Source organism: Nocardia cyriacigeorgica (assembly GCF_029868385.1).
Lineage (GTDB): Bacteria > Actinomycetota > Actinomycetes > Mycobacteriales > Mycobacteriaceae > Nocardia > Nocardia cyriacigeorgica_F.
In genome coordinates, this window is sequence record NZ_JARWNX010000046.1 from 1 (window position 1) to 57,671 (window position 57,671).

42 protein-coding genes and 1 pseudogene (1 of these 43 running past the window's edge) are annotated in these 57,671 nt (G+C 67.3%); 23 read left to right on the forward strand and 20 right to left on the reverse strand.

Translation table 11 applies throughout. The features are described 5' to 3' along the window. Positions 1 to 345: 345 nt before the first annotated feature. Together QH168_RS13630 and QH168_RS13635 are read left to right on the forward strand one after the other, a co-directional pair. On the forward strand, positions 346 to 1,059 hold the full coding sequence (locus QH168_RS13630) for a hypothetical protein (RefSeq protein WP_280234987.1): 714 nt from the start codon (positions 346 to 348) through the stop codon (positions 1,057 to 1,059). A gap of 561 nt (positions 1,060 to 1,620) precedes the next feature. Beyond that, positions 1,621 to 2,901 carry an ROK family transcriptional regulator gene (locus QH168_RS13635; protein ID WP_280234988.1) on the forward strand — a complete coding sequence of 427 codons (1,281 nt, stop codon included), beginning with the start codon at positions 1,621 to 1,623 and terminating at the stop codon, positions 2,899 to 2,901. An 80-nt stretch (positions 2,902 to 2,981) separates the two neighbouring features. On the opposite strand, the gene QH168_RS13640 is transcribed toward QH168_RS13635, so the two are convergent. Next, a complete protein-coding gene (locus QH168_RS13640; RefSeq protein ID WP_280235071.1) occupies positions 2,982 to 4,847 on the reverse strand; it encodes an alkyl/aryl-sulfatase in 1,866 nt (621 codons plus the stop codon). Positions 4,848 to 5,308: 461 nt separating this feature from the next. Here QH168_RS13640 and QH168_RS13645 point away from each other — a divergent pair, with 461 nt between their 5' ends. Then, positions 5,309 to 5,914, forward strand: coding sequence for a TetR/AcrR family transcriptional regulator (locus QH168_RS13645; protein ID WP_280234989.1), 606 nt, complete (start codon positions 5,309 to 5,311; stop codon positions 5,912 to 5,914). 78 nt (positions 5,915 to 5,992) lie between these two features. On the opposite strand, the gene QH168_RS13650 is transcribed toward QH168_RS13645, so the two are convergent. After that, complete coding sequence (locus QH168_RS13650; RefSeq protein WP_280234991.1) at positions 5,993 to 7,621, reverse strand: DUF2207 family protein; 1,629 nt, start codon at positions 7,619 to 7,621, stop codon at positions 5,993 to 5,995. A 328-nt stretch (positions 7,622 to 7,949) separates the two neighbouring features. Here QH168_RS13650 and QH168_RS13655 point away from each other — a divergent pair, with 328 nt between their 5' ends. After that, a complete protein-coding gene (locus tag QH168_RS13655) occupies positions 7,950 to 8,867 on the forward strand; it encodes a neutral zinc metallopeptidase (protein WP_280234992.1) in 918 nt (305 codons plus the stop codon). 404 nt (positions 8,868 to 9,271) lie between these two features. Next, positions 9,272 to 10,288 (forward strand): neutral zinc metallopeptidase, encoded by a 1,017-nt coding sequence (locus QH168_RS13660; protein WP_280234993.1) that lies wholly within the window; start codon positions 9,272 to 9,274, stop codon positions 10,286 to 10,288. A gap of 34 nt (positions 10,289 to 10,322) precedes the next feature. Here QH168_RS13660 and QH168_RS13665 read toward each other — a convergent pair whose 3' ends face one another. Genes QH168_RS13665 through QH168_RS13675 form a run of 3 tightly spaced genes read right to left on the reverse strand, consistent with a single transcriptional unit; the run spans position 10,323 to position 14,161 of the window. Next, positions 10,323 to 11,015, reverse strand: coding sequence for a TetR/AcrR family transcriptional regulator (locus QH168_RS13665; RefSeq protein WP_280234994.1), 693 nt, complete (start codon positions 11,013 to 11,015; stop codon positions 10,323 to 10,325). After that, positions 11,012 to 13,285 (reverse strand): MMPL family transporter, encoded by a 2,274-nt coding sequence (locus QH168_RS13670; protein WP_280234995.1) that lies wholly within the window; start codon positions 13,283 to 13,285, stop codon positions 11,012 to 11,014. Before QH168_RS13670 ends, QH168_RS13665 begins: the two co-directional genes overlap by 4 nt. A gap of 42 nt (positions 13,286 to 13,327) precedes the next feature. Further along, the gene (locus QH168_RS13675; RefSeq protein WP_280234996.1) at positions 13,328 to 14,161 is read right to left on the reverse strand and encodes a hypothetical protein; all 834 of its coding nucleotides are present in this window, start codon (positions 14,159 to 14,161) and stop codon (positions 13,328 to 13,330) included. A gap of 227 nt (positions 14,162 to 14,388) precedes the next feature. On the opposite strand from QH168_RS13675, the gene QH168_RS13680 reads away from it, so the two are divergent. From QH168_RS13680 to QH168_RS13700, 5 genes are all read left to right on the forward strand, one after another. Beyond that, positions 14,389 to 17,463, forward strand: coding sequence for a DNA polymerase III subunit gamma and tau (locus QH168_RS13680; RefSeq protein WP_280234997.1), 3,075 nt, complete (start codon positions 14,389 to 14,391; stop codon positions 17,461 to 17,463). A gap of 423 nt (positions 17,464 to 17,886) precedes the next feature. Further along, positions 17,887 to 19,098, forward strand: coding sequence for an acetyl-CoA C-acetyltransferase (locus tag QH168_RS13685; protein WP_280234998.1), 1,212 nt, complete (start codon positions 17,887 to 17,889; stop codon positions 19,096 to 19,098). A gap of 38 nt (positions 19,099 to 19,136) precedes the next feature. Continuing rightward, on the forward strand, positions 19,137 to 21,287 hold the full coding sequence (locus tag QH168_RS13690; RefSeq protein WP_280235000.1) for a 3-hydroxyacyl-CoA dehydrogenase NAD-binding domain-containing protein: 2,151 nt from the start codon (positions 19,137 to 19,139) through the stop codon (positions 21,285 to 21,287). A gap of 152 nt (positions 21,288 to 21,439) precedes the next feature. Further along, the gene (locus QH168_RS13695) at positions 21,440 to 22,546 is read left to right on the forward strand and encodes an esterase-like activity of phytase family protein (RefSeq protein WP_280235001.1); all 1,107 of its coding nucleotides are present in this window, start codon (positions 21,440 to 21,442) and stop codon (positions 22,544 to 22,546) included. A 255-nt stretch (positions 22,547 to 22,801) separates the two neighbouring features. After that, entirely contained in the window at positions 22,802 to 26,524 is a 3,723-nt protein-coding gene (locus tag QH168_RS13700; protein WP_280235002.1) for a serine/threonine-protein kinase, read from the forward strand. Between the two features lie 6 nt (positions 26,525 to 26,530). Here QH168_RS13700 and QH168_RS13705 read toward each other — a convergent pair whose 3' ends face one another. Beyond that, on the reverse strand, positions 26,531 to 27,847 hold the full coding sequence (locus QH168_RS13705; RefSeq protein ID WP_280235003.1) for a class I SAM-dependent methyltransferase: 1,317 nt from the start codon (positions 27,845 to 27,847) through the stop codon (positions 26,531 to 26,533). Next, on the reverse strand, positions 27,844 to 29,283 hold the full coding sequence (locus tag QH168_RS13710) for an FAD-binding oxidoreductase (RefSeq protein WP_280235005.1): 1,440 nt from the start codon (positions 29,281 to 29,283) through the stop codon (positions 27,844 to 27,846). Before QH168_RS13710 ends, QH168_RS13705 begins: the two co-directional genes overlap by 4 nt. Positions 29,284 to 29,491: 208 nt before the next feature. Here QH168_RS13710 and QH168_RS13715 point away from each other — a divergent pair, with 208 nt between their 5' ends. Further along, entirely contained in the window at positions 29,492 to 29,926 is a 435-nt protein-coding gene (locus QH168_RS13715) for an SRPBCC family protein (RefSeq protein WP_280235072.1), read from the forward strand. Between the two features lie 110 nt (positions 29,927 to 30,036). Here the strand turns inward: QH168_RS13715 and QH168_RS13720 are convergent, their stop codons facing one another. Beyond that, positions 30,037 to 30,642, reverse strand: coding sequence for a hypothetical protein (locus QH168_RS13720; protein WP_280235006.1), 606 nt, complete (start codon positions 30,640 to 30,642; stop codon positions 30,037 to 30,039). A 336-nt stretch (positions 30,643 to 30,978) separates the two neighbouring features. Here QH168_RS13720 and QH168_RS13725 point away from each other — a divergent pair, with 336 nt between their 5' ends. Both QH168_RS13725 and recR read left to right on the forward strand, forming a co-directional pair. Next, positions 30,979 to 31,311, forward strand: a complete 333-nt coding sequence (locus tag QH168_RS13725; protein WP_280235007.1) for a YbaB/EbfC family nucleoid-associated protein — start codon at positions 30,979 to 30,981, stop codon at positions 31,309 to 31,311. A gap of 19 nt (positions 31,312 to 31,330) precedes the next feature. Continuing rightward, positions 31,331 to 31,939: a recombination mediator RecR gene (gene recR, locus QH168_RS13730; protein ID WP_280235008.1), complete on the forward strand. Its 609-nt coding sequence runs from the start codon at positions 31,331 to 31,333 to the stop codon at positions 31,937 to 31,939. Positions 31,940 to 31,975: 36 nt separating this feature from the next. Here the strand turns inward: recR and QH168_RS13735 are convergent, their stop codons facing one another. Further along, complete coding sequence (locus tag QH168_RS13735; RefSeq protein WP_280235009.1) at positions 31,976 to 32,617, reverse strand: hypothetical protein; 642 nt, start codon at positions 32,615 to 32,617, stop codon at positions 31,976 to 31,978. Further along, on the reverse strand, positions 32,614 to 32,829 hold the full coding sequence (locus QH168_RS13740; RefSeq protein ID WP_280235010.1) for a hypothetical protein: 216 nt from the start codon (positions 32,827 to 32,829) through the stop codon (positions 32,614 to 32,616). Before QH168_RS13740 ends, QH168_RS13735 begins: the two co-directional genes overlap by 4 nt. Positions 32,830 to 33,047: 218 nt before the next feature. Between QH168_RS13740 and QH168_RS13745 the strand changes: the two genes are divergently transcribed. The 4 genes from QH168_RS13745 to QH168_RS13760 all read left to right on the forward strand — a co-directional run bounded on the left by QH168_RS13745 (position 33,048) and on the right by QH168_RS13760 (position 38,938). After that, positions 33,048 to 35,816, forward strand: coding sequence for a circularly permuted type 2 ATP-grasp protein (locus QH168_RS13745; RefSeq protein ID WP_280235011.1), 2,769 nt, complete (start codon positions 33,048 to 33,050; stop codon positions 35,814 to 35,816). Further along, on the forward strand, positions 35,813 to 36,697 hold the full coding sequence (locus tag QH168_RS13750) for a transglutaminase family protein (RefSeq protein ID WP_280235012.1): 885 nt from the start codon (positions 35,813 to 35,815) through the stop codon (positions 36,695 to 36,697). Before QH168_RS13745 ends, QH168_RS13750 begins: the two co-directional genes overlap by 4 nt. A gap of 5 nt (positions 36,698 to 36,702) precedes the next feature. Beyond that, entirely contained in the window at positions 36,703 to 37,767 is a 1,065-nt protein-coding gene (locus QH168_RS13755; RefSeq protein WP_280235013.1) for a zinc-binding metallopeptidase family protein, read from the forward strand. A 754-nt stretch (positions 37,768 to 38,521) separates the two neighbouring features. Continuing rightward, positions 38,522 to 38,938 (forward strand): hypothetical protein, encoded by a 417-nt coding sequence (locus tag QH168_RS13760; RefSeq protein ID WP_280235015.1) that lies wholly within the window; start codon positions 38,522 to 38,524, stop codon positions 38,936 to 38,938. 383 nt (positions 38,939 to 39,321) lie between these two features. Here the strand turns inward: QH168_RS13760 and QH168_RS13765 are convergent, their stop codons facing one another. From QH168_RS13765 to QH168_RS13785, 5 genes are all read right to left on the reverse strand, one after another. Further along, on the reverse strand, positions 39,322 to 40,032 hold the full coding sequence (locus QH168_RS13765; RefSeq protein WP_280235017.1) for a type 1 glutamine amidotransferase: 711 nt from the start codon (positions 40,030 to 40,032) through the stop codon (positions 39,322 to 39,324). An 11-nt stretch (positions 40,033 to 40,043) separates the two neighbouring features. Continuing rightward, positions 40,044 to 41,276, reverse strand: a complete 1,233-nt coding sequence (locus tag QH168_RS13770) for a Mur ligase family protein (protein ID WP_280235019.1) — start codon at positions 41,274 to 41,276, stop codon at positions 40,044 to 40,046. A gap of 37 nt (positions 41,277 to 41,313) precedes the next feature. Continuing rightward, the gene (locus QH168_RS13775; protein ID WP_280235020.1) at positions 41,314 to 41,958 is read right to left on the reverse strand and encodes a pyridoxamine 5'-phosphate oxidase family protein; all 645 of its coding nucleotides are present in this window, start codon (positions 41,956 to 41,958) and stop codon (positions 41,314 to 41,316) included. Between the two features lie 76 nt (positions 41,959 to 42,034). Further along, entirely contained in the window at positions 42,035 to 43,798 is a 1,764-nt protein-coding gene (locus QH168_RS13780; protein ID WP_280235021.1) for a hydroxysqualene dehydroxylase, read from the reverse strand. 250 nt (positions 43,799 to 44,048) lie between these two features. After that, positions 44,049 to 44,381: a WXG100 family type VII secretion target gene (locus tag QH168_RS13785; RefSeq protein ID WP_280235022.1), complete on the reverse strand. Its 333-nt coding sequence runs from the start codon at positions 44,379 to 44,381 to the stop codon at positions 44,049 to 44,051. An 89-nt stretch (positions 44,382 to 44,470) separates the two neighbouring features. On the opposite strand from QH168_RS13785, the gene QH168_RS13790 reads away from it, so the two are divergent. From QH168_RS13790 to QH168_RS27710, 3 genes and pseudogenes are all read left to right on the forward strand, one after another. Then, positions 44,471 to 46,162 (forward strand): alpha/beta hydrolase, encoded by a 1,692-nt coding sequence (locus QH168_RS13790; RefSeq protein WP_280235023.1) that lies wholly within the window; start codon positions 44,471 to 44,473, stop codon positions 46,160 to 46,162. A gap of 1 nt (position 46,163) precedes the next feature. Further along, a complete protein-coding gene (locus tag QH168_RS13795) occupies positions 46,164 to 46,736 on the forward strand; it encodes an LppA family lipoprotein (RefSeq protein ID WP_280235024.1) in 573 nt (190 codons plus the stop codon). A gap of 57 nt (positions 46,737 to 46,793) precedes the next feature. After that, a pseudogene (locus QH168_RS27710) lies at positions 46,794 to 47,526 on the forward strand (LysR substrate-binding domain-containing protein). 169 nt (positions 47,527 to 47,695) lie between these two features. Here QH168_RS27710 and QH168_RS13810 read toward each other — a convergent pair. Together QH168_RS13810 and leuA are read right to left on the reverse strand one after the other, a co-directional pair. After that, the gene (locus tag QH168_RS13810) at positions 47,696 to 49,987 is read right to left on the reverse strand and encodes a MinD/ParA family ATP-binding protein (RefSeq protein WP_280235027.1); all 2,292 of its coding nucleotides are present in this window, start codon (positions 49,985 to 49,987) and stop codon (positions 47,696 to 47,698) included. Between the two features lie 167 nt (positions 49,988 to 50,154). After that, positions 50,155 to 51,948 (reverse strand): 2-isopropylmalate synthase, encoded by a 1,794-nt coding sequence (gene leuA / locus QH168_RS13815; RefSeq protein ID WP_280235028.1) that lies wholly within the window; start codon positions 51,946 to 51,948, stop codon positions 50,155 to 50,157. Positions 51,949 to 52,189: 241 nt separating this feature from the next. Here leuA and QH168_RS13820 point away from each other — a divergent pair, with 241 nt between their 5' ends. The 3 genes from QH168_RS13820 to QH168_RS13830 all read left to right on the forward strand — a co-directional run bounded on the left by QH168_RS13820 (position 52,190) and on the right by QH168_RS13830 (position 55,626). After that, entirely contained in the window at positions 52,190 to 52,951 is a 762-nt protein-coding gene (locus QH168_RS13820) for a sulfite exporter TauE/SafE family protein (RefSeq protein ID WP_280235029.1), read from the forward strand. A gap of 103 nt (positions 52,952 to 53,054) precedes the next feature. After that, complete coding sequence (locus tag QH168_RS13825; RefSeq protein ID WP_280235073.1) at positions 53,055 to 54,689, forward strand: GMC oxidoreductase; 1,635 nt, start codon at positions 53,055 to 53,057, stop codon at positions 54,687 to 54,689. 100 nt (positions 54,690 to 54,789) lie between these two features. After that, positions 54,790 to 55,626 carry an ion transporter gene (locus QH168_RS13830; protein ID WP_280235030.1) on the forward strand — a complete coding sequence of 279 codons (837 nt, stop codon included), beginning with the start codon at positions 54,790 to 54,792 and terminating at the stop codon, positions 55,624 to 55,626. A gap of 9 nt (positions 55,627 to 55,635) precedes the next feature. Here the strand turns inward: QH168_RS13830 and QH168_RS13835 are convergent, their stop codons facing one another. The 3 genes from QH168_RS13835 to QH168_RS13845 form a co-directional block, all read right to left on the reverse strand. After that, on the reverse strand, positions 55,636 to 56,847 hold the full coding sequence (locus tag QH168_RS13835) for a low temperature requirement protein A (protein ID WP_280235031.1): 1,212 nt from the start codon (positions 56,845 to 56,847) through the stop codon (positions 55,636 to 55,638). Positions 56,848 to 56,905: 58 nt separating this feature from the next. After that, positions 56,906 to 57,364 carry an SRPBCC family protein gene (locus tag QH168_RS13840; RefSeq protein ID WP_280235032.1) on the reverse strand — a complete coding sequence of 153 codons (459 nt, stop codon included), beginning with the start codon at positions 57,362 to 57,364 and terminating at the stop codon, positions 56,906 to 56,908. A 146-nt stretch (positions 57,365 to 57,510) separates the two neighbouring features. Then, positions 57,511 to 57,671 carry the 3' portion of a DUF1918 domain-containing protein gene (locus QH168_RS13845; RefSeq protein WP_432421091.1) on the reverse strand. It continues 40 nt past the right edge of the window, so the window shows 161 of its 201 coding nt (coding positions 41–201); its start codon lies beyond the right edge, outside the window; the stop codon is at positions 57,511 to 57,513.

Sequence of the window (57,671 nt, forward strand, 5' to 3'; positions counted from 1 at the left end):
GATTCGAATGCGGCCACCGCCCAGCAAAGCCGACCTCCCGGCGGCGTCCTTCCACCCCGCGGGGCGGGGGCGGCGGGGCCGGGGGGCCCCGCCGCCCCCCGGGAGCCGCCCGCACACGCCGGGCCCGCGGTTGTGGCCGCCCCCCCCCCGGTCGGGGTGGGGGCGGGGGGGGGGGGGGCGCCGCCGGGGCCCCCCGCCCCCGCGGGGTGGAAGGACGCCGCCGGGAGGTCGGCTTTGCTGGGCGGTGGCCGCATTCGAATCTCGGCGGATTTTAACCTCGGCACCGCGCGGAATTCGGTCGATGCTATTCCTCGAACGTTTCATTGAGATGAGGGATTGCGTTTCATGAAGATGAGGAAGCTAGCCGTTGTCGCGGCTTTGGTGACGGTCGCCACCGGGGTGGCCGCCGGGACAGCCGGTGCCGCGCCGGAAAACGAAACTGGTGCGGTGAATTTCACCGCAGAGTCGACCGATACGCAGTCGATCATCACCACCGATGCCGGATCGCTTGTGGTGGAGGACGACACGTTCAAGGTCAAGGGCCCGGATGGGACGGTGCTCGCCGGAACTCCGCTGCGTTTCCGGGTGGATGAATTCGAATTTCCGATCGCGGCCCATATATCGGGACGCACCGCGACTTTGACGCCGCAATTCGATGTCGCGCACGCGGTTTACAAGCCGGTCGCGCTGCCATTCGAGGACAAGGCTCCGTTCAAATCCGAATACGATCGCGAAAAGGACGCGTGGACCAGGCTGACCAGCACCGTCGCGCTCGGCGCGTCGATCGGCACACTGGCCGGTGGCCTCGGCGGCGCGGCGGTGGGCTGCGTGCTCGGCGGCATCGCGGGCGCCACGGTGGCCTCGGCCACCATCATCGGCCTGTTCGGTCCGTTCATTCCGGCCGCCGCCATCGGCTGCCTCGGCGGTGTGCTCGCCGTCGGCGCGATCGGTACGGTCGCCGGACAATTGCTGGTGACCGCGCCCGTGGCGATCGGTGCGGTGATCCAGTACGTCTCGACGATCACCCAGCCGTTCCCGGCACCTGCACCGGCGAAATAGCAGCGGTGGTCCGGGTGGGCATGGTCCGTGCCCGCCCGGACCGCATCGGCCGCGAGGTCGATCCGGTGTGCCGGTGATCACAGCCCCGTTCAGCATCGCGCTGGGCGGGGCTTCGGTCTGTGCGGGTGCGGCCGCGGGCGTCGAGGCGGTGGTGTGGATCGGTCGCCCATCGGGACTCCCGGCACGCCAACATCTTCGGGCGCCCGAGCGGATACGGCGGTCGCTGCGCTGGCGGCCGCTGATCCAGCCGCCTTCATGAGATGTCAGGCAACGCTATTACCTGCGCAAACACGTGTGTCCGGATACACATCGGCGCGTTGGGGCTTGGTGCGTCGCGCGAATCGGTGTTACCTTCGATCGCATGTTCACCGGCCGCATCACCGCTCAGCGAGTCACCTATGTGACCGCTGGACTCGGGCTGCGGCTCCCGCTCACGCGGGAACTGTGTTGTCCCTGCTGCCGCGGCTGAGCGAGTTCTCCGGGTTCTCCGGCTCGCGCGCTGCCGCCACACCACACGTGTAGGCACGTCCCGTTCGACGGGACTTCAGCAAGGAATAACAGATGTCCCTTCCTACCCTGGAACGTACCGTTTCTCGGTCCACCGCCCGTGTCCGCAATACCCGCCCGGTCGTCGTGGCGCCGGAACTGCGGATCTCCGACAACCCGGCCGCCGCTGTTCTCCGGGCCGCGACCGGCGGTCCGGTATCCCGTGACAATGCCGCTCGCGCAACAGGTTTGAGCATCGCGACGGTCAACCGTCAGGTCTCGGCGCTATTGAACGCCGGACTGCTGCGCGAGCGTCCCGACCTGACCGCCTCCGGTGCGGTCGGCAGGCCGCGGGTGCCGTTCGAAATCGATCACGACGCCTATCTGACGATCAGCGTGCACATCGGCGCGGCCGCAACCAAGATCGTCGCCGCCGATCTGCGCGGCCGCATCCTCGGCGGTCTCGCCATCGCCACCCCGCAGACCGGCCAGGAATTCGCCGTTACCACCGTCGCTCGCAGCGCCCGCGCGTTCCTCCAGCGCTGGCATCGCCGTAAACCGTTGTGGGCTGGGGTCGCGATCGGCGGCCGTGTCGACACCCAGACCGGTGTGGTCGACCATCCCAAGCTCGGCTGGCGCGGCGCCCCGTTGGGTGCGGTGCTCGCCGAAGTGCTGGAGCTGCCGGTGTCGGTGGCGCCGCATGTCGAGGCGATGGCAGCGTCGGAATTGTTGCTGCCCACCGTCGAACGCGAGGCCGCCGATGTCTGGTCGGGGCTCGCCAAGGGCAGCAGCCTCTACTTCTATGTTCGTGAAACCGCCGGTGTGGCAGTGACATTGGACGGCCGAGTGCATACACCGAGCAATGGTCCCGGTTCGATTGCGCATCTGCCGACCGGTTCGGATGTCGAATGCGGCTGCGGCCGTAAGGGTTGCTTCGAGGTGACCGTCGGTGATCGTGCCCTGCACGCCCGCGCCGTCGGTCGCGGAATCATCCCGGCGCACAACGGCACCGGCGGCACCACCATCGCCGACCTGTACCGTGCCGCCGTCGATGGTTCCCAACCCGCCCGCGATCTCCTGGCCGAACGTGCCACCATGCTCGGCCATACCGTCGCCCTGGTCCGCGATCTGCTCAACCCCGACCGAGTGGTCCTCGGCGGCCAGGCCTTCACCGCCTACCGTCCCGCCCTTGCCAACGTGTCCCGAGCCTTCAACCAGGCAACGGTGCTGCCCCCCACCGACATCCGAATCACCGGCTTCGCCCCCAAAGTCCAGGAGTTCGCCGCGGTGGTGACCTCCCTGACGCCCCTCTACACCGATCCTCTGTCGGCCATCCGCCGCGCCACCCTCACCTGACCGCACGAAAGGGGACATGAGACCGGCCGCCTCGGCATGTCACCGGTCTCATGTCTCCCTGTAGAACCGGCCGGCCAGTTCTACGGTGTGACGATGGCGAAGTTCGGGTCCGGTTTGTCGAACAGGCCGGCCATTTTTCCGAGGGCCATGATGTCGCCGTCGACGGTGATATCACCGGATCGGATCGCGGCCTGGACATCGCCACCGGACAGCAGAGTTTTCGCGAGGGTGGCGCGAGTCAGCGTGATCGTGGCATCGGGCGCGGGCAGGCCATCATCGGGGGAGCGGTCGTAGTGGACGAGGACGCCATTGCGCAGGTCGACGCGGTGGAGGCGATTGTTCTCGTCCGTGAAGCGCCAATCGCTGACCAGTCGGACGTCCCAGGCAGCCGGACCGTCGACGCGCAATGACATTGCGTCGAATGCCTGCTCCACGCTGATCGCGGCCAGCACGCCGCTCGAATTCGCTTGGGTGGGCGTACCGAACGGTCCATGGCGCAACTCATGTGCACCGGACAGATAGAAGTTGCGCCAGGTGCCGTTTTCCGCGCCGTAGCCGAGTTGTTCGAATGCGCTCGCCTGGAGGTGCTTTGCGGTCGTGTTCTCCGGCTCAGCGAAGATCACGTAGTCGATCAACTGAACCGCCCAGCGGAAATCGCCCTCGTCGTAGGCCTTCTGCGCCTTCTCCAGCACCGCATCCGCGCCACCCATCGCGGCGACGTGCCTGGTGGCCGAGGCAACCGGGGGATGCTCCCACAGATGTGCGGGATTACCGTCGAACCAGCCCATATACCGCTGATAGATGGCCTTCACGTTATGGCTGACCGAACCGTAATAGCCGTGCGTATGCCAGGCTCCCGTGATCGCGGGCGGCAGTTCGATCATCTCGGCGATCTCGCTGCCCACATACCCCTGGTTGAGCAATCTCAGGGTCTGGTCGTTCAGGTAGCCGTACAGATCCCGTTGCAGCGACAGGAATTCGACGATCCGATCGGTGCCCCACACCGGCCAGTGATGTGAGGAGAACACCAGATCCGAATGCCGGCCGTACTTGTTGATCGATTCCGTCAGGTACTTGGACCACACATGTGGATCCCGGACGAGAGCGCCGCGCAAGGTCAGCAGATTGTGCATGGTGTGGGTGGCGTTCTCGGCCATACACAGGATCCGGCGGTCCGGGAAGTAGAGGTTCAACTCCGCGGGGGCTTCGGTGCCGGGCGTCATCTGGAAGACCATGCGTACCCCGTCGATGGTTTCTTCCTGACCGGTCGCGGTGATGTCGATGGTCGGGTTGATGAGCGTGACGGTTCCGGTCGAGGTCGTCTGCCCGAGGCCGGCGCTGATCTGGCCTTTCGGTCCGCGCGGCAGCGCCGCACCGTACATATAGGCCGATCGGCGGGCCATGGCGGTACCCGCGTAGATGTTTTCGGCGACAGCGTGTTCGAGGAATCCGATCGGGGCGAGCACGGGGCAGCGGCCCGCGGCGACATCTTCGCGAGTCGTGACGCCGAGTGTGCCGCCGAAATGGTCGACATGTGAATGGGTGTAGATCAATCCGGTGACCGGACGGTCGCCGCGGTGTGCGCGGTAGAGCGCCAGGCCGGCGGCGGCGGTTTCCGCCGAGATCAACGGGTCGATGACGATGACCCCGGCCTCACCCTCGACCAGCGTCATGTTCGACAGGTCGAGACCCCGGATCTGATAGAAGCCGGGAGCCATTTCATACAAACCCTGCTTCGCGTTGAGCTGCGCCTGCCGCCACAGGCTCGGGTTGGCCGACTTCGGGCAGGGGTCACGCAGGAAGCCATAGACATCGTTGTCCCAGACGACCTTCCCCTCGGTGTCGGTCACCACGCCGGGTTCCAAGGAGGCGATCCAACCGCGGTCGGCATCGCCGAAGTCGGTGGTATCGGAGAACGGCATGGTATCGAGTACCTTGCGGTTCATCTCGAGGATGTGATCACCGGGATCGGTCGGCGTCTCCGATGGGTGCACCCCGGTGGAGGTATCGCAGCCGGACAGGGCGGCGCCGGTGCCGACCACGGCCAAGGCGGCCGCACCCGCGCCGAAGATGCCGCGTCGCGACATTCTCGGCCCGGAGGATCGCGGGTCGTCGGTGTTTCTGGTGTCGTCGTCCTTCACCACAGTCGGTCACTCCGATTCGAGTCGAGGCGAGCCGCGGGACTACCGGCGGTGGGCCACAGCGTCGCTGTGGGTGCCATCCGCCGATCGCGGCGCGGTCCGGCAGGTTCGTCCGGGAACTTCGCGCTGTTGGGTCCGCGCAACTCGCGATTGGTCCACGTTGTTCGCCGGTTACCGCACAATAGCCATTATTGCAGTATCTATGCAATAAGGTGACGTGGGATGGCGGCATAGAACGGCGTCAGAGGATGTGATGGGATGCCCGAGTGAGTGCGGTCGATCGAAACCCGCGGCGCCGGCGTAATCCGGCGCAGACTCGTCAGGCCATCATCGACGCCCTGCTCGAGCAGTTGAAGGCCGGAGTGGCCGCACCGACCACCAAGGCCATCGCCGCGGGGGCGCGGACCTCGGAGCGCAGCATCTTTGTGCACTTCCCGGAACGCGATGAGATGCTGGCCGCCGCCACCGACCAACAGTCCGCGCATGTGGAGACACTGATCACATCGGTCGATCCGCAGCAGCCGCTGTCCGAGCGCATCGACGCCATGGTCACGCAGAGCGCCGCCATCTTCGATGTGCAGCGGTTCCCACGCCCGCTCGGCCTGGTCGAGTCGCGCAATATTCCCGCCATCGATGAACGGATGCGGTTGACCGACCGCCGCATGCGAGACAGCATCGGTCACGCCTTTGCTCCCGAACTGGCCCGCGCCGCCGATCCGGACGCGCTGCTCGACCTCCTCGATGCGACCCTCGCCTGGCCGGTCCGTCATCATCTGGTCGAACGTGCGGGCCTGACCAGGTCGGCGGCGTCGTCCAGGGTCGGGCGGATGCTGCGCGCGCTGATCACCGCCGAAACGTCCACTGACGATTGAGCATTCCGGGTTGTCGGCCACCCGAACGCAGCGGAGCCCGGCAGCGAATCGACTGCCGGGCTCCGGGCGGACCGTGCCTCACTCGCCAGCGGGGAACAGACCTTCCACCGCCGTGATGAAGAACGGGAAGTGTCCGGCGAAGCGGTGCAGATTGCGGTCGCGTTCGAAGCCGCCGAACCAGTAGAGGCCGGGTTGGCGGTCGGCGCTGGGGTTCAGATCGCGGAAGGTGCGGATCCAGTTGTCGGCGCGGCCGGTGATGACGGTGAAGGGCAGGGCGCGGGAGAAGACCAGTTCCTGATCGGCCGGTGGGATCGAATCGCGGCGCAGGGCGTCGAGTCCGCGCTGCAACGCACGTACCTGGCCGGTCAGCGCGCGGCCGTGTGCGGTGCGGGTCGGCAGGAAACGCGGCAGCAGCAGGGCGGCCACACCAGCAAGGGCGATGGCGACACCGACGAGGGCGTGGCCGGAGCCGAGCGCGAGTCCGATCGTGGCGCCGATACCGATCACCAGCAGGCCGATACCCAGCCAGATCGGCAGTTTGCGGCGGGCCTTGTCGATGAAGGCGCCGCGCTCGATCGCATCGGCCAGCATGGCTTCGCGCACCGGCCCGGCCTGAACCCGGCCGGGTGCACGCAGTTCGCCGACCGTGACGGCCTCGGCTCCGCCGGGCAGCAGCGCCTCGTAGACGGCGCGCTCGTAGGGGCGCAGCTGGTCGTCGGCGGGGTTCACCCTGGTGATGCGCCAATCCGAATCGCTGATCGGGGTGATCCACAGGTAGCGGCGCACCGCGAGATCGACGACGGTGGCGGCGATATCGGTCGGATCGGCGCTTTCGTCGAGCAGCACGCCCGCCTCACCGGGCAGGATGCCGTCGGGTGAGGTGAACTGGGCGCGGCCGTCCTCGCGCAGCACCGGATCGATGGTTCCGGTGCCCGCAGCGGCCTGCTGACGGCGCGCACGCAACACATACGCCGCCAGCGCGGCGAGCGCCAGCAGCAGCACACCGAACGCGGCGAGCACCGGTGCGGTGATATCGAAGGCGGTAGAACCGGTCTCGCGGATCTCGGCGTTCGCGGGCACGGTGCCCGGCGGGATCTGCAAGGTCAGGTCGATGGCATCGCCCTTGCTGATATCGGTCTGCTCCAGGTAGAGCACGCCGTCGGCTTCGATGTGCACGTCCGCGCACGGTTTGCTCGCATTGGGCGGACCCAGTTTGCAGTCGACGATGCCCATTTCGAAGCTCGGGCTGATCAGCGATGCGGTGATGGAGGCGATATCGGCGTTCATCACACCGACCCAGTGGAACAGCTGGGTGCCTTCCTGTTCGCTGACGGTGTTGTTCACCGAATAGCTGAAACTCGATTGGCCGGGATCGGCGCGCACGGTGAACAGATCGCCCTCGACCTTCGCCGTGCCCGCGCCCTCGGCGGTGATATCGGTGACCTCGAAGACGCGTTCGGCGCCCTCGCCCGCCGGAACCCGCAGCGGCACCGTCATCGTGAACTTGTCGCCCTCGGGCACGATGATCTGCTCTTTGACCTCGAGCACGCCTTCGCGGCTCAGTTTCAGATCGGCCACGATGGTGATGCCGTCGGCGACAGGTTCCTGCGCATGGGCTACCGGTGCGGTCGCAAGCGAACCCATCGTGAGTAATCCGACGATGGTGATAAGCAGCGCGCCGACGGCGCCCCCCCGAAGAGTCAGCATGAGTGCCTACTCTAAACAGCTTGCTATTCTGCGTCAGCGGCTGTCGGCGACATGTGAGACGAGGGGGTACGGGGGAGTGACTCAACCACCGTACGGCTATGGGCAGGTCCCGCCCGGTGGACACCCGATCCCGCCCGGGCAACCGAACCCCTACGGACCGCGGCCGGGATACGGTCCGCCCCCCGGCTATCGGCCGCCGCCCGGACCGCCGCCGGGCTATGGTCCGCCGCCCGGATACGGCCAGCCACCTGCCTACGGTCCGCCGCCGGGATACGGCCAGCGTCCCCCGTTTCCGCCACCGCACCCCGGCCCCGGTTACCGCCCGCCGATGCCGCCGCCCGTCCCCTACGGCCGCCCACCCGGCGCGCCGCCGCCTCGTTCCGGTGGCGGCGGCAGCAAGGTGATCGCGGTGGTGATCGTGCTGGTGCTCGTCGTCGTCGGCGGTCTGGTGCGGGCCGCGGTCAAGACCGGTATCCGCCACGACGCCTCGGATCCGCGTCCGGGGATGACCTACGACAACGGCGAAACCGGTCCGGCCCAAACGGCCGACAACCCGCTGGTCATCGATACCAGTGCCACGCTGATCCCGGCGAGCTGCGATTACGCGCCGTGGGGGACCGGGGTCGAGACCGCCCGCGCGTTCTTCGACAGCGCGGAGAGCTGCCTGGAGGCCGCGTGGAAACCGGTGCTGGAGAAGGCCGGACTGCCCTTCCAGGCCCCGACGGTCAACGTCTCCGCCTCCACCGACGGCATCACCACCCCGTGCACCGGCACCACAAGTAACTTCGCCGCCTTCTACTGCCCGGCCAACAAATCGATCTATATGCCGATCAGCCAGTTGCAGACCGATCTGTTCGGCGACAACTGGGTGGTGTACCTATCGGTGTTCGCGCACGAATACGGCCATCACATCCAGAACATGTCCGGCATCCTGCGTGCCGCCAACAGCGAACGCATCGATTCCGGTGTACGCAGCACCCGCGGCCTGGAACTCTCGCGTCGAGTCGAATTGCAGGCCAACTGCTTCGACGGCATGTATCTGTCGTCCTCCTCGCAGGGCGGTTCGCTGACCTCCTCGCAGATGAGCATGGCTCGCGACGACGCCGAACACCGCGGCGACCAGCCGGGCGATATGCGCGATCACGGCAGCACCGCCAACGGCAGCCGCTGGTTCAACATCGGCATCGATGAAAACCGCACCGCCCAATGCAATACGTTCGCCGCACCTGCCGACGCGGTGAGTTGATGAGATCATCGGTGTGTGCCGGGTCCGTGCGGCCGGGTAAGGGGAGGGTGCGGCGAGGTGTACCACTCGCGTAGCAGGACCGGCGGTTTCGGTATGCCGAGTGCCCGCGACCGCCGTACCGTTCGCCGACTGCCGTACGGTCGACGTGATCGGGGAGGGATGAGTAGATGACGCAGCCACCTTATGGCCCGCCGCCCGGATACGGCCCGCCCGGCGGTCGGCCCTACGGCCCGCCGCCACACGGACGACCACCTGGTTACGCGCCACCGCCACCGTATGGCGCCCCACCGCCGTACGGTGCGCCACCGCCGTACGGCGCGCCGTTGCCCCCACCACCGCCCTATGCGGCTCCGCCGCCGATGCCGTACGGACCGCCACCCGGAATGCGTCCGTACGGTCCGCCCATGCCGTACGGCCGGCCGATGCCGCCGCGCCGATCCGGCGGTGGCGGCGGGCTGGCGGCCGCGTTCACCGTCGTCGGGGTCTTCATCATCGTCGGCCTGCTCGTCGCGGCGGGATTCGCGGCGAGTTCATCGGACAGTTCCACCTCGGCCTACACCCCGACGAGCACGCCGAGCTACACCTACAGTTCCTCCCCGTCACCGACCACGACGTATTCCGCCAGCCCCACCACCACGCAGTCCGGTTCCACCACCACCCGCCGCAGCAGCACCACGACCAGCAGCACCTCCGCTGGGCCGAAACCTGTCGCGGCGTTGGCGACCAATCCGCTGTTCAACCATGCCGATACGGGTCTGAACAACATCAACTGCGGATATCCGGCCTGGGCGCCGAACGTGGCGGCGGCCCGCGCGTTCTTCGAGGCGCAGTCGGCCTGCCTCGGCCAGATGTGGAGCGCCCTGCTCGAATACGAGAACCTGCCGTTCTCGCCACCCGGTTTGAGCGTGACCGCGACCGCGGCCGAGGCGACTTCGCCGTGCACCAGCAGCGGCAGCAATTTCGCGGCCTTCTACTGCGGCGCCAACAAGACCATCTACATGCCGCTGGACAGCTTCATGCAGAACGAAGACCCGTACGACACGGTGATCTTCATGGCGGTCTTCGCGCACGAGTACGGCCACCATGTGGAGAACCTGACCGGCATCCTGAAGCAGTCGCACCAGGAGGAATACGACGCGGGCCCCACCACCGCGCTCGGCCTCGAACATTCGCGGCGGCTGGAGCTGGCGGCCCAATGCTTCGGTGGCATGTTCATCGGCTCGTCGACCTTCGTCGGCACGATCTCCACCGATGACGCGCTGGAGACGGTGCGCGACAACTACAACCGCGGTGATTTCTCCGGCGATATGCGCGATCACGGTTCACCGGAGAACTACGGCGGCTGGTACGAGCACGGGTATCGCAACAACCGGGTGCAGATGTGCAATACCTGGGCGGCGTCGTCGGATTCGGTGTCCTGAGCCGATCGCGCGGTAGCGGACCGCCCCGGCGGGTTCAGGATTCCGGCTGCTGGTCGCGCAACCGCGCGAACCACACCGCCGCTTCCTCCGGTGTCGGCTGCTCGCCGATGAGATTCATGACGATATGCCCGAGGCAGGCCGCCCCGAGCACACGTTCGGCGGCCTCCATCGGATCGCCCCATGGCAGATAGGGTTTGGCCAGCAGCAGCGAGGCGATGCCGTGGGCGGCGGCCCATAATTCGAGCACGATGGGCGTCGGATCGCCGGAATCGACCAGGCCGGAATCCATCGCCTCCCGCACGGTATCGGCGAAATACTGGAAGGCGCTGCTGCTGAGGACCTGATCGACCGCGCCACGGGTTTCGGCGGGCGCGGTGGCCAGCCGGTATTGCTCGGGATGGTCCAGTGCGAAGCGGACGTAGGCCATGCCGAGTTCGCGCAGGCGGACGATGGGGTGCGCGTCGGGGTCATCGTCGACGGCGGCGCGCATAGCGGTATCGAGATCCTCGAAGACCTGCGCCACCACCGCATCGATGAGTTCGTCCTTATCGGCGAAATGCCGGTAGATCGACGGTGCGCTCACCCCGACCAGCTTGCCGACCGCGCGGATGGAGACGGCGTCGGCGTTGCCGGTGCGGTTGAGCAGATCGGCGGTGGCGGCGAGGATCTCGCTGCGCAGCCGGGAACCGGTGCCGCGCGGCGAGCGTGGTCTGCGGGCACCGATCATCGATGCCCTGCCGGTTCGGGGACACGGGCCTCGGGTTCGGGTTCCTCACTGAGGCCGATCTTCGCGTGCAGCCGCGCCAGCGGTTTCGGCGCCCACCAGTTGGCCGGACCCATCAGTCGCATCAGCGCGGGCGCGAGCAGGGCGCGGATGATGGTGGCGTCGGCGAGCACGGTCAAGGTCAAACCGAGACCCATGAGCTGGATGAACGACACCTTGGAGGTGACCATCGCGCCGATCACGATGGCCATCAGCAGTGCGGCGGCGGTGAAGATCCGCCCTGTTCTCGCGACCCCGATGGCGACGGCTTCGGTGTTGTCCTCCGCGGCGAGTTCATTGCCGGTGCGCCCCGCCCGTCGGGCCAGCCATTCCTCGCGGATGCGCGACAGCAGGAACACCTCGTAGTCCATGGACAGACCGAACGCCACGCAGAACATCAGGATCGGCATGGTCGGCACCAGATAGCCGACCGGGGTGAAACCGATCAGACCGGACAGATGCCCCTCCTGGAAGATCCAGACCATCGCGCCGAAGGCCGCGGTCAGCGACAGCGTGTTCAGGACGATCGCCTTCACCGGCAGCACCACACTGCCGGTGAACAGGAACAGCACCACGAACGTCGCCAGCGCGATCAACAGCCCGGCCAGCGGCAGTTTCGCGCCGAGCGCGTCGAGTGAATCGGCATTGACCGCCGCCGCACCGGTGAACAGGACGGGTGCGGGAGCGGGCACCGCGCGCAGTTGGTCCAGCTGATCGGAGCCCTCGGGAGAGAACGGGTCCAGATCGGTGGCGACCGTCAGATAGGCGCCGGTGTCGTTGGCCATCTCGGGTTGGCCAGGCGCCATCCGCCTGCCCGAGACGTACACACCCGCGCTGGAGAGCACGGCGGGCACATCGTCGACCTTCGACAGCTGGGCGGCGTATTCGCCGATGGCGTTCTGATCATGGAAGTCGTCGAGCACGATGGTGCCGCTCGCACCGGAATCGGCGCGCGGGAACTCCGCGCGCAACGTATCGCCGACCTGGCGGCTGTTGGCGCTCGCGGGCATCACCCGATCGTCTGGGTAACCGAATTTCACGCCGAGGAACGGTGAGCCGAGCGCGAGCAGCAGGGCCACGATCACCACGGTGACCGGCACCGCGAACCGCATGACCAGCTTGGTGTTGCGGTACCAGAGGGTCTTCTCGGGGATCATCGGACCGGTCGGATGCGGATCGCGCCCGAACATGCGCCGCAGCGGGGCCCGCAGATCGAGTGCGTTGATCCGATGCCCGATCAGCACCAGCGCGGCGGGCAGCACGAACAGCGCGGCCGCGGCGGCGGCGATCACCACGGCCACACCGGCATAGGCGAACGATTTCAGGAAGTACAGGTCGAACACGCTCAGCACCGCGAGTGACAACGCGACTGTCACCGCGGAGTACAGCACGGTGCGTCCCGCGGTCTGTACGGCGCGGATCGTCGCGGCTACCGGATCGAGACCCTCCGCCAACTCCTCGCGATAGCGGCTCACGATGAACAGGCTGTAGTCGATGGCGAGCGCGAGACCCAGCGCCGTTGTCATGTTCAGCGCGTAGATCGACACATCGGTGAACAGGGTGACCATCCGCAGGATGGCCAGCGTCGCGGCGATGGCGAACAGGCCGACCATCACCGGCAGCGCGGCCGCGACCACGCTGCCGAACACCAGGATGAGCACGATCAGCGACAACGGCACCGCGACCGCCTCGGCGACCGCAAGATCATGGGTGATCTGCTCGGTGACGTCGTGATACACGGCGGCGATACCGCCCTGCCGGACCGTCACGCCGTCACTGGTGCCGGTGAGTTGTTCGGTGAGTTCACCGGCGGCCCGCTGGATATCGGTTTCGTCGCCGTCGAGTTCGGCGATGATCAGGCCGCTGTTGCCGTCGGTGCTGCCGAGCGCGGCGGCCATGGCCGGTGGACTGGTCCAGAATGACTGGATACCGCTGACGTCGTCGCGGGCGCGCAGGGCGTCGACGAGTTCGGTGGCGCGGGCGGCGGTGGCCGGATCGCGCAGGCCCGCCTCGGAGCTGACCAGCAGTACGAAGTTCGGGGTGGCGCCCTCGAAGTTCTCGGCGAGCAGTTCGGCGGCGCGGGTGGATTCGGCGTCGTCGGAGGTGAATCCGCCGGATTTCATATGTGCCGATGCGGTGGCGCCGACGATGCCGAAGAGCACGGCGAGGGTGAACGCCACCGCGAGCACGATGCGCGGGTAGCGAGTGGTCAGGCGCGCTATTCGGATCAGCACAGGAGCCCCCTCCAGTAAGTTAGTGGCGTTAGCGTAACGCGGTTAACCTGAGGGCGGAAGAGGGAAGTTTCGCCGGGACCGATCTGCGAGGGCGCGGCGGCTGCGCGGCCCCGGCAGTGGGCGGTCGCCATCGACGGTGATCCAGCCCGCGATGGTGAGCCAGCGCTGTTGTGCGAGGGCGTCGGCGGCGTCATGGAAGATCGGGATGCCCGCGCCGTCCCGAATCCGCGGCGCCAGCTCCGGCCATATCCGGCCGTCGGCCCTGGCGACATGGCGGGCCACCGTCCGTCCGATCATCGTGACCGACTGCCCCGACACCCGGTCGCCGTACCGCTCGGCATGGAATCGGCGGCCCGCGCACAGCGATCGCGGCTCGTCGTTGTAGGCGATCCAACCGGCCCGCTGCGCCCGTTCGATCAACCACAGATGTTTGACGGCGCTCGGCGCGATCGCACCGACCCGGCTGTGGAGCAAGGTGACCACCGGCGCCGAACCGAGCACATCGCGGCGGGTCGGGCCGATGCCATCGGCCAGCCAACGCGCCTCCGCGACGGTGGCGAGCAGTCTGCCGAAATCATCGATCCACCGTTGCGCGCGGCTGCCGAGCCCGGCCACCCGCTCGGCTTCCCTGCGCATCGCGTTCTGGGCGGTCAACGTGCGGATGGCGGCCATGGTCGGCACCTGACCGCGTTCGAGCAGCTCCAGAATGGTGGCGGAGGTGATCGGATCGGCGGCGGCGGTCACCGGTAGCGATTCGCGTTCGAGGTCGAAATCGCGCGGGCTGATCGCCCGGCTGAGCAAATTCACGGCGGTGGTATCTCCGGCGAGATCGGTGCCGGAAAGCCAGGCGGCGGCGATGTCTTCACACGACGACACGGGTGCTCCTCCGGGGCGGGCGTGGATTTCGTCGAGCTCGGTTGTGCCCCGGCCGGGATGATCCGACCGGGGTCACCAACCTGATGAAGATCGGCTACCGAAGTTGCCGAAGACAGGTTAGCCAGCCGGTTGCGCCGGTATGCCGGCGGTGACGGTTTCGTTATCCGTGTCGCGGGCCCGACCAGCGTGGGTGTTCACCTGTCGGTGCCCGCCGGTAACCTCTGGCCGTGGCTCTGTACCGGAAGTACCGACCGGCATCGTTCGCTGAGGTAGTGGGTCAGGAGCACGTCACCGACCCGCTGAGCGTCGCGCTCGACACCGGGCGGATCAGTCATGCCTATCTGTTCTCCGGGCCGCGCGGTTGCGGTAAGACGTCGTCGGCGCGGATTCTGGCGCGTTCGCTGAACTGCGCGGAGGGGCCGACGTCGCGGCCGTGCGGTGTGTGCTCGTCGTGTGTGGCGCTGGCCCCCGGCGGTGCGGGGAACCTGGACGTGATCGAACTCGATGCCGCCAGCCACGGTGGTGTCGACGACACCCGTGAGCTGCGCGATCGCGCCTTCTACGCACCCGCCGAATCGCGCTACCGGGTGTTCATCGTCGATGAGGCGCATATGGTCACCACGGCCGGATTCAATGCGCTGCTCAAGATCGTCGAGGAGCCACCGGCCCATCTGATCTTCATCTTCGCCACCACCGAACCGGACAAGGTGCTGCCGACCATCCGTTCGCGCACCCACCACTATCCGTTCCGGTTGCTGCCGCCCGCCACCATGCGCGGCCTGCTCGGCCGCATCTGCGAACAGGAACATGTGCCGGTCGAGGAGGCGGTGTACCCGCTGGTGATCCGCGCCGGTGGCGGTTCCCCTCGCGACAGTCTGAGCGTGCTCGACCAGCTGCTGGCCGGTGCCGGGCCCGAGGGTGTCACCTATCCGCGTGCGGTATCGCTGCTCGGCGTCACCGATGTGGCGTTGATCGACGACGCCATCGCCGCACTCGCCACCTCCGATGGCGCTGCGCTGTTCGGCACCATCGACCGGGTGATGGAGGCCGGGCACGATCCGCGCCGGTTCTCCGTCGACCTGCTCGAACGCCTGCGCGATCTGATCCTGCTGCGCGCGGTCCCCGACGCCGCCGAACGCGGACTGGTCGCCGCCCCCGGCGACATGCTCGAACGTATGCACGTCCAGGCCGACAGCATCGGCCCCGCCGCTCTCACCCGCTACGCCGAACTCCTGCACGCGGGCCTCGGCGAAATGCGCGGCGCCACCGCACCCCGGCTGCTGCTAGAGGTCATCTGCGCCCGCATGCTCCTGCCCGCGGCCACCGAGACCGATGCGGCCGCTCTACAGCGCCTCGAACGCCTGGAGCGTCAATTCGCCGCGGGCGCAATCCCTTCCGCACCTGCCGGAGAGTCCGGCGCCACCACCGCCGCCCCAGCCGATGCTCCGCCGCGCTCGGCCCCCGCCGACCCCAACCGCCGCCGCGGCGCCGAAGCCCTTGCCGCCCTGCGCGAATCACGATCGGCGAAGGGTGATCCCGAATCGCTCGTCGCTCAGCCCCCGGCCCCCGGCCACGTCCGCGAACAGGCCGCTCCCGAACCGCCGCTTCCGGCGACCCAAGCCGCGTCGGAACAGCCATCCACCCCACCCGATCGGCCCGCGCCGCCGCCCACTCGGTCCGCCACCGAGCCCGCTCAGCACACATCCACGCAGGGCCGGCCTGCCGACGGGCAGCCACAACCGATGGCCGAGCAGGATCAGTCCGCCGACGACCGCGTCCGGCAGGCCGCCGGTCACCGTGAGCCCTCTGGTGAGCAGCCCCAACCCGCTGCCTCGCATCCGCGGTCGAGTGCTGACCCGTACCAGCCGCCGACCGGCGGCTCCGATCCGGCTGGCGCGCAACCTCAGCCGAGTGACGGTCGGTCGCGGTCGAGCGACCAGTCGGCCGCACCGGTGGATTCGCCACAGGCACCACCTGCTGGTGACCCGCGCGCTGTGGACTCGTCGAGCACTATCGCCGAGCGAACAGTCGAACCGGAGGCTCCGGCCGGAGCGGGGAGCGAAGACCTACGCGGGGGCTCTCCGGCTGACGTGGGAAGCTCTGCGCCGCCCACCGTCGCCGCGGCATCCGCACCGGGTGAGGCCCGCGCCGCTGCGTCGACGGCTGACCCTGGTTCGGCGCAGGGTGACCGAGGCGAGGCAGTGGGCCGCCCGGATGTGCGCGCGCATCGGCAGGGTGGCGAACCCGAGGGCTATCCGGACGCCACGAACCAGGCGGACCAGCGATTCGATGGGCGCCTGGACGCGGATGCGGAGACCGCCGCGGTGGCCGATGTTGGCCGCGCCGACGACGGCTTCCGGTATGACGCACCACAGCACCCGACAACTCCGCAGGCAGACGCGTCCACTGTCGGCTCGAATGCCGGAACAGGGGAGCCGGGGCGGGAGGCTGCTGCCGGTAGCCAGGCCCCGGCACGTGCTGATGCCGAGGCGGAGACCGCTGGAGCAGCACCCGCGGCGACCGGCGACCCGCTGGCCGAGGTCGAGGCGGCATGGCCCGATATCAAGGCCGAGGTCCGCAAGATCGCGGTGGCGGTGCACGCCATGTTGACCGCGGCCGCACCGGCTCGGGTCGATGGGCAGACCGCGGTGTTCGTCCATCCGCATGATGCGCTGGTGCGGCGACTGTCGGAACCGCGCAGCGTGGACGCGTTGCGGACCGCGTTGCGGACGGTGCTCGGACGCGAATTCGATGTGCGGTTCGAAACGGGCGCCGGGCAGACCGCGCCGCGCGGCGGTGCGGGGGCCAGGGGGCGTGGTGGCCGGGAATCCGGTGGTGGGGGAGCGCGCCGCTCGGGAGATTCCGGGGCCGAGGAACCCGGACCGGCGGGCGGAGCAGCCGAACCCGCCGCGCCGAGAAGTTTCTCCCGGCCGAGTTCCGCATCTTCCAGCCCGGCCGCCGACCCGCAGTCGCCGCCCGCCGAACCGGTCGGCGAGATGGCCGCGCCCGCTCGGTCGACCACTGCCCGCACGAGTACGCCGCCACGGTTCTCCCGTCCGAGCCAGGCCAAGGCCGCGGCGGTAGCCGACGACGATATTCCGCCCCCCGACTATCCGGATCTGCCCGACGATCCGGGCCCGGAGGAGTACGGCGGCGCGGCCATCCCGCCGCCGACACCCGAGGAAGAGCAGGAGATGTTGGCCGAATCGGCGCGGCCGGTGGCGCCGGGTGACCGGCAGGACCCCGATGAGGTCGCCCTGCAATTGCTCGCCTCGGAACTGGGCGCGGTTCGGCTGGAGTGAGGCGCATCGCACCCGGCCGGATGGTTGACAACCACCGGCCACCCGACGTTAAGTTAACCGGAGTTCGCATCCGACGGTAGTATGTGCGGGTGGCCGCGAGCTCACACGAGGCGAGGTTCTATCGTATGCCCAAGGCGTACGGGCGGCTTTGTCGTGCGTAGGCAGTTTCGCGCCCTCGTTTGTACAGCGTTAGGCGGTACCGGCGAGGCGTGGGCAGAGGGCAGTTCGAGTGATCACCGCGGTCATCCGAGCAGCGCGAATCGAACATGGGCGGTGTGAGGGCGGGTCCGCGGATCCGCGACTGGCACCGGGAGTACCGCGAACTGAATACACGGTCGGTCTCATGGCCGGTCGGCGAGGTTACCCGCGTCGGTGCCCGTCTCGAGCGGGCCGGGCGCAACCCTAGGAAGGAAACACTCCGATATGACCACAGAGGCCTACATTTTCGAGGCCATCCGCACCCCGCGCGGCCGCAACAAGAAGGGGTCGCTGCACTCGGTCAAGCCGATCGACCTCACCACGGGTCTGGTTCAGGAGCTGCGCAACCGCTTCCCGAACCTCGATGAAGACCGGATCTCGGATCTGATTCTCGGTGTCGTTTCCCCGGTCGGTGACCAGGGCGCCGATATCGCCCGCACCGCCGTGCTGGCCGCCGGTCTGCCCGATACCGTCGGCGGCTTCCAGCTCAACCGCTTCTGTGCCTCCGGCCTCGAGGCCGTGAACCTGGCCGCGCAGAAGGTCCGCTCCGGCTTCGACGACCTGGTGATCGCCGGTGGCGTCGAGTCCATGTCGCGGGTGCCGATGGGCTCCGACGGCGGCGCCTGGGCCATGGACCCGGCCACCGCCTACGACACCTACTTCGTCCCGCAGGGTGTGTCCGCCGACCTGATCGCCACCATCGAGGGCTTCTCCCGCGATGACGTCGACGCCTACGCGGTGCGCTCGCAGGAGCTGGCCGCCAAGGCCACCTCCGGCGGCTACTTCGCCAAGTCGATCGTTCCGGTCAAGGACCAGAACGGCCTCGTCGTCCTCGACAACGACGAGCACATGCGTCCCGGCACCACCGTCGAGGATCTGGCCAAGCTGAACCCCTCCTTCGCCGGTCTCGGCGAGATGGGCGGCTTCGACGCGGTGGCGCTCCAGAAGTTCCACTTCGTGGAGAAGATCAACCACGTCCACCACGGCGGTAACAGCTCCGGCATCGTCGACGGCGCCGCGGTGCTGCTGATCGGCACCGAAGAGGCGGGCAAGGCCTCGGGTCTGACCCCGCGCGCCCGCGTCGTCGCCACCGCGACCAGCGGCGCCGACGCCACCATCATGCTGACCGGCCCGACCCCGGCCGCGAAGAAGGCACTGGCCAAGGCCGGTCTGACCATCGAGGACATGGACCTGGTCGAGATCAACGAGGCCTTCGCCTCGGTGGTGCTGAAGTTCCAGAAGGACCTCCAGGTCCCGGACGAGAAGCTGAACGTCAACGGCGGCGCGATCGCCATGGGCCACCCGCTCGGTGCGACCGGCGCGATGATCACCGGCACCATGGTCGACGAGCTGGAGCGCCGTAACGGCCGCTACGCGCTGATCACCCTGTGCATCGGCGGCGGCATGGGCGTGGCCACCATCATCGAGCGCGTCTGACCTCCCGACCGACCGACATTCACAAGGAGAACGAAACTGTGAGCGAGACCAACATGATCGGTTGGGAGCAGGATTCGGACGGCATCGTCGTACTGACGATGGACGACCCGAACCAGGGCGCCAACACGATGAACGACCTGTACAAGAAGTCGATGTCCGAGACGGTCGCGAAGCTCGAGGCCGAGAAGGACAACATCACCGGTGTGGTGCTGACCTCGGCCAAGAAGACCTTCTTCGCCGGCGGCGACCTGAAGAACATGATGAAGACCGGTCCGGGCGACGCGCAGCGTCTGATGGACGAGCTCGGTGAGATCAAGGGCGCGCTGCGTCGGCTCGAGCTGCTCGGCAAGCCGGTCGTCGCCGCCATCAACGGCGCCGCGCTCGGCGGTGGCCTGGAGATCGCGCTGGCCTGTCACTACCGCATCGCGGCCGATGTCAAGGGCTCGCAGATCGGTCTGCCCGAGGTGACCCTCGGCCTGCTGCCCGCCGGCGGCGGCATCATCCGCACCGTGCGCATGCTCGGTCTGCAAGGCGCCCTGATGGGTGTGCTGTTGCAGGGCCAGCGCAACAAGCCGGCGAAGGCCAAGGAGATCGGCCTGGTCAACGAGCTGGTCGGCACCGTCGAGGAACTGGTCCCGGCCGCCAAGGCGTGGATCAAGGCCAACCCCGAGGGTGGCGTGCAGCCGTGGGACAAGAAGGGCTTCAAGATCCCCGGCGGCACTCCGTCGAGCCCGGCCTTCGCCGCGAACCTGCCTGCCTTCCCGGCCAACCTGCGCAAGCAGATCAAGGGCGCCAACATGCCCGCGCCGCGCGCGATCATGTCGGCCGCGGTCGAGGGTTCGCAGGTCGACATCGATAACGCCTCGCTGATCGAGTCGCGCTACTTCGTGAACCTGCTGACCGGCCCGGTCGCCAAGAACATGATCCAGGCGTTCTTCTTCGACCTCCAGTCGATCAACAACGGCGGTTCGCGTCCGAAGGATGTCCCGAAGAAGGACATCAAGAAGATCGGCGTGCTCGGCGCGGGCATGATGGGTGCCGGTATCGCCTACGTCTCGGCCAAGGCCGGATACGACGTCGTGCTCAAGGACGTCACCATCGAGGCGGCCGAGCGCGGCAAGAACTACTCGGAGAAGATCGAGGCCAAGGCCCTCTCCCGTGGCCGGACCACCGAGGAGAAGTCCAAGGAGCTGCTGGCCAGGATCACCCCGACCGCGGATGCGGCCGATTTCGCCGGTGTCGACTTCGTGATCGAGGCTGTCTTCGAGAACACCGAGCTCAAGCACAAGGTGTTCCAGGAGATCGAGGACATCGTCGACGCGGACGCCCTGCTGGGCTCCAACACCTCCACCCTGCCGATCACCGGTCTCGCGACCGGCGTGAAGCGCCAGGAGGACTTCATCGGCATCCACTTCTTCTCGCCGGTCGACAAGATGCCGCTGGTGGAGATCATCAAGGGTGAGAAGACCTCGCCCGAGGCGCTGGCGCGGGTGTTCGACTACACCCTCGCGATCAAGAAGACCCCGATCGTCGTCAACGACAGCCGCGGCTTCTTCACCTCGCGCGTCATCGGCACCTTCGTCAACGAGGCGATCGCCATGCTCGGCGAGGGCATCGCGCCCGCGACCATCGAGCAGGCGGGTCTGCAAGCCGGTTACCCGGCCGCGCCGTTGCAGCTCTCGGATGAGCTGAACATGAAGCTCATGCTGAAGATCGCCAAGGAGACCGAAGAGGCCATCGCGCGTGGTGAGGTCACCATGGGCAAGCAGCGCCATCCCGCCATCGACGTCATCGAGTTCATGGTGAATTCGGGTCGTCCGGGTCGCCTGGAGAAGGCCGGTTTCTACGAGTACGACGAGAACGGCAAGCGGACCGGCCTGTGGGGCGGTCTGGCCGAGCACTACAAGTCGACCATCGATTTCGGTGTGCCGATCCAGGATCTGATCGACCGCATGCTGTTCATCGAGGCGATCGAGACCCAGAAGTGCTTCGACGAGGGCGTGCTGGAGACCACCGCCGACGCCAACATCGGCTCCATCTTCGGCATCGGTTACCCGGCCTGGACCGGTGGTGTGCACCAGTTCATCGTCGGTTACCCGGGCGGCCAGGAGGCCTTCGTGGCCCGCGCCGACGAGCTGGCCAAGACCTACGGCGATCGCTTCGAGGTCCCGGCCTCGCTGCGTAAGTAGTACACGGCCGCGATCGGTCCGATCGCGAACGGCAAGGCCCGTCACCGTATTTCACGGTGGCGGGCCTTCGCCGTCACCGGGCCGGTGGGGCGGATCACATCGGCACCGGAAGTTCACCCGGAGGTTCGCCGCGGCCGATAACGTACGGTTCCGTGGCAGTACGTGGACGGATGATTCGGCGGCAGGCCGCGGTGGCCGCGACGGTGGCGGCGACGACATTCGGGCTCGCGCCCGGCGCATCGGCGGCTCCGGGCTCCGCGGTCCGGCTGCTCGGTGAGCAGATCGTGCCCCACGCCCTGGATTTCCAGGGCACGGTGGTGGGCGGTCTGTCCGGCATCGATTATCGGCCGAACACCGGCGAATACGTTGTGATCAGCGATGACCGTTCCGAACGCGGGCCCGCCCGGTTCTATACGGCGCGGATCGGCGTCGACGAGGGCGGTGTGCATCCGGTGACGTTCACCGCGACGCATCCGCTGCGCACCGCCGACGGTGCCGAATATCCGCCGACGACCGTCGATCCGGAAGAGATCCGCGTCGACCCGCTGTCCGGTGACTACTTCTGGACGCAGGAGGGTTCGGGCGCGGTGTATCCCGATCCATCGGTGCGCATCGCACGGCCAGACGGCACCTTCGCCGGTGAGCTGCCGATCCCGAACAACGAACGGGTGCTGCCCGATTCGGGCCCACGCCCGAACGCGGTGCTGGAGGGCGCGAGCTTCGCCGCGGGCGGCTCGCTGTTCGTCACGGCGGTCGAGGGCCCCCTGCACCAGGACGGTCCGGAGGCGAGCGTCGCTTCCGGCGCGCTGTCGCGGATCACCGTGCAGGCCCGATTCGGGCCGGTGCTCGCGCAATACGCCTATCCGATGGAGCCGGTGTTCGCCGAATCCAGTCCCGAACCCGGTCGCGGCGGCAATGGCATCGCCTCGATCCTTGCGGTCGATCCGCTGGATCCGGGGAAATTCCTGGTCCTGGAGCGCGCCTACGTCGACGGTGTCGGCAACAAGATCAGGCTCTTCGAGGCCGACCTCGCCGGTGCGACCAATATTCTCGATACTCCCATCGACGATGCCGTGCCCGTCGCCAAACGCCTGCTCGTCGACCTCGCCGATATCGGCCTGTCGGCCATCGACAACGTCGAGGGCATGACCTGGGGTCCGCGTCTGCCCTCCGGTGAACGGACGCTGGTGCTGGTGAGCGACAACAACTTCACCGAACAGCAGGTCAGCCAGGTCATCGCGCTGGCAGTGCCCGACTGACACGGCAGCCCCCGGAGCGGAAGGGTTCCCCACTCACCCCGCCCTGATCCGATCGCCCGCCACGCGGGGCGGGAAACCCACCCACACGGTGCCGCACCGAGCTACGTTGGAGTATGCGCAAGGATTTTCGGCCCGCGGCCCTCGCTCGCGAGGCGGGAACCGAGCGCATGACGGCCGTCGGGCAACTCCGCTCGACCGCCCGAGAACAGGATGTGCTCGTCGGCCGCCGATTCGTCGGGAGTGCGAGGTGGTGACATGGATCCACGGGCGCGTACGGGCCACGAGAGGCGCGGTGCCGTCTCCGATACGGCGCGCTGGCGACCCGAACCCGCTTCGGACTCGGTAGAACCCGCGACCGACGCCGATGCCGAACCGGCGCAACCAGCTGCGGATTCGGCGCGCCCGGACGGCTCGGTGTCAGGTCCCGGCGCTGCCGCCCGTCCGTCCGCCGATGACGGCGCCGCACCGGCCGATGCCGAACCGGCGGGTCCGGACACTCAGGAGAACAATCCCATCGCCATCGAAGACGAACTCGAGGCCATGGGTCTCGGCGGTGCGCGCGAGATCGGGCACGGCGGCTTCGGCGTCGTCTACCGGTGTGTACAGCGGGCGCTGGACCGGGTCGTCGCGGTGAAGGTGCTCTCCTCCGATATCGATGCCGAGAGCCGCGAGCGGTTCCTGCGTGAGGAACACGCGATGGGCCGGCTCTCCGGTCATCCGAATATCGTCGACATCCTGCAAGTGGATGTGACCGCCACCGGACGGCCGTTCATCGTGATGCCCTATGCCACGCGGGGCTCCCTCGAGGTCGTCGTCCGGGACAACGGCCCGCTGAGCTGGTCGGACACCCTGCGGGCGGGGGTGAAGCTCGCCGGCGCGATCGAGAGCGCGCACCGGGCGGGCATACTGCACCGGGATGTGAAACCGGCGAATATCCTGCTCAGCTCCTATGGCGAACCGCAGCTCACCGATTTCGGCATCGCCAGAGTGCCGGGTGGGTTCCGCACTTCGAGCAGCATGATCACCGGTTCACCCGCGTTCACGGCCCCCGAAGTGCTCAAGGGGGACGAGCCGACCGTCCGCTCGGATGTGTACGGGCTCGGCGCGACACTGTTCGCGCTGCTCACCGGCCATGCCGCGTTCGAACGTCAGGCGGGGGAGAAGGTGGTGGCCCAGTTCCTGCGGATCACCACCCAGCCGGTACCGGATCTGCGTGAACAGGACATCCCGGCCGATGTGGCCGGCGCCATCGAACACGCCATGGCGCAGAATCCGCGTGACCGCCCGGCCTCGGCCTACGAGTTCGGCGAAACCCTGCGCGCAATCCAGCGCGCGCACGGACAACTGGCCGATGAGATGGCGCTGCTCGACACCGAGGACGCCGCCGAGGCCGCGGCCGCGCCATCGGCCAACCGGACCGGACCCGCCGTCACCGCCCGGCGCAGCGGACCGCTCAATCTGAGCCCACCGACCCCGCGCCCCGGCTACGACCCCTCGCCGACCACCACCCTCCCGCCGACCGCGGCGACCAAGTTCCGGCCGCCCACTCCGGCGCGGGAACCGGTCCAGCGCACCCGGCTGCTGGACATCCTGCGCACCGGCGGACGGCGCAGGCTCGCGGTGATCCACGCGCCCGCCGGCTTCGGCAAGAGCACCCTTGCCGCCCAATGGCGCGGCGAACTCACCGCTGATGGTGTCGCGGTTGCCTGGATCGGTATCGACAGCGATGACGACAACGAGATCTGGTTCCTCGCCCATCTGATCGAGGCGATCCGGCGCGTGCGTCCCGATATCGGCACCGGATTGGATCAGGTGCTCGAAGAACAACCCGCCGATGCCGTCGCGTATGCGATCTCCACTCTCATCGATGATGTGCACGCGGGTGGCGCCACCATTGTCGTCGTCATCGACGACTGGCATCGCATCACCGATTCCGGCACCCGCCGGGTGATGGATTCACTGCTGGACAACGGCTGCCATCATCTGCGGTTCGTGGTGACCAGCCGCGACCAGTCCGGGCTGCCGATCAGCCGGATGCGGGTGCGCGACGAACTGGTCGGGATCGGCTCGGCCGAACTGCGCCTGACTCGCGAGGAGACCAGGCAGATCCTGGTGGACCGCAACCACTTCACCCTCGACGACGCCCAGATCGATGAGCTGCACCGCGCCACCGACGGCTGGCCCGCCGCCGTGCAGATGATCAGCCTCGCCCTGCGCGGCAATCCGGACCCGGCGCCGCTGATCCAGCATCTGGCCGAGGGCGGCCACGGGGTGCGCGAATATCTGGCCGAGAACGTCATCGACGCACTCGAACCGCGCATGGTCGATTTCCTCACCGCCATCTCGATCGCCGAGAAGGTCTCGGGTTCGCTGGCGGCGGCGCTGTCGGACGACCCGGAGGCCGAACATCTGCTCGAGCAGGCCGAACAGCGTGAACTGTTCGTGCGGCGAGTCGAATACGACCCGGAGTGGTTCCGGGTGCAGCCGCTGTTCGCCGAAGAGCTGCGGGCGCGGCTCGAACGTACCGATCCGGCGCGGGTCAAGGCCCTGCACCGCAAGGCCGCCCGCTGGTACGCCGAACATCAACTACTGCGTAAATCCGTCGACCACGCCATTTCGGCGACCGATCTGAAGATGGCGCTCGACCTGCTGGAAAGCGGCGGCATGGACCTGATCGACGGATCACGGCTGGCCACGCTGCTGGGCACGGTGTCGAAACTGCCGGTGCAACAGGTGGCCTCACGGTCGAAGCTGCTGATGGCGGTAGCGCGGGCCAATGTGAACCTCCAGCAGTCCGGTGCGGCGCGCAGTGCGCTCGGGCGGTTGTCGAATGTGTTGTCGCGCGGGTCGTCCGGTGACGCCGATGTGATGCGGCAACGCTGCCAGGCCGCGGTGCTCGCCGCCGCCGACCAGGTGGCGCGCGATCACACCGAGGGCGTGCTCGACAAGATCGGCGACTGCCTGGAACACCCCGACGAGCTACCGGCCTGGACCGTGTCGACCGCGGCCAACCTCACCTCGTTCGTGCGGTTGTGCGAGTTCGATTTCGACGGCGCCCGCGCGATCCAGGACTGGGCGGCCGAGTATCACGAACACTCCAAGGATCCGCTCGGCACCGTGTTCGGACTGTGCAGCCGCGGCGCCGTGGCCTACGAACAGCTCGATATCGCCACCGCCGCACGGTGTTTCCAGCAGGCATGGGAGACCGCGCGGGCGCGTTCGGGTGAGCGGTCGCATGCCGTGCGGGTGGCGGCGGCGTTGCTCGGCGAATTGCATTATCGGCGCGGTGAACTCGATGCCGCCGACCGGCTGCTGGACGAGAGCCATCAGCTCGTCGCCCGGGTCGGGCCGATCGATTTCCTGATCTCCACCTTCGTCATCGGCGCCAGGGTGAAGGCGGTGCGCGGCGATATGGCCACCGCCGCGGCCCGGTTGGCCGAGGGCGAGCGGATCGCCGTCGACCAGGATCTGCCCCGGCTGGCCGCGCACGTCCGTGCGGAGCGGATACGGCTCGGCCCGGCCGCGCAACTGCCGCGCTCGCAGACCGCGACCGGACGCTGGAACGGCGATATCGTCCGCGATACCGGCCGCTCCGGCCATCGCCTGACCGGCACCGCGGCGCTGACCGCAGAAGCGGAGGAGATCGCCGCCATCCGGGAGCTGCTGGCCGATGGTGGTATCGATGATCAGGACCGCGCGGTGCGCCGGGCGCGGGCGCTGTACGGGCGCACCCATGAACTGCATCGCCCGCGCGCCCAGCTCGACACCTCACTGCTGCTGGCCGAATGCCTGGCCGCCGCTGGCTGGGTGGGTGAGGCCGCCGCACAACTGGTGCCAGCGGTCACCACCTGCGCCGAACTCGACTGGACCCGGCCCCTGCTGGATGCGGGACCGGGCGTCGTCGCGATTCTGCGGGTACTGCGCAACGAACTCCCGGCGAACCTGCCCGCCCGTTTCGTGGACGAGCTGCTGTCCTGAGCGTGGTTACGGCTGCCACCACGGGCGCAGCGGCAGCGTATTGCGGCCGTCCGCGCCGAGCTTCACCCCGAGCACCTGATGTAGCTGCACCACATTGCGCTGGAAGCCCAACCGGCTGCCCGCCATATACAGACCCCACACCTTCGCGGTGCCCTCACCGGCCTCTGCGACGCAGGCATCCCAGTTCTCGACCAGGTTCTCGCACCATTCGGCCAGCGTGAGCGCGTAATGCTCGCGCAGGTTCTCCTCGTGCATCACCTCGAGACCCACATTCTGGATCTCGGAGATGATCCGGCCCGAACCGATCAGCTCACCGTCGGGGAACACATACCGGTCGATGAAATCACCGGCCTTGGTGGTGCGGGTGTTGTCCGGACGGGTGATGCAGTGGTTCAGGAAGAGCCCGCCGTCGCGCAGTTTGCTCTTGATGAAACCGAAGTAGGACGGATAGTTGTGCACGCCGATGTGCTCGGTCAGCCCGATCGAGGACAGCGCGTCGAATCCGGTTTCCCGGATATCGCGGTAATCGGAATGGCGCACTTCGGCCAGATCGGACAGGCCCTGTTCGGCGATCTTCTTCTGCGCCCATTCGGCCTGTTCGGCCGACAGGGTCGCCCCGATCACCTTGACGCCGCGCCTGGCCGCGTAGCGCACCATTCCGCCCCAGCCGCAGCCGATATCGAGCAGCCGGTCGCCTTCGCTCAGCCGCAGCTTTTCGAACACCAGCCGGTATTTGTTCTCCTGTGCCTGCTCCAGCGTCCAGTCCGGCTCGCCGTAACAGGCGCAGGTGTAGGTCATGGACGGGCCGAGCACATGCTCGTAGAAGGCATTGGAGACGTCGTAGTGGTGGTGGATGGCCTCGGCGTCGCGGGTCTTGGAATGGCGCAGACCCTCCAGCGCGATCCGGCGCCAGCGCGGCACCGTCTCCTGCGGCGGCGGCGGAACCGGACGCAACCGCTCCCAGCCGAGCGAGCGGGCGATGGTGAGCAGCGCCAGCGCGGACGGCCTGCGGAACTTCAGGCTGTCCATCGCCGCGAGGATCGGGTACGGGTCGCCAGGATGCACGCCGATGGCAGTCATATCGCCGGAGATGTAGGCCCGCGCCATACCGAGATCGCCGGGCGCGGTGGCCAGATAGTTGATGCCGCGCGGAGTCTCGATATTGAGCGTGAACTCCGAATCCTCCGGCCCGGTGGCGCTCCCGTCATAGGCCGTGAACCGGATGGGTACCTCGCCGTCGACCAGGGTCTCGAAGATTTCGGCAATGGTGAGCTTGGTGCCGAGATCCGCGAAAACATCGGATCGATCTTTGAATGTCGTCATTTGCGTTGCACCGCCTTCGAATACAAATCCAGCAGGCGCTGGTCTGGGTCGTAACGCTTCTTCAGTTCGATGTAGTCGTCGCCGCCGTAGAGTGCCGCGAACTCATCCTGGCCGTAGTAGGAATCCGAGTACAGCGATTTGTGACCGTCGAACTCGGTGACCGTCTGCTCGATCGCACGGTTGGCCGCGCCCTCGATCCGACCGGGTACGGTCGGCACCGCGGACCAGAATCCGACATTGACGTAGGTGCGGTCGGGCTCCAGCGGATACAGCGGCCACGGCCGCGCGGTTGTTCCCGGTACCCGCGGCTCACGCAATCGCAGCGGGCACAGCCAGATCGGCTCGATCGGAATCTCGCGCAGGAACCACGCCACGAAATCGGCGGTCCGCTCCACCGGCACCTCGATGTCCTGGACCACCCGCTCCTGTGGCGGATTGCCCTTGCGGGCCTCGAGCTTGTCGCCGATGTGATAGCGGCGGTCGAGTGCGACCAGCTTCCAATAGAAGCTGCTGCGCCGGTACTTCTTCGGCCAGAGGCGGCGGATCCGCGGGTTCTGGGTGCCGAAGGCGCGTGAGCACCAGAACCAGTCGGTGTCCCAGCGCCACAGGTAGTCGTGAATGGTGAGCCGGTCGCGTTTCGGTGCGCCGGAATCGTGCTGGATGGACCGGTAGTAGATGTCCATGCCGGTGTAATCGCTGACCGGGCCCGGCTCGTCGGTCTGCCGGCCGAGGGTCAGATAGCTCTCGTCGGCGGTGAACACCACGCCGTCGAGGTAGTCGACCCGTTCGCCGTCGTGGCTGCGTTCCTCGACGATCCTGGTCAGGGTCGCCTCGAGTTCGCGCAGGTCGTGGAAGCGCAGATGGCGCAGCGCCACATAGGGCTGCACGGTTTCCAGTTCGATCTTCAGCCTGGTGGAGTAGCCGAGGGTGCCGTAGGAGTTGGGGAAGCCGCGGAACAGGTCGGCGTCGGGGCCGTCCGGTGTGGCGGTGATGATCTCGCCCGCTCCGGTCAGCACATCCATTTCCAGCACCGATTCGTGCGGGAGGCCATTGCGGAAGGAGGTCGATTCGATGCCGAGCCCGGTGACCGCGCCGCCGAGGGTGATGGTCTTGAGCTGCGGCACCACCAGCGGGCTCAGGCCGTACGGCAGCGTCGCCGCGACCAGATCCTCGTAGGTGGTCATGCCAGCGACATCGGCGGTCCTGGCGACGGGATCGACGGCGATGACCTTGTTCAGCCCGGAAACATCGAGGCCGGGGGCGGTGTTCTTCGCCCTGGCCCGGAACAGGTTGGAGGTCTTCTTGGCCAGGCGCACGTCGGCATCGCGTGGGATGGCGCGATAGCTCGCGAGGAGGCGTTGCACGCCTTCTCGATGCGCTGCGAACCCGGATTCATATGCGGCCGGACCGTGGCCGGCCTTCCCCAACAGACTCACTGCCACTCCTCGACGCTAATACTCGCGATCATGGTCGGCCACTGTGAGGTCCCCGACTCGGATGAAATGTCACGCATATGTTGCATCGTGTTCGAACCGGCGGCGGGTGGAATTCGAGAAAGCCGTCCACGACGGGGCGCGCCGCGCGCGCCGGGAGGTGGCAGGGCAGGATGGTGCCGAGATACCGCATCCGGACAAGGAGTTCATCGTGGGACAGGTCAGCGCCAGCAGTTCGATCGTGGTGGGAGCGGATCCGCAGCGCACACTGACGGCGATCGCGGACTACGCCGATGTGCGCCCGCGCATCCTCACCTCGCACTACCGCGATTACCAGGTGGTCGAGGGCGGTCAGGGCGCGGGGACGGTGGCTCAGTGGACCTTGCAGGCCACCGAGAGCCGGCAGCGCAATGTGCGTGCCACGGTGTCGGTCTCGGAGTCCGAGGTCGTCGAACGTGACGCCAACTCGTCCATGGTCAACACCTGGACGGTCACACCCGACGCCGCGGGTTCCCAGGTCACCCTGTCCACCACCTGGCAGGGCGCGGGCGGTGTGAAGGGCATCTTCGAGGGCATCTTCGCGCCGCTGGGTCTGAAGAAGATCCAGGCCGAGGTGCTGGCCAACCTGAAGAACGAACTGGGCTGATACCGCTCGTCGTCCCGGTCGTCGTCGACGGCCGGGACGGATGTGCTCACCGGTGCTCGCCGTGTCCCTGGTTCGACGAGCGTGGCACTTCGCGGTCGGCTACCGGAGAATCAAGCCAGTACGAAAGCCAGTAGCAGGGTGGTCTGGACCGCGCCGCGCCACCAGGAGTAGCCGAACCACACTCCCGGCGTGACCTCCCGGATCTCGTCGTAGACCTGCGGGGTCGGTGACGGGGCGTAGTTGAGCGCCCAGGTGGGGGCGCCGTCGACCAGGGCGGGCGCGGTGTAGACATCGGCGCGCCAGGCTTCGATACCCGCTCCGGTGACCCGGTTCATCAGGTATCCGCCGTCCGGGCCGGTGTAGAAGGTCTTACCGATCCACAGCGCGGGCGCCAACGCTTGCATGACCGGCGGCCGGGTGACCCAGCCGTTGGTGACCCCGCTCGGCACATTGCCGCGCGGCGCGGCCTTGAAGATGGCGTCCTGCTGTTCTGCGGTGCATCGGAAACGCAGCGCATCGACGGTGGCCGCGCGGTTCGCCGGGTCGAGGACGCAGCCGCCGCCGTAGTCGGTCGCCACCGGCACCGGTTCGGCGGTAGCGGCGGGAGCGGACATCAGCAGCAGCGCCGCCGCCGCGCACAGCAGTGTGCCGAGCTTCCTGGACGTCCCCGTCATCCGGAAGTGCTTGGTCGTGCTCATGGTGATCTCGCGTGCCATCCGAGCCTCCTCGGTCTGCGTCATGCCCCCGAATCGGCGTCGAAGATCGCTGCGTGGTTGCCTATCCACGCGGTGCCTCGGCGGGTCCGCCGGGCCGCGGCGGACCTAACGCAGATCCTAGGCTCGTATCTGCGCGTGTGGGCGGGGAATCAATGGAGGTCGACGCAGTGATTCGACGGGTTCCGGGTTGGTGTCCCCGTTCCTGCTGGTCATGCCGCTCCCTAGCTGCCACGGGTTCGCTCCGGTGATGCTGGGCTCGGAACGGGCGCACACCACCGAGTCCACTAGGCTGGCGATGACACTTTCCGCGGATCGGCCGGAGAAGAGGTAACAGGCGTGCAGCCCGGTGGTCAGTTCGATATGCAGCAGATACTCGCCCAGGCCCAGCAGATGCAGGAGATGATGATGGCGGCGCAGGCGGAGATCGCCGCCGCCGAAGTCGAGGGCCAAGCCGGAAACGGACTGGTCAAGGTCACGATCAAGGCCTCGGGTGAGGTGCAGTCGCTGACCATCGACCCGAAGGCCGTCGATCCCGAGGATGTCGAAACCTTGCAGGATCTGGTCATCGGCGCCATCAACGACGCCATGACCAACGCCCAGGAACTGGCCTCGGAGAAGCTCGGTCCGCTGGCCGGTGGCGGCGGGCTGCCCGGCCTGCCCGGTCTGTGACCCACCGGAGCCGACACAGGTGTACGAGGGCCCGGTCCAGGACCTGATCGACGAATTGGGCAAATTGCCAGGCGTCGGTCCCAAGAGCGCGCAGCGCATCGCCTTTCATCTGCTCCAGGTGGAGCCGCCGGAGATCGACCGGCTACAAGCCGTCTTGCAGAAGGTGCGCGACGGTGTGCGCTTCTGCACCATGTGCGGCACGGTCGCCGACGGCGAACTGTGCCGGATCTGCGCCGATCCGCGCCGCGACCGCACCATGATCTGCGTGGTCGAGGAACCGAAGGATGTGCAGGCCATCGAGCGCACCCGCGAATTCCGCGGGCGCTATCACGTGCTCAACGGCGCACTCGATCCGCTCAGCGGTGTCGGCCCGGATCAGCTGCGGATCCGGGAGCTGCTGGCCCGCATCGGCAATCAGGAGGACGGTGTCGACGTCACCGAGGTGATCATCGCGACCGATCCGAACACCGAGGGTGAGGCCACCGCCACCTATCTGGTTCGGATGTTGCGCGATTTCCCCGGGCTCAGCGTCACCCGGTTGGCTTCGGGGCTACCGATGGGTGGCGACCTGGAGTTCGCCGACGAATTGACACTCGGCCGCGCACTGTCGGGCCGCCGCGCGCTCTAGCGCTGTCCCGGCGGGCACCGCGGCCGCGTCGCGGATTCAGATCTTCAGCCGGGTCCAGGCGACGTCGTCCAGTGTGGCGGCATCGCCCGCGGTCCACGCCCAGATCAGTTCGGCTACCCGCGCCGAATCATCGACCGTCGTGGTGAAATGCCGTTCGGCGGAGCCATCACGGTATTCCAGGATGTAGTGCGGCTCTTCGTGGTAGGTCTGGATGTATTCCTGATCGCCCCGCGACACCACCAGATACGGGTTCGGCCCGGTCAGCTCGGCCACCCAGCGGTCGGCCAGCGGTTTGGTCAGATACGGGAACTCGCCCGCGCCGCCATGCGACACGCTCACCGGCACATGACCGGCCGGATCCATCAGCCAGGTGAGCTGCGGATCGTAGACCGCGTAGTTCCGCGGTGTCGCCAATCGGAACAGCAGCTCGCGCACGAACCCGATCGCGTCGTACGGGCTGGAGACCTGCAATACCGACCCGGTGGCCGCACCGCCGACGGGCCCCGAACCGAGGAAGGTGTCCTCCTCGGGCAGTTCGTCGTTGCGCCGGTTCACCTCCGCCGCGATGTCCGCGACGATCTCGGACTGCGGCTGCCCCTGCTGGGTGGTCAGATACGCGTCCACCTCGGCCGGGGTCGTGGCCGCACCGGAGGGCAACAGGATGTGGTCGTAGCTCACCCGGCCAGGGTACGGGTGCGCGCGGACAGCGCAGAACCGCAGCGGCAGCCACCGGCCAGATCCGCGCATTCCACGAGGAACGTGTGCCGGGCGTGGTCGACATCGAAGCAGTCGGGTTCGGTGCATTCGGCAATGCGTCCGGCATGCAGTATCAGGGTGCCGTGGCAGTGGTCGAGCGCCGCCTCGCAGGACGGACAGATCGTCGCGCGCATATCGCCTCCAACCGTCGTGGTCCGTCATTCGTGCATAACACCGGTGCACACCCGCCGGTGGGACCTTACCGCCGTGCGTGTCGTGATCGGCCGCGATGTCCGGCGCGAGCGCCGTGTGCACCGGAATCCGGCCGCATCCGTGCGAGGATGACGGCCGGACCACCGTTTCGGCGCGTCCGTTTCGGCGCGGTACCGGTGAACAGGGGAGGCGCGAGGCGATGCAGGACGTACCCGGTACGCGGGCGCGGGTGGCCGCCGAGTTCGACAGATACCGGGCGGCGGGTGCCGAGGCCGGTGGCTATGACGAATGCGATCTGTCCACCGGCGGGTTCTATGACGAGCTGATCGACGCCGACGGCCGGGTGCGGCGGATGTGGTCGGAGCTGTCGGCCGACTTCGTCGAGATCGGGCCCGAGGGGCTCGACCGGCTCGACGGCCGGGTCCGCAGGCTGGTCGAGGACGACGGCATCACCTACACCGCCGCCGACGGTGCGGCCGAGCCCTGGCGGCTCGACCCGATCCCGCTGCTGGTCGCCGCCGACGAGTGGACGCGGCTGGAATCCGGTGTAGCGCAACGTAGCAGGGTGTTCGATGAAGTACTGACCGATATCTATGGCCCGCGTCGCCTGCTCACGTCCGGTCTGCTTCCTCCGGAGGTGGTGTTCGGCGGCGCCGGATATGTCCGTGCCGCACACGGGATCACCGTGCCCGGCCGTCATCAACTGTTCCTGCATGCCTGCGATATCAGCCGCTGGAGCGACGGGCAGTACCGCGTACTCGCCGATTGGGCGCAGGCGCCGTCCGGGGCCGGGTACGCACTCGCCGATCGTCGGGTGGTCTCGGCCGCGGTCCCCGGTGCGTTCGAACAGTCGAGTCCGCGTCCGCTGACCCCCTTCGCGCGTGCCCTGCGGTTGATGCTGATCGAGGCCGCGCCGATGGCCGACGCCGACGAGCCGGTCGTGGTAGTGCTCAGTCCGGGCGTGCGTTCGGAAACCGCGTTCGATCAGGCCTATCTCGCCTCGACGCTGGGTTTTCCGCTGGTGGAGAGCGCCGATCTGGTGGTGCGCGACGGTGCCCTGTGGATGCGTTCGCTCGGCACCCTGAAACGGGTCGACGTGGTGCTGCGCCGGGTGGACGCGGAATTCGCCGACCCGCTCGATCTGCGGCCCGAGTCCCGGCTCGGGGTGGTCGGGCTGGTCGAGGTGTTGCGGCGCGGTGCGGTGACCGTCGTCAACACGCTCGGCAGCGGGTTGCTGGAGAATCCCGCCCTTGCCGGGTTCCTCCCGGCGATCGCGCGGTCACTGTTCGGTGAGGAACTGGAATTGCCTGGCGCACCGTCGTATTGGGGCGGCGATGATCTCGAGCGTGCGCATCTGCTCGCCCGGTTGGACCGGCTGATCATTCGCTCGGTTGTCGATGGCGCCACGATCGTCGGGCCGCGCTTGTCCGCCGAGCAGCGGGCAGATCTCGCGGCCCGGATCGACGCCGATGGCTGGCAGTGGGTCGGGCAGGAACCAGCCCAGTTCTCGGTGGCCCCGGCGGTATACGGCGCCGGTGGTCTGGCGTCGTCGCCGGTGGGGATGCGATTGTTCGCATTGGCGCGGCGCGAGGGCTACGGCGTGATGACCGGTGGGCTCGGCCAGTTGCGGCAGCGCGTCGAACCAGGACGTTCGGTGATCGAAGTGGCGGCCAAGGACGTGTGGGTTCGCGCCGCCCCGGCCGAGACCGCCGCCATCGGCGAGCCCGGTGCCGAAGAGCGGATCCGGCCGATCACGCCGGTGGTCGAAGCGGTCAGCTCACCACGCGTGCTCAGCGACCTGTTCTGGATGGGCCGCTACGCCGAACGCGCCGAATCCCTCGTCCGTCTGCTCATCGCCACCCAAACCAATCACCAGGATTTCCGCTATCGGCCCTGGTTGGAGGGTGCGGGGTCGGTGCGGCTGCTGCTGGACGCGCTCGGCCGCACCACCGGCATCGCCTGTCCGATGGGCTCACCGGATGGCGTCGAGGAGGTTTCCGCGACGGTGACCGGCCCGCGATCCACCACGCGCCTCGGCACCGGCACCGATATGGATGCCGAGACGCTGGGAAAGACCGGGAGACAGGAGGATTCCGCAGATGGAGGCTCGGACCGTGTCGTGGAATCCGGCACCCAGACGCACACCGCGGGCGTCCACGGCTACCGGTACCTCGTCTCGCTGACCGTCGACCGTGACCGGCCAGGAACCCTCGCACATGCCATCGATCGGTACGCCTCGGCCGCGCGGGCGGTGCGTGATCAGCTCTCACCCGACACCTGGATGGTGGTCGGTGCGATGGAGCGGGCGCTGAGTGGATTCCGGGAACGCGGACAGGGGCCGGGAGCCGGAAGCGACCCGGAATCCGCGCTCGCGGCGGTGCATTCGCTGACCCTTGCCGGGCTGCTGGCGCTCTCGGGAATCGGCGCCGAGTCGATGGTGCGTGACACCGGCTGGTACGTCATGGATATCGGCAAACGCATCGAACGCGGTCTGGCGCTGACAGCTCTGCTCTCGGCGACGCTCACCGAGTCCGGTCCCACCGACGTCGACCGGGTACTGACCGAAGCGGTGCTGCGCGCCACCGAATCCGCCGTGAGTTACCGGCGGCGGCATCGTGATTCGCTGCGAAAAGCCGCGGTGGCGGGGCTGCTGCTGTTCGACGAAGGCAATCCGCGGTCGCTGGCCTATCAGCTGAACCTGATCGATACCGGTCTCGCGGCGCTGCCCGGCCTCTCGGGCTCCTCGCGGTCGCAACGCGTGCTCGCCGACGCGCGCCGGCTGCTACGGCGAGTCGACCCCGCCGACCTCGACACCACCGACGCCGCGGGTCGCCGCACCGAACTGATCGAACTACTCGACGGCGTGCACCTGCGCCTGCGCAAGGTGGCCGAATCCCTCGAGGCGACGAAACTGTCGACGCCGGTGGGGATCCAGCCGCTGTGGGGCAACACCCGGGTGGTCGGATGATCCAGACCCGCCGGTACCGCGTGCGGCACAGCACCACCTACTCCTACTCCGACGACGTCACCAGCTCCTACGGCCGCGCCTTCCTCACCCCGCGCAACAATGCCCGTCAGCGGCTGCTCGCCCACGACATCCACATCGACCCGGTGCCCTCGGATCGGTCGGTGGGTGCGGACGTCTACGGCAATATCAGCTCGTATTTCCATGTCACCGACAAACATCGGGCTCTGGTGATCAGCGCGGAATCCACGGTCGAGGTCGACCCACCCGCACTGCGCGCCACCGATATCCCCTGGGAACAGGCCAGGCCCACCGCCCGCACCGGCCCGCTCGCCGTCGAATTCACCCTCGATCTGCACCCACCCGAAATCACCGGCGAGGTCACCGCCTACGCCGCCGAATCCCTGACCCCGGGCCGCCCGCTGTCCGAGGCGATCACCGAACTCACCAGCCGCATCAACGCGGATTTCACCTACCGCTCCGGCTCCACCACCATCAGTACCCGGGTGGCCGATGTGTTCGCCGCGCGCGCCGGTGTCTGTCAGGACTTCGCCAGAATCGGCGCGGCCTGTCTGCGCTCGCACGGACTGGCCGCCCGCTACGTCTCGGGATATCTCGCCACCGATCCGCCGCCGGGACGCGAACGTATGGTCGGCGCGGACGCGACGCACGCATGGGCCGCGGCCTGGTTCCCGTCCGACGACCGTGCCGGTGACTGGATCGGCTTCGACCCCACCAACGACCAATTCGCCGACGAACGCTATGTGACCGTGGCGTGGGGCCGCGATTACGCCGACGTCCCACCCGTGCGCGGCATCATCTACACCGACGCCGCTGATAGTGAAATCTCGGTATCGGTCGATGTCGCACCGTTGGAGGTGTAGTCCACATGCGTGATTTCATCTGCCCGAAATGCGGTCAGCAGCTCGCGTTCGAGAACTCGGTGTGCCTGTCGTGCGGCAGCCCGTTGGGTTTCAGCGTCAACCGGCGGGCGCTGGTGATCATCGGCGAGCCCGGTCGACACGGTGAGCCCGGCCATCCGCAGGGGGTGGTGGATGCCGAGGAATTCCAGCTGTGCGCCAATCTGCATATCGCGCGCTGTAATTGGCTGGTGCGGGTACGGCCGGGGGAGGACGGCAGCACCGCACTGTGCGATTCCTGCCGATTGACCAGGACCAGACCCAACGATGACGACGCCGAGGGCCTGGCCGGTTTCGCCGATGCGGAAGCGGCCAAGCGGCGGCTGATCCTGCAACTGGTCGAACTCGGACTGCCCATCGTCGGCCGCGATACCGATCCGGCGGCCGGGCTGGCCTTCGACCTGCTGTCCAGTGCCAACGACCACGTCGTCACCGGTCACGCCGACGGGCTGATCACCCTCGACCTCGCCGAGGCCGACGATCCGCACCGCGAACAGCTCCGCATCGAGATGGACGAGCCCTACCGCACCCTGCTCGGCCACTTCCGCCACGAGATCGGCCACTACTACTTCCCGATCCTCGTGCCCGACGACACTTCCCTCGATCGTTTCCGCACCCTCTTCGGCGACCCACACACCGACTACCAGGCCGCCCTGGACCGCCACTATTCCGACGGCGCCCCACCCGGCTGGGAATCCGATTACGTCTCCTCCTACGCCACCATGCACCCCGCCGAGGACTGGGCCGAAACCTTCGCCCACTACCTGCACATCCGCGACACTCTCGACACCGCCGCGGCCTTCGCCTTCGCCCCCGCCGGCGCCACCATGGACCGCCCGCAAACCGGCCGAGCCGGGTTCGACCGCATCATCGACCTCTGGATCCCCCTGTCCTGGTCCCTCAATATGCTCAACCGCTCCATGGGCCACCCCGACCTGTACCCCTTCGTCTTGGCCGGCCCCGTACTGGAAAAGATGCGCCTGGTCCACGACCTCTGCGGCGCCACAGCCCCTACTGATACCGGCCGACCCTGAGCCGCCAACAGCCCAACACAGACCCCACCCACCAGCGAGCGGCACTTGGCAGCGGCATTCCGCGAGAAGACATGACGTTGAGGCGTCACTTGTGGCCGCTGCAAGTCGACGTATCACTGCATCAGTGCTCTCGTTCTACGATTTCTCTTTTGACCGAACCTCTTCGGCCTCGTACTATGGTTTAGTTCACGCTGACGGGGACAAGTTCGTAAAGCGAGATGCATCAAGGGGGCTGTTCGAAAATGAATCGTACGCTGACGATTGGATCCGGGCATCGGCGACGGATCGGCCTATTGGTATCTTCTATCTTCACCGCTATGGCTGGGTTGACTGCGATGGCGAATCCTGTAATTGCAAATGCAGACGCGGGAAGTTGTGAACTCAAAGTGCACAAAGTGCATCAGTCGAAAGGTTCGCCCGGGCTGATGGATGTCAAAGGAAGCCTAGTGTGCGCGGGGGAGGTGGATCGTGCTGACGTCCTTATCTATTACGCAAAATTCGACGGATCGAACTGGATTAGAGTCGAAAGTAGCGTCGTTCAACGAACCGTGCACTACCCAAATCCGGGCAAGAAGTACACTGTCATGTCTCAGAACGGAACCCCTTGTGTGCCCGGGGTGTATCGTGGCATGGCTCAGGGACTTCTCACGGTTGATGGTAAGACGACCAAGAACTACCAGAACGGGTATGGGCCCGAGTCGCACGTGGAGTGCTGATCAGTAGGTCTGGATGAGGATGAGTGGGAGACGTCGGGATGGACGAGTTTGATCAGGTAATGGATGGACTGCATTCCTGGCTCGTGGATGAGTTCGGCAAAGATGGGTTATTCCTGGTTGACAAAGATGTGAACGTCATAGTGGCGGTTCCACGTGTCATGGGTTCTCCGTTCACGCTCACGCGAACTGATGATGGTATTCGAGTCGACCTAGGGCTGAGTGTCTCTCTGCTTATTGCGCGCGACGATCCATTCTCAATTGCTGATATCCAAGATCCGCTGAGTTCGATAATCACTACTGGAGTTCTACTGTCGGTTCCCGTCAGGCCATTCGGTGACCCGATAATTCGTTACTCGATCGAATACGAGAATGGCTCTTTAAGTTCAAAGGTTCCCGGTCATGAATACGTTGAATTCATGATCAATGGGTGGAAATTGCATCGTTCGGCACCCTGAGTTACTGCCGGCCAGCGGGCTGTGCACAGCGCTGAAGCGGTGAACGCAGGTGTCAGCGGGATCATGGACAGGTGTGTGGATGAGCGAGCCCTGGACGCGCGATGTTCAAGGCTCGCTCTGCGGTTCTAGCGGCGGTCGACCCTCCCCTTGCCAGTGCGGCGGTGGATATATCCCACTCAGCCGGGCTGCTGTCCGGCGACTTCGCGGAGCCGCCGGGTTGTGCGGCGGCCACGGCGAAGTCGGTGGCCCGTCGTCGGTCCTCACCGCCTCGACGCTGCCCTGCGCGCGCTGATCGTATAGGTGGCGCCCGCTTCCACATCCCTTGCCGCCCTCCTGGGAGGCTGGGTGACACATCGGTAGGAACATCTCCGGACCGGTGCGAACTAGGCGCGGAGGCGTTCGCGGCGGAGTTGATCCACCTCGGGGAGGTCCAGTGGATCGAGGGAGTCGATGCCGAGGGCGCGAGTGAGGATGAGGTCGGCGAGTTCGGGATTGCGGGCGAGGGCGGGGCCGTGCATGTAGGTGCCGATGACCGAGCCCTGGACGACGCCCTCGAGGCCGTCGCCGACGCCATTGCCCACGCCACGGGTGACGCGGGCCAGGCCGGTGGCGTCCGGGCCGAGTGAGGTTCCGCCGCGGTGGTTTTCGAAGCCGGTGAGCGGTGCGGACAGGCCGGGGACGAGTGGGGTGGTGATCACCTCGCCGATGGCGCGTGTGTCCTGGGGCGAGGTGGTGGCGTCGAGGAGGCCGACGCCGTCGACGCGTTCGCCGGTGGAGGTTTCATACCATTGGCCGAGGACCTGGATCGCGGCGCAGATCGCCAGGACCGGTGCGCCTTTCGCGGCGGCCTGTTGTAGGCCGGGATAGCGCTGGAGGTGGCGGGTGGCGAGCCGCTGCGCGGAATCCTCCGCACCGCCGAGGGTGTAGATGTCGAGCGAGTCCGGCACCGGATCGGACAGGGTGATCTCCACGATCTCGGCGTCGTGGCCGCGCATGCGCAGCCGCTGCCGCAGCACCAGCGCATTGCCGCCGTCGCCGTAGGTGCCCATCACATCCGGCAGGACCAGACCGATCCGCACGGTCGATTCACTCATCGAAGTCCCTTTCACCGCGCGTCGAGTTCGCGGTTCAGATCACGGAAGGCGGTGTAGTTCGCCAGCACCTCGACCCGTCCGGCGGGGCAGGAGGCGATGGCGCGCAATGGATCCGCGATGGTGGTGTGCTCGACCCCGGCGTAGGTGAGCCGGACCGCGAGATCGGTGGCGCGCTCACCGGCGGCGACGACCTGCACCCCCTCGAAATGCTCGAACCGCACATCCCACAACCAGGACAGATCCTCACCGTCGGGCACCTGCCCGTTGACGGCGATCACCAACCCGGCCGCATCGTGATCGATCATGGACAGCGCTTCCTGCCAACCGGCCGGATTCTTCGCCAGCAGCAGCCGCGCCGCATGCTCACCGAACTGAACGGTCCGGTAGCGGCCAGCGATCTCGCGGACCGTGCCCGCCGCCGCTGTGGCCTGGGCGGCGTCGGCGCCGAGCGCCACCGCGGCGGCCACCGCTTGCGCCGCGTTACCGCGATTGGCCCGTCCCGGCAGCGCCAACCGCAGTTCGGCGGTGAATTCGTCGGGGCCGCGCAACTTTTCGCCGTCGAGCCACCATTCCGGTTGCGGGCGCTGGAAATCGGCGCCGGTGCTGCGCCAGTGCTCGCCCTCCCAGACGATCGGCTCACCGCTGCGCGGGCAGCTGGTGGCGTCCATCGCCCAGCCGCTGCCCGCGGCCACCCACACGACGTTCGGGTGGTCGTAGGCGATGGAGGTGATCAGCACATCGTCGCAGTTGGCGATCACGATGGTGTCGGGGTGCCGGGCCAGGCCCGCGCGCAGTCTGCGTTCGATCATGTTGATCTCGCCGACCCGGTCGAGCTGATCGCGGCTGAGGTTGAGCAACACCACCGCGGCCGGGTTCAACGCATCGGTGACGTGCGGCAGGTGCAGTTCGTCGACCTCGATGGCGGCCAGCTCGGCGGTCCGGTCGACGCTCAGCGCCGCCACGATGCCCGCGTCCATATTGGCGCCGTCGGCCTGGGTGGCGACGGTACCGAGGGTGCTCAGCGCCGCCGTCGTCATCCTGGTGGTGGTCGACTTGCCGTTGGTGCCGGTGACCAGCACCGTCCGCCGTCCGCGCCCCAGCTGATCCATGATGGTCGGATCGATTTTCAGGGCGATCAGCCCACCGATCATCGACCCTTTGCCGCGACCGGCCTTCTGCGAGGCCCACGACGCCGCCGCGGCTGCCCGCAGCGCGATCCGCCCGCGCACCGATATGTCTGCCACGCCGCGAGTCTATGTTCGCCGCGCGATGCGGGCCGGATCAGGTCGGGGAGTCGTTGTAGAGCTTGCGCGTGTAGTTGGCCGCCGAATAGTAGGCCTCCAGGTCTTCGACGCTTTCGGTGATCCCGGTCTGCACCTCTTTGACCAGCCTGGCCGGGCTGGGCAGGGTGTCGACGGGCCAGTTGTCCGGCTCCCAGAGATGGCTGCGCATGAACGCCTTGGCGCAGTGGAAGAAGATCTGCTCGATGGCGACCTCGACGGCCAGGATCGGCCGGTGCCCGCGCACCACCATGTCCTCGAAGTACGGGGCGTCGCGGATGAGCCGGGCCCGGCCGTTGACGCGCAGGGTCTCGCGGCGGCCCGGGATCATGAACAGCAGTCCGACGTGCGGGTTGGCCAGGATATTGAGGTAGCCGTCGGCGCGGCGGTTACCCGGACGTTCCGGGATGGCGATGGTGGTGTCGTCGAGGACCTTGACGAATCCGGCCGGATCGCCCTTCGGGGAGGCGTCACAGTTGCCGTCGGCGTCGCTGGTGCACATCACCAGGAACGGGGTGAGCGAGATCCACTCCCGGTCGCGCGGGTGCAGGGCGACGCGTTCCTTGCTGACCGCACGCGGCATCACGGCGCCGAGCAGTTCCCTGAGTTCGGCGGGATCGGATATCTCAGGGGTGTTTTCGCTCATATCGACGATTGAAACACCGGGCGCGGCGTCCGGCGAACCCGTTTTGTCCGTGTGCCGGAGTCGGATCGATCACCTTCTAGATGTCGATATCGAACAGATTCGATTCGCCTCTGGCGTAGCGATCGGCATCCACCTGACGCAGCGGTTCCAGCTCCGGCGAGCGGTACAGCGTGAAGGTGCGACAGCGCGGTGCATCGGACCCGGTTACGTCGAGCAGGGCGTTGACGGCGGCGCGCGCCGATTCGGACGCACCTTCCATGGTGGCGAGGTCGATGTTGGTACGCACGTAGTCACCGGCGAGGAACAGGTTCTCCAGCGCGCCGTGCGACTGCGGACGCGAATCCCATGAACCGGCGGTATTGATGAGCAGCGGGTCGGCGTTGACGTTGCGGCGCTGTTCGGCCTGCCAGGTGATGCCGGGGTCGAGGAACCAGGAGTGCAGGTCGGCGTCGCGCAGGACCTCGCCGCGGTCGTTGAGATGGGCGGTGATCTGCGCCCAGGTCTCGCGGGCGATCTCCTCGTGGGTGCATTCCTTGGCCGGTTTGCCGTACAGGATGCCGGGGGCGTTCCAGTTGGAGATGTCCACCGACAGACAGTCGGCGACCGTGCCGTCGCCGAACTCGGGAAGTTTGCGGCTCCAGAGCCGGTTCTGGCTGATCGAGGTGATCGCCCACGGTGAATCGATATAGGCCGCGTGGCCGGTGACGATATCGGGTGAGGTGCGCAGATAGAACTGGATGCCGTTCATCCAGTCGGTGTGCAGATTGTCCATGGCGGCCAATTCGGGGCGGATCGCGCGGATATCCGGTGACCAGAGCGTGCGCGCGCGTTCGGCGGGCAGCGCGACCACATAGTGGTCGGCGTCGACGGTGCGGGCGGCGCCGGTGCCGTCGACGATCCTGGCGCCGCTGATCCGCCGGTCCCGCACGTCGAGTCCGCGCACCTCGGCGCCGAGTTCGAAACGGACGCCAAGCGCACGTAGCCGAACCACCCACGGATCGATCCACGCCTCGTTGGTCGGCCCGTTCAGCACCCGGTCCAGATCACCGTCATTGCCGATCTCGAGTGGATTGCCGAGGAACTGCTCGCCCATATTGCCGATGGTGCGTGCACTGGCCATATCTTCCTTGGCGGCCACCAGCAGACTGGTGAGTGTGCGTGAGAGCAGGGCGCGGAATTCGTGCGAACGCTGGTGGCCGCGAACGAAATCACGCCAGGACATGTGTTCCCACTGGCCGAAGCGGCGGGCATCGCAACTGGTGAAGAACACCAGCAGCCGGTTGGCGAAGAAGGCGCCTTCGGCGGGCGGCATCCGCAGCGCGGTCGCGATGGACGCGCCCATGGTCTCCCGGAACGCCTGCGGGGTGGCGGTGGCCAGATGCGCGGCGCCGAGCGGCAGCCGGAAATCGTCGCCGTCGCGGCGCGCGAACCGTGCTTGCGGCGCGGCGACCAGGTTGTTCCATACGCCATCCGGATTGGCGCTGAACGGGATTCGCCGCATGGTGTCGGGAATGTGGTGATAGAAACCCGGAAAGAAGCGGAACCCGTGCTCGCCCGGCAGATCCGGCCGTCCACCGGTACCTGTGCCCGGCACCGGAATGCTGCGTGCCTTGCCGCCGAGGGCCCGTCGCTCGTAGACGGTCACCTGGAATCCGCGTTCGGCCAGCTCATGCGCCGCCGTCAGCCCCGCGACGCCACCACCGAACACGGCAACGCGCCCGCCTGGACCACCGCTGGCAGATCCCGCGCCCAACGCCCCCGCCGATACCGCACCGACCCCCGCCGCGACCGCACCGCGAAGAACCACCCGCCGCGATACGGTCCACTGTTGTTTCGCCATGCGCCGCTCTGCTGCCTAGCTTCCAGGACCTCATTGATTTCCGACCACTGTAAGCGCACGCCCATGGGGCTGATGTGCGGGTTACACAAACCAGCTGCGTGATCGGTGCCCGGTGCTGTGCCGCGGTCGACGGTCCGACCACCGGTGCGCGTGGATCAGGCGCCGAAAGTTCGACCCGGACCGAGCTTTCGGTGCGACCGCAGAGCCGACCGGCCCGCCACGGGATCGACGGGTGGTCTCGCGGTACGAATCAGGGCTGGAGGTTCAGGGTGGTCGGCTGCTGCGGAGACTGGCCGACCAGCGTGTCCGCCGTCGCCTGATCCTGGGTGGCCAGGGTGTCCGCCGCCGTTTTCAGCGATTCCGCCATCTCGGCGAGATGCTTTTCCAGCATCGTCCGGCGATCGTCGAGGTAGGTGGTGAACCGCGCGAAGGCGGGCACCGCATCCTCTTTCCATGCCTCATGGCTATCGGCTATGGATTGATCGGCCTCGCGTAAGGCGGTGCCGGAATCGTTGAACAACACGTCGAGCCGTCCGGCCGCCGCATGCAGGACCTCGGGATCGACAGCGACCTGATCAGCCATGATGCCCCCTGGCTACTGGAAAACGGTAGTTGCCGCTACCATACCCGCAGACGTAGACGGCACATACAGTCTGGGGGGACGCCGAATTCATGTTGCTTCCCGATATTCGCTGGTGGAACGAACTCGCCCTGGAGATGCTCGAGACGTCGCTGTCGCGGCGGATCAGCACCGTGGAGGACGTCAACAAACAGCTCGCCGATATCGGCAAGCTCCCCGGCTGGGAAGGTGATGCCGCCGACGCCGCCCGCCGACGGTTCGCCGATACCGCGGATCAGCTGACCGATGAAGCCGCCGCACTCGGCGCGGTCCGAGCGCTGACGACCCAGACCCGCGCGGCCGTCAAGCATCTGAAGCAGACGCTGGCGACGATCGACCGCAGGGCCACCGAGGCCGGGCTCGAGGTCTGGGACCACGGTCACGTCACCATCGCGGACAGACCCGACGCACCCGACCCCGCCTCCGTGGAGGCGCTGCGACTCGAGTTGATCGACGCCGCCCGCGCCGTCATGCGGCAAGCCGACGACATCAATGCCGATGCCGCGGCCGTATTGGCCAGAGCCGCCAACGGCGAGATCACCGATAACGGCGCCACCGACATCGTCGCGGCTTCCACCACCGGCGCCGCCCAGGGCGGTCTGACCGCACCAGCCCCACCGGAGAACGCCACACCACAGCAGAACAACGCCTACTGGGCCGCCATGGACGATCAGCAGCGCCGCGAAATCATCGAACAGCATCCGGCGTGGATCGGAAACCGCGACGGCATCCCGTCGATGGCACGCCACGAGGCGAACATCAACCGGATCGATGACGAGCGGGCACGGCTGACCAGGGAACGCGACCGGCTGAAAGAGGAACTGAAAGACGATCCGGGACCGCCGAAGAACCCCAACGCGCCGATCCCGAATGCGGACGAGAAGGCCGAACTCGCCCGGATCGAAGCGAAGCTGACCGACCTCGATTCGCTCGAGCGCACACTGGACAAACATCCCCTCGACCCGGGAAACCCCGATACCGGTGCACGACTTCTGTTGTTGGACATGGAATCGGGGGATAAGGGTATGGCCGCGATCGCGATCGGGGATCCTGATAACGCCGATCATGTGTCGGTGACCGTGCCAGGGGTGTCGACGACGATGCCGTCATTGGGCGGAATGGCCGACGAAGCGGTCGCGGTCCAGCGTGAGGCGGATAAGCAGTTGTCGTTGAGCGGCCGCCCTGATGAGCGGGTCGCAACAATCGCCTGGCTCGGATACGAGCCGCCACCCGACATCGGACTCGATGCGGCTCGTACCGGCCGAGCCGAAGCAGGGGCACCCAAGCTGGCGAGCTTCTTCGAAGGGTTGGACGCGTCCTCCAACAAGCCTGATCCGCACATCACGGCGCTGGGTCACTCTTATGGTTCGTACACGACCGCCCTGGCGCTCCAGGAACTCGGACCGAACAACCCGGTCGACGACGCGGTGTTCTACGGATCGCCAGGTATCAATGCCGATGACGAGAGCGATCTCAATCTCGGACAAGGCCGCGGGTTCGTCATGCGCGCGCCCGACGACCCGATCAGTCTGGCCGACCACTACGGAGTGTTCGGCCCCGACCCGGTGACAACGAAGCTGGAACAGATCTCGGTCGCCGAGGCCACCACGAGTGATGGCGTTCGCCGGGAGGACTCCAACGGTCACAGCGAATACCCGCGGCCGAGCGGCAATGGTGAGCTGCGCACTGCCGGATACAACATGGCGGTCATCGTTGCGGGTTTGCCGCATCTGGCGGTGCGGTGACATGGTGGCCAAGGGTTGCGCGGGAACGCTGATGTCGATCGTCGTGATGGTCGTGCTCAGCGGATGCGGCAGCCGACTCGACGATCCCGATCACCCACCCACTCCCGACGAAATCGCCCACGCCGAAGCGATGCTGCGGAATCTGCCGTCGGTTCAAGACACCGAACACCAGCTCTTCGCCCTCATCCAGCAGATAGCCGCAGGCGCCGAGACCGTGGCGCCCGAACTCGACTGGGAAGTGAAGGTCGACCGCGGCCAGAACACGCTCGGTTGCCCGGGTCCGTACTCGAAAACCAACGGTGTGTCGATGGCGACCGACAGCAGTTACTCGTCGACGCCGATCACAGATGACCGATGGCCCGAAGTCCTGCGCGTCTCCCGTGACCTCGCCGCACAACACGGCATCACAACCCTGACGGTCCGCGCCGACGAACCCGGACACCACGACATCACCCTGCACTCGCCCGACCACGGCAACGAAATCACCATCGGTACTCGCGAAGCCGCCCTCATCACCGGCCTCACCGGCTGCCGCCTCCGCACCGAAGACCTTCCGACCCCCGCCGCGAAATAGCGCCCGCGAGTAGCACCTCAGTGCGGAGCCCTCTCGTGAAATGCCGCTGGTTCGCCGATGTCGCTCGAACGGCTGCGGGTGCTGCGTGAATTCGCCGACCGCGGCACTGTCGCCGCCACCGCGACCGCGCGATCACGGAGATGGCGCACTACCGGGGCTCGCCACGGGGCCGGGTGCGGGTGGCGGTGTTCCCGTCCGGCGGCGCGCTGCTACTGCCGCGGGTCCTGCCCGCGCTCGCGGACAGCGGTGTCGAGGTCATCGCCCGCGACGAGGACGTCCCGCCGAGCGAAACCCATCGTCTGCTCGCCGATTACGACATCGTCCTCACCCACCGCGACGAACGCGCCGCGCCCCTGGCCGGGCCGGGCCGCGCATCGCCTCGAGGGTGCTGATGCGCGAGCCCATCGACGTGGTGGTCGCGCCGACCCATCGGCTGGCGGGGCGCACATCGGTCACCCCGGCGGAGTTGGCCGAGGAGAGCTGGTTGAGCGTTCGCGGCGGGTTTCCGGTGGACGACGTGCTGCGCTCGATCGCCACCGGTGTCGAACCACGAATAGCGCAGCGCCTCAACGAATTCCGCATGATCGAGACATTGGTGGCGACCGGCTACGGCGTCGCGCTGATGCCGCGCCACGCCGTCACCCATCCAGAGCTGTCGGTGCTGCGACTGTCCGGTGTCCGGGCCGCACGCTTGTACGAGATCGCCACCAGGCCACGCGCGCCGGAGCGTCCGGCGATTGCCACGGTCCTGGACGCCTTCATCGCCGCGGCCGCTGAGATCTCGAACTGATCCGGTGCGGAATGCCAGGCCACTGTGGGTCATCGTCGGTTCGGTAGCGAACGCGGCGCGGCGGATTCGCGAGCCGAACCCGTCGTGGCGCCGGAATCCGCAGACCTTACCACCGCCTGGGTGCGGGTGGCACTCGGTCGCCGCCGCGTGCGCCGTGCGGTCGGCTCGATCAGCGCCCGTACGGTTGCTGCCCGGCCGCGTACCCGAAGTCGTCGGCGACCATGGCCGCCAATTCCAGCAGCGCCCGCCGCGTCGGCTTGCTCACCAGCTCCAGATCGATCTCCGCGCCTTCGGCGAGGTGGTCGTCGAACGGCACCACCTGCACCGCGCGGGTGCGGTCGAGGAACAGTTTGCGCAGCTGATCGATATCGACCGAAGAGGCGCCGCGCCGGGAGGCGTTGACCACCACGACGGTTCGCTCCACCAGCTTGCTGTAGCCGTGGTGGTCGAGCCAGTCGAGGGTGGCCGAGGCGCTGCGTGCGCCGTCGATCGCCGGTGAGGTCACCAGCACCAGCGAGCTGGCCATATCGAGCACACCCGACATTGCCGAATGCATCAGGCCGGTACCGCAGTCGGTCAGGATGATGTTGTAGAACGACTGGAGGATGCCGATCGCCTTGCGGTAATCGGCCTCGCTGAACGCTTCCGAAACCGCCGGATCCTGTTCACTGGCCAGCACTTCCAGCCTGCTCGGTGCCTGCGAGGTATGCGCGCGGACATCGGAGTACCTGGTGATGTGCTGATCTTCGAGCAGGTTGCGGACCGTGGAACGGGTCTGGCGCGGCACCCGATGGGCGAGCGTGCCGAGGTCGGGGTTGGCGTCGATGGCGATGACCCGGTCACCGCGAGCCGAGGCGAACGTGGATCCGATGCCGACGGTCGTGGTGGTCTTACCGACACCACCCTTCAGCGACAGGATCGCGATCCGGTAATCGCCGCGCACCGGCTGGTTGACGCGCTCGATCAGATCGGCGTGCACGACATCGGCGGCGGATTCACCCGGGTTGATGATGCCGCGCGAGGCCTTGTGCACCGCCCGGCGCCACCCGCTGCGCGGGGCCTTACGCGCCCGCTTCAGCAGGTTCAGGTCGTTGACCGAATGTCCTGGCTGTCCGGGCTGCGGCATGTGCTGCGGTACGAACGGCTGCTGCTGGGGCTGCCCCTGCTGTCCCTGCGGTGCGCCGCCTTGCCAGTCCGGCGTCTGGTACTGCCCCGTTGACGGACCACCACCCATACCGGCGGACGCGGAGTGCTGCGGCTGTTGGTAGCTCTGCTGCTGCGGTGCGATCGGCGGCGGGGCCCAGCTGTTGATGGCGCCGCCGTGCGGGTCGCCACCGTCGGGCGTCGGCTGATGGTGATTCGACTGCTCGGGTGTCTGCGGCGGAGCCTGGAACTGCTCACCGGGCGGCGCGTATCCACCCTGAGCGAACTGTCCACGACCGGCGTCGGAGAACTGTCCCGGCTGCTCGAACTGACCCGGACCCGGCGGCTGCGTGAACTGCCCGGAAACGTGCTGCTGCTCGAACTGGCCGGGAGCCTGCTGCTCGAACTGGCCGTGGTTCGGTGCCTGCTCGAACTGGTTCGGGTTCGGCTGATGGTCGAACTGTCCCGGCGCGGGTGGCTCGAACTGGCCGGGAACCGGCTGCTCGGGGAACTGCCCCGGACCCGGCGCGAACTGGCCGGGCCCCGACGGATCGAACGGACCCGACGGCGCGAACGGACCGCCCGGCGGCGCGAACGAACCTTGTTCAGGGAATTGTCCGGGAGGCGCGAATGACGTACCGGTGTCGGGGAACTGGCCGGAGCCCTGTTCGGGGAACTGGCCCGGCTGCGCGAACTGACCGCTGGTGTGCGGTGCGAACGAGCCCTGATCCGGGAACTGATTCGGCGGCGCGAAGGAACCCTGCTCCGGGAATTGCCCCGGCGGCGCGAACGAACCCTGCTGTTCGGAGAACTGGTTCGGCGGCGCGAACGAACCCTGTTCGGGGAACTGTCCGGGAGGTGCGAACGACGCACCCGTATCAGGGAACTGACCCGGCACCGCGAACTGACCACTGGTATGTGGCGCGGCCTGCTCGGGGGATTGGCCGGGGACCGCGAACTGGCCGCTCGTATGCGGCGCGAACTGTTCGGGGGATTGGCCGGGCACTGCGAACTGGCCGCTGGTGTGCGGCGCGAATGGCTCGGACGCCGAAGCACCCGATCCGGCGAACTGGTCCGCACCCACCGGCGGCTCGTTCACCGAATACACCGACGTCACATCGGCAGGTCCTACGCCACTGCCCGATTCGGTTTCGGGCGTATCGTCCGCCGGGTTCGCATCGGCGGCCGCGGACGGTTCGGACCCATCGGCATCGTTGTTCGGCTGCTGGGGTGCGTCGGACTCGGTGGCGATTCCGGCACCCTCCGCCGGATGACTTTGCAGCCAGGGCGGAGAAGTCGGGTTGTCGTTGTCTGTCACAGTTCCCCCATCTGCTCGGGCATTTCGAGCAGAGAGCTCGGTGGCTGAAGTGCGGCTTCACGCTAGCAGGTGAGTCAGCGCCCGTGCATGCCGTGGCTTACCGGGTCGGGAACACGGCAGCGCGGTCCGGACCGGCACAGAGCCGTCCGGACCGCGCCGGTGAATGCTCAGCTCGCCCGGTTGACCGCGGAAACCACGGCGCGCAGCGAGGCGGTGGTGATGGAGGTGGCGATGCCGACACCCCAGACGATCCTGTCGCCGATCGCACATTCCACATAGGCCGCGGCCTGTGCGTCGTCACCGGCGGACATGGCGTGCTCGGAGTAGTCGAGGACCTCCACATCGAACCCGACGGTCGCGATCGCGTCGACGAACGCCGCGAGCGGACCGTTGCCGGTGCCGGTGACCTCCTGCTCGACGCCGTCGACCTTCACCGTCGCGGTGATGGCGTCGGTGCCGCCGTCGGTCTCGGACGCGGTGACCTTCTGCTTGATCCGCTCCAGCGGGCGGATCGGGTTGAGGTATTCAGTGGAGAAGACGTCCCACATCTCCTTGGGCGTCACCTCGCCGCCCTCACCGTCGGTGATCTGCTGGATCGCCTGCGAGAACTCGATTTGCAGCCGCCGCGGCAGCGCCAGCCCGTGATCGGTCTTCATGATGTAGGCGACGCCGCCCTTACCGGACTGCGAGTTCACCCGGATCACCGCTTCGTAGGTGCGGCCGACGTCCTTGGGGTCGATCGGCAGGTACGGCACCTCCCAGACGATGTCGTCGACATCGGCACCGGCCGAGTCCGCGGTCACCTTCATCGCGTCCAGGCCCTTGTTGATGGCGTCCTGGTGGCTGCCGGAGAAAGCGGTGTAGACCAGATCGCCGCCGTAGGGATGGCGTTCGTGCACGGGCAGCTGGTTGCAGTATTCGACCGTGCGGCGGATCTCGTCGATATCGGAGAAGTTGATCTGCGGGTCCACGCCGCGGGAGAACAGGTTCATGCCGAGGGTGACCAGGCAGACGTTGCCGGTGCGCTCACCGTTGCCGAACAGGCAGCCCTCGATACGGTCGGCACCGGCCTGATAGCCCAGCTCGGCGGCCGCGACGGCGGTGCCGCGGTCGTTGTGCGGATGCAGCGACAGCACGATCGAATCGCGCCGGGCCAGATTGCGGTGCATCCATTCGATGGAATCGGCGTAGACATTCGGCGTCGCCATCTCGACGGTGGCGGGCAGGTTGATGATCAGCGGCCGCTGCGGGGTGGGCGCGATGATCTCCGAAACCGCATCACAGACCTGCTTGGCGTACTCCAGCTCGGTGCCGGTGTAGGACTCCGGGCTGTATTCGTAGCGCCAGGCGGTGTCGGGGTGCTTCTTCTCGGTCTCCAGGCACAGCTTCGCCGCATCGGTGGCGATCTTCTGCACCGCGTCGCGGTCGGCGCGGAACACCACCCGTCGTTGCAGGATGGAGGTGGAGTTGTAGAAGTGCACGATGACGTTCGGCGCGCCCGAGCAGGCCTCGAAGGTGCGCTCGATCAGTTCGGGGCGGCACTGGGTCAGCACCTGGATGGTGACATCGTCGGGGATGGCGCCATCGGTGATGATCTCGCGGACGAAATCGAAATCGGTCTGGCTGGCCGAGGGGAAGCCGACCTCGATCTCCTTGTAACCCATCCGCACCAGCAGATCGAACATGCGGCGTTTGCGGGCGGGGCTCATCGGGTCGATCAGGGCCTGGTTGCCGTCGCGCAGATCGACCGCGCACCAGGCGGGCGCCCGATCGATGACCTTGTCCGGCCAGGTGCGATCGGGCAGCGTGATCGGCTCGACCTCCTCGGCGAACGGGCGGTACCGGAAGGTCGCCATGGAGGAGTTCTTCTGCTGGTTCCACGCGGGCTGATCGGCGGGCGCGGGTTTGGACGGCGCGGTGATGGTGCGCGTGCCGGATACGAAGGCGTCAGCGGGTGACATGCGATTCTCCGTGGGTGTGGGGGTGTGTTCCCGATAGCGGGTCGACCGGCGCGGCAGAACCCCGCGACGGGAGGCCGGTCCGATCAGACCCCGTCGCGGCGGCCGAGAAGAAGTGCCCGCTGCATGATGGCGGCCAGTTTACCGCGCCCGGATTCGTCGGCCAAAGGCCGGTACCGATAGCGTCGCTGACCGTGAGCGCTTGTACGGACCACCGCGGTCCGACGGGACGTGAGGATCGTGGATGACATTGTGGGAACAGCTGGCCGTGTTCGCGGCCGGTGTGGCCGCGGGCGGAATCAATACCATCGTCGGATCGGGCACCCTGATCACCTTTCCGGTGCTGCTTGCCATCGGCTATCCGCCGGTGACGGCGAATGTGTCCAATACCGTCGGGCTGGTGCCCGGCTCGGTGAGCGGGGTGATCGGCTATCGGCGTGAGCTGGCCGGGCAGGGGCCGCGGTTGCTGCGGCTCGGGGTGGCCTCGCTGCTCGGCGCGATCACCGGCGCCGTGGCCCTGCTGACCATGCCGGAGCAGGCGTTCAAGGCCATCGTTCCGGTGTTGATCATCGCGGCGCTGGTGCTTGTGGTGGTGCAACCGCGGCTGGCGGCCTGGGTGCGCAGTCGCCGCGACGCCGATACCGCGCCCGAACACGGCGGGCCGGTGCTGTTCGGCTCGATCTATGCGACCGGGATCTACGGCGGTTATTTCGGCGCCGCCCAGGGTGTGCTGCTGATCGGGCTGCTCGGTGTGTTCGTGCACGACGAGTTGCAGCGGCTCAACGCGGTCAAGAACATGCTCGCACTGTTGGTGAACGCGGTGTCGGCGGCCATCTTCATCGTCGTCGCCGATATCGCCTGGGAGGCCGTCGTGCTGATCGCGGCGGGCTCCATCATCGGTGGGCAACTCGGCGCTCGCGTGGGTCGCAAGCTCTCGCCGACGGTGCTGCGGGCGGTGATCGTCGTCGTCGGCACGGTCGCCGTGGTGCGTCTGCTGACCAGCTGAGCACGCCTCGCGCAGGCGGGCTCGGGTAACGCCAGCGGTGGTGAACGAGATCTGTTCAATAACGGCGAATGCCGGTAATCTCCGTCGGGCCGCGCGCGTGAATATGGAGGTGGCGGAAGTGGATAGGCGTGCCTTCCTCGAGGCGGTGGGTGCGGCGACATTGCTGGGGGTCCTCGGATCGACGGCCGGTGCGGCCACGGCGGGTGCCGATCCGATCTGGGATGAGCTGTTCCGTGAATGGGTGCCGGAGATCTTCGCGCCGCTACCGGATCCGGCCGAGCATTCGCCTGCCATCGTCATCGGATCCGGATTCGGCGCGGCCGTCGCGGCTCTGCGGCTGGCCCAGGCCGGGGTGGTCACCACGGTGCTCGAGCGGGGTTCGCGCTGGCCCAATGATCCGTGGCGGGAAGTCTTCACCGGCGATGATCTGCCCGATGGTCGCGGTTTCTGGCATCGCACCTCGTTCACCGGCGTGACGAAGGTGCCGATGCGGTTCGCGGATTTCGGCGGGGTGCTCGACGTCACCGAATATCCGGGCATCGATGTGTGGCGTGCGGCCGCGGTCGGCGGCGGCTCGATCGTGTTCAGCGGCGCGATGATCGCGCCCGAGCGCGCGCTGTTCGATCATGTCTTCGGCGGTGTCGTCGATTACGGCGAACTCGATCGCGTCTACTTCCCGCGCGTGCGGCAGATGCTGCGTTTGGATGCGATGCCCGCCGATATCTACCAGTCGGCGCCGTTCACCCATGCGCGCGCCTGGGACGATCAGGTCCGTAAGGCCGGATATCAGCCGGTGCCCAATGATTCGATCTTCAACTGGAACATCCTGCGCGATGAACTCGCCGGTCGCAGCCGGCCATCGGCGACCGTGGCCCGCAGCAATCTCGGCAACTCCAACGGCGCGAAGTTCGCACTCGACCAGAACTATCTGCGCTACGCCGAGGACACCGGACGGTGCGCGATCTTCCCCGGCCATCGAGTCGACGCCATCGCACAGGAGCCGGGCGGACGATATTCGGTCACCGTGACGAAACTGTCCCCGACCGGGGATGTCCTGCGTACCCGCACCCTGACCTGCGATCAGCTCTTCCTCGGCGCTGGCTCGATCGGCAGCACCGAACTGCTGGTCCGGGCCCAGGCCACCGGTGCGTTGCCGAATCTCAACGAACACATCGGCGCGGGCTGGGGCACCAACGGTGATGTGGTGCTGGCCCGCGGCGCCAGCGAGGTCGCGGGCTTCGGCCAGGGCGTGCCGAGCGCCAGCCGGATCTTCGACGATTCCACGGTGCCGCTCACCCTGGAGAACTGGTACATCCCCGGCATTCCGTTCGAAACCGGGGCGCTGGCCTCCCTCGGCATGGTGCTCGATCCGACCCGCGCGCGCATGGGCTACGACCGCGGCTCCGATTCGGTGGGGCTGACCTGGTCGACCAGCAATCGGGATCAGACGGTGGCCACCGCGCGCGCCGTCGATCAGAAGATCGCCGAACGGGCCGGTGCGCTGGTCGAATACAGCGCCCTCGGCTACGACGCCAACGCCCTGTTCACCGCGCATCCGCTGGGTGGTGCGGTACTCGGCCGCGCCACCGACGGCTACGGCCGGGTGCACGGTCATCCCGGTCTGTACGTCATGGACGGCGCGGCGATCCCCGGTAGCACCGCGACGGTGAATCCCTCGCTCACCATCACCGCGCTCGCCGAACGCAATATCGAGGCCATCATCCGCGCCGGACGGTGAGCTGTCGGCGGCGGCACACCGGAACGAAGCGAAAACCAGCGTCGAATGCCCGCCCGGTATTACCGTCGGCTGGGTCGTTCGGCATCGAAGGGATCCTCACGTGGCAGTAGCGTCGCCCACCGGTTATGGCCTGGACGGGGCGCCCGAACCGGACGATTTCCCGCGTAAGCCGCCCACCCTGTGGATGGATTTCGTGATGCTCGGGCTCGCCATCGTCTCGGTGGTGCTGGTCTGCTGGATCACCTTCTTCGAGGTGTCCGAGCAGACCTACCGGACCATCGTGATCACCGACTTCAGCATCTGCGCGATCTTCGCCGTCGAATTCCTCTGGCGGTGGCGCCGGGCGGGCTGGCCGTGGACCTTCCCGTTCGTCTACTGGTACGAAGTGCTCGGCATGATCCCGGTGACCACCCCGTGGCTGCGTGGTTTCCGGCTGCTGCGGATCGTGGTGATCCTGGTGCGGTTGGCCCGCGTGGCCGACCGGGTGTTCGGCGACCGGGTCACCGCCGCGGTGATCAATCGTTCGGTCGGCACCATCGTGGAGACGATCAAACAGCCCGTGACCATGGCCGTGCTCGACGAGGTCGCGCACGCCCTGCGGGCGGGCCACTACACCCAGAACATCGCCGCCGCACTGGAGGAGAATCGCAAGGAACTCGACGATATGATCGTCGAGTTGATCAAGAACGATCCACAGGCGGGCCGGGTCCGCTATCTGCCGTTCCACGACGACATCATCCGGCTGGTCGCCGACACCGTCTTCCGTATTCTGTTCCAGTTCCTCGATGATCCGCGTACCGATGAGCTCGTCTCGGATCTGTTGCGGGAGAACATCGATCAGATCCGCGACGCGCTGCGCAACGGTGTGAAGGTGCCGCCATCGGCCTACGGCCCCACCCCACTGGAACGCACTGTGCGCCACCACTTCCCGCGCTGAGCGCCGGGCCTATTCGGCGGCGGCGTGCCGGATCTGGTCCCGCACACCCGCGTGCCGGACGGTCTCCCAGCCGATCAGTGCGGCCAGTACGACGAACAGCATGATCAGCGCGGCGAGGGCCGGAACCGCTGCGGCCAGGGGAGCAAGCGCGATCAGCGCGACCACCGTGACGATGCGCGCCGTGGACAGATTGCCGGTCGCATACTGTTTGAACCCGATCAGCCCGATGAGATAGATCGCCACGCCGCCGTACAGGGCGCCGAGCGGAATCCCGTACAGGGCGTCGTGCAGCGTGTGATGGGATTCGTCGCCGACGTAGTACAGCACCTTCTTGAGCCCGAGCGACAGGCCGATGATCCCGGCGATCATCGGGAAATGCCAGTACATGTAGCACATCTGGGCGATCTTGATCTGCCGTGTGCCGGTCGCACGCTGTAGGGCGTGTTCCACGGTGAGCGCGGCGACGTCGAAATAGGCCCACCACAGCAGACCGGAGATGGCGAGGCCGAGCATCGAGGCGAGGGTGATCGGCCAGGAGATGGGCAGCCCGGAGACTCCGATGCCGATGGAGACGATGGATTCACCCAGCGCGACGATGATGATCAGCCCGTACCGCTCGGAATAGTGACTGGCCGAGGCGAGCCGCCATTCGGCGCCCGCGAATCGTGTCCACACCCAATCGCCCGCGATCGCGGCGAGCCACAGGGCGATCTGCACCCGGCCCTCGGTGAGTGCCGCGACCACGAGCAGCGTGGTGCCGAGGGTGATCGAGCCGACCGCCCAGCGCAGGAGCTGCCCGCGCAACTGGGTGTCACCGGCGCTCACCAGCCACATCATCACCAGGTGGACGAGTCGGACCACCAGGTAGGCGATGGCGAACACCAGCGGTCCGAACCAGCCGCCCGCCAGATCGTCGAAGGCCTCGGGGATGGTGAGCGCGGCGATGAACGCACCGCCCATGGCGACGAACATGGCGATCCGCGCGATGCCCTCATCCGCGCGGACCAGATTGCCCAGCCAGGAGTAGGAGATCCACAGCCACCACATCAGGGCCAGGCACAGCAGCGCGCGCAGCAGGTTCTTCGCCGTGGTCTCTTCCGCGGCCAGGTCGGTGACCATCGTGAACGCGAAGACCAGGACCAGGTCGAAGAACAGCTCGAGCTGCGTCACCGAAGAACCCTCGGCCATCGGTCGCAGCCGTGCTCGTGTGGATCCGATCATGGATCACATCGTGGCAGCTCATCGGCTGCCGCACCCGCCGGACAGGCGGGTTCATTCCTCATGCGGTTTGAAACGTTTCCGTTTCGGGAAATCGTTCGGCGAACTCGATGAAGGTCTGCACCATCGCCTCGTTCGCGCGGCGCACGGAGCGCTTGAGCAGGAAGCCGGGAACGGGAATGGGCAGGTACAGCTCGGTGTGGTACCAGACGTGGGTGCCCTCATCGGTCTCGGTCACCTCGAAGAAGCCGCCGCCCTTCACCCCGCGGGTGCTGTCGACGACCTCCCAGGAGGAGCGGTCGACCTCCCAGTCGTATTCGAGGACCTGGAGGTCGTTGCTGCCCATCATTTCCGCCTTGACGAAAACCCGGCGCGGTCTGCCCTCGTCATCACGGGTGGCCACGCGCGCATCGGTGTAGGACGACGACCAATCCGGAAGCATTTCCACTGCCGCCAATGCATCCATGACCTGCGCGGGGTCGGTGTCGACGACGAATCGGATATCGGTCTTCGTACGCATGTCTTACCTCCGCACCCCCGCATTACCAACGCGCCGATTGTCTCCGGCGGCACAGTGATCGTCAACACTGCGCCTACGGTCGCGTAGGTAGCTATACGGTTGGTCGGCGGCCGATTCAGGCCTGCGTCGTGACCGAAATGTGAGGATCAGTTCGAGCCCGGTGGCTCTACCGTCGCATCGGGTCCCGGGTACACCAGCGACTCGTGTCCATCCTCGAAACGCACGATGTACGGGGGTGAACCGTCCGGTCCTCGCACCTCGACGATCTCGCCGAGATGATCATGGTCGCCCACGATGTGACCGTGCA

Excerpts from the sequence above, each read along its gene's own strand:
- QH168_RS13630 (WP_280234987.1), top strand. The coding sequence starts at position 346 with ATGAAGATGAGGAAGCTAGCCGTTGTCGCGGCTTTGGTGACGGTCGCC.
- QH168_RS13635 (WP_280234988.1), top strand. The coding sequence starts at position 1,621 with ATGTCCCTTCCTACCCTGGAACGTACCGTTTCTCGGTCCACCGCCCGT.
- QH168_RS13640 (WP_280235071.1), bottom strand. The coding sequence starts at position 4,847 with ATGAACCGCAAGGTACTCGATACCATGCCGTTCTCCGATACCACCGAC.
- QH168_RS13650 (WP_280234991.1), bottom strand. The coding sequence starts at position 7,621 with ATGCTGACTCTTCGGGGGGGCGCCGTCGGCGCGCTGCTTATCACCATC.
- QH168_RS13655 (WP_280234992.1), top strand. The coding sequence starts at position 7,950 with ATGCCGCCGCCCGTCCCCTACGGCCGCCCACCCGGCGCGCCGCCGCCT.
- QH168_RS13660 (WP_280234993.1), top strand. The coding sequence starts at position 9,272 with ATGCCGTACGGCCGGCCGATGCCGCCGCGCCGATCCGGCGGTGGCGGC.
- QH168_RS13665 (WP_280234994.1), bottom strand. The coding sequence starts at position 11,015 with ATGATCGGTGCCCGCAGACCACGCTCGCCGCGCGGCACCGGTTCCCGG.
- QH168_RS13685 (WP_280234998.1), top strand. The coding sequence starts at position 17,887 with ATGACCACAGAGGCCTACATTTTCGAGGCCATCCGCACCCCGCGCGGC.
- QH168_RS13700 (WP_280235002.1), top strand. The coding sequence starts at position 22,802 with ATGGATCCACGGGCGCGTACGGGCCACGAGAGGCGCGGTGCCGTCTCC.
- QH168_RS13705 (WP_280235003.1), bottom strand. The coding sequence starts at position 27,847 with ATGACGACATTCAAAGATCGATCCGATGTTTTCGCGGATCTCGGCACC.
- QH168_RS13720 (WP_280235006.1), bottom strand. The coding sequence starts at position 30,642 with ATGGCACGCGAGATCACCATGAGCACGACCAAGCACTTCCGGATGACG.
- QH168_RS13740 (WP_280235010.1), bottom strand. The coding sequence starts at position 32,829 with ATGCGCGCGACGATCTGTCCGTCCTGCGAGGCGGCGCTCGACCACTGC.
- QH168_RS13745 (WP_280235011.1), top strand. The coding sequence starts at position 33,048 with ATGCAGGACGTACCCGGTACGCGGGCGCGGGTGGCCGCCGAGTTCGAC.
- QH168_RS13750 (WP_280235012.1), top strand. The coding sequence starts at position 35,813 with ATGATCCAGACCCGCCGGTACCGCGTGCGGCACAGCACCACCTACTCC.
- QH168_RS13755 (WP_280235013.1), top strand. The coding sequence starts at position 36,703 with ATGCGTGATTTCATCTGCCCGAAATGCGGTCAGCAGCTCGCGTTCGAG.
- QH168_RS13760 (WP_280235015.1), top strand. The coding sequence starts at position 38,522 with ATGGACGAGTTTGATCAGGTAATGGATGGACTGCATTCCTGGCTCGTG.
- QH168_RS13765 (WP_280235017.1), bottom strand. The coding sequence starts at position 40,032 with ATGAGTGAATCGACCGTGCGGATCGGTCTGGTCCTGCCGGATGTGATG.
- QH168_RS13775 (WP_280235020.1), bottom strand. The coding sequence starts at position 41,958 with ATGAGCGAAAACACCCCTGAGATATCCGATCCCGCCGAACTCAGGGAA.
- QH168_RS13780 (WP_280235021.1), bottom strand. The coding sequence starts at position 43,798 with ATGGCGAAACAACAGTGGACCGTATCGCGGCGGGTGGTTCTTCGCGGT.
- QH168_RS13785 (WP_280235022.1), bottom strand. The coding sequence starts at position 44,381 with ATGGCTGATCAGGTCGCTGTCGATCCCGAGGTCCTGCATGCGGCGGCC.
- QH168_RS13790 (WP_280235023.1), top strand. The coding sequence starts at position 44,471 with ATGTTGCTTCCCGATATTCGCTGGTGGAACGAACTCGCCCTGGAGATG.
- QH168_RS13795 (WP_280235024.1), top strand. The coding sequence starts at position 46,164 with ATGGTGGCCAAGGGTTGCGCGGGAACGCTGATGTCGATCGTCGTGATG.
- leuA (WP_280235028.1), bottom strand. The coding sequence starts at position 51,948 with ATGTCACCCGCTGACGCCTTCGTATCCGGCACGCGCACCATCACCGCG.
- QH168_RS13820 (WP_280235029.1), top strand. The coding sequence starts at position 52,190 with ATGACATTGTGGGAACAGCTGGCCGTGTTCGCGGCCGGTGTGGCCGCG.
- QH168_RS13825 (WP_280235073.1), top strand. The coding sequence starts at position 53,055 with ATGGAGGTGGCGGAAGTGGATAGGCGTGCCTTCCTCGAGGCGGTGGGT.
- QH168_RS13835 (WP_280235031.1), bottom strand. The coding sequence starts at position 56,847 with ATGATCGGATCCACACGAGCACGGCTGCGACCGATGGCCGAGGGTTCT.
- QH168_RS13840 (WP_280235032.1), bottom strand. The coding sequence starts at position 57,364 with ATGCGTACGAAGACCGATATCCGATTCGTCGTCGACACCGACCCCGCG.